Genomic DNA, 56,282 nt, shown 5'->3' with positions numbered 1-56,282 from the left:
AGCGGAACCGGCCGGTCATCTGGGGCGGCTTGCCCAGGGCGGCGAGGAGGTCGTGGGCGAGGGCGGTGTCGCTGGTGGTACCCGGCCCGGGGTGCAGGGTGACCCGGCCGGCAGGCAGGTCGTGGGCGGCCAGCGCGGCGTGTGTGTGCACCGCATCGTCGTACGGGTCCAGGACGAGCACGACCGGCGGCGGCTCCTTGAAGCTGAGGGTGCTCATGCGAGACGGCTGAAGGCCCAGCGCAGCAGCTCCTCGTCGACCTTCGGGCGCCCGGTGCGGGCCAGAGCGGTGCGGATATGGGCCGTGAGCTGGGCCCAGGCACGGAAGTTGCCGTGGGCGGCGTGCTGGTCGGCGAAGGTGATGTCCTTGGGGGCGGCGTCGGCCCAGACCGGGTGGAACAAGGGGATGACGTCCTGGACCTCTTGCGGGGTGAGGCGGGCGAACTGCTGCCAGATGAAAACACGGGAGGAAAGCATCGGCTCGCGGCGCAGCACGGAGTGGCAGCCGGCGCCGCCGACGAAGACGATCGCGAGCTGGGTGGTGGGTTCGTCCCACAGGTAGCGGAAGTACTCGAAGGCCTCCCCGTTCAGCCACTGTGCTTCGTCGACCAGGAAGGTGCGGGGCCGCTCGGCCAGGGCGGTTTTCAGCAGACGGTCGAACTCGCTCGGGTGGCGGGGCGCCTCGCCGGGCAGGCCGAGAGCGGTGAACAGCTCGTAGCGCACCGCGCGGGCGGTGGGGCGGGCGCGGAAGGTGACGCGGCGGACGTCCTCGTGCGGTTCGAGCTCGCGCAGGCAGGTGTTGACGGCGAGGGTCTTACCGAAGCCGGCGCCGCCGTGGATGCACATCATGGCGCGGGCGGCGACGGTGTCGGTGATGTTCTCCCGGGCGGTGAGCAGGGCGCGGGTGGTGACCACGGACGCATCAGGCAGGTCGACGTACTGGTAGGTGGCCGAGGTCACGAGGCGTCTCCGTCTTCATCGGTCTGTGCGGCCGGGCCGTCGGGGGCAGGTTCGGACGGGACGGGAGCAGGCCGGCCGGGCGTGGTCCAGGGGGCAAGAGAAGGCGGAGTACGCCAGTCGGCCGGGGGCGCGGCGGGCGGGATGAGGTCCGGCAGCGCCAGCTTCGAGGCGTCGGTGTGCTCGACGGCGGCCAGTTCGCGCCCGGCTTGAGCGGAGGTGAGGGCTCCCAGCCGCTGGGCCGGCCCGGCCGTGGTGACCGGGGCGAAGCGCTGTCTGCGCAGCATCTCGGCGGCTTTCACCTCGGCGCGCAGACGTCGGGCACGCTCCGCACGGGCCGTGCGCAGGGCCTGGAGTTGTTCGAGGGTGGCCGCGTCCGCGAGGTGCGCGGGCCCGAGATACCTGCCGCTCGCGTCACAGATGTCGATCTCATGATTGTGGTGCGGCATATAGCGCACTGTGACGGTACGGCCGGCCTGGCCGGTCATCCACGGGGCGATGTAGGTGCGCCCGCGCCACCGCACGCCGTGGCTGGTCAGCCTTCGCGGGCGGCCGTCGTCTTCGAGGGTGAACGTCCACAGGTCGGCGGCGGGGACGTCGGTGACGGGCGTCGGATCGGCCTGCCATGCCTCAAGCGGCGTGCGGCCGGACAGCGCCTGCGGCCGGTGCTCGGTGTTCCACCAGTGCGTCCAGGCAAGCACCTCCGCTGTGAAGTCTTGAAACGACATGGCACCGGACGTCTCCGGCTTGCGGCCCGCGGCTTTGCTTCGCCGGCCAGAGCGGGGCTTGGTGGAGGTGAGGGTGTAGCCGGGCAGGGCCGCGAACAGCATCCGGTCGACGGCCCGGTTGAGGTTTTCCACCGTGCCCTTGAGGTGAGGGCTGTAGGCCGGCAAGTCCTTTACCGTCACGCCCATCGTGCCGAACGCCGTGGTGACGGTCCTCGACAGGAAGTCCTTGCCCCGATCCACTCGCACCTGCTCCGGTGTCCCTCCCGCGGGGCCGTAGGGGTCTTCACGCAGCACAGCAGCGCGCAGCGCGACCAGCACGGAGGCGCGGGAAGGGACACCAGGGGTGACGGCGATGCCGGTGATGACTTTGGTGGCGGTGTCGATGAACCACGTCACCCACGGGCGCACCAGGTCGCCGTCGGCATCAACCAGCAGCGGTGCCTGGACATGATCCGTCTCCCACACGTGATTGCGCCAGGAGGCCGCCCGTTTGCCGAAGACGTCGTGCGCGCGTGCCGCGTCCGGTCCCGCGGCAAGACCGGCCCGCTCCCCCGCGGTGAGATCTCGACGCACCGCGCGCAGGAACGTCGACAGGGAAGGCACCGGATCCAGCAGCGGCACCTGCGACAGGGCTGCCCCGCCCGGAACAGTCACCGGGTCCGGCGGGACGGACTCGGCAGTGCCGGACGCCTGCACGCGTACGCTCCCGCCTTCGGCCGCGGCACGCTCCATGAGCTGGCGGTGGACCGCGGAAGCGTTGCCGTGCCAGTACGCCAGCAGCACTCGGATCTCCCTGGTGATCTCGAACCGGTCACCGCTGCGTTCCCCGGGGCGGATCGCGGCGTCGGGCGAGAGGGAGGCCTCAGCCAGCCACCGCCACACCGTCCGCTCCGACACGCCCAGGCACTCCCCTGCCAGGCGCACATGCTCCCGCGACAGCCGCCGCTCGGCGCGCAGCGCCAGCAGACGGCGCACCGCCGGCGCCCGCAACGCCGTCAAGGACTCCTCCCCCAGAACACCGGCCGGATCCTCCGGCGGCGCCAGCGGTTGTCCGTCCACCCCATGCCCCTTCGTTCTTATCCGCTTCGGTGGAGCCTGTCTTCGTTCACCCCGTCGGAACAGGTGAAGGCCCCATACACAAGCCCTTCGACCAGCCCCGACCGTCACGGATAGGGCCCCAGACGTGCGCAGGCCTGCTCGATCAGCTCCCGGTCCACACACCTTGCGGGGTCGCGCTCGCGGGCCGCGTAGACATGCGACGTGATCTTCGCCCAGGTACGGAAATTGCCGCGTGCCATCTGCTCGTCCACCCGCGCAACGTCGTCCGCATCCGCCTGCGCCCACACCGGATGGAACAGGCTCAGCGTCTGCGGCACCCCAGACGCATCCAGCCGGCCGATCTGATGCCAGGTCAGCACTCGTGAGCGCAGCGCCGAAGCGCGGGCAAGAGCCCGTTCGCTTCCGGCCCCGCACAGCACCAATGCCGCCGCACAGCCCGGCGCGTCCCACAACTGCCGCAGGTAGTCCAGTGGCGGTGTCAGACGCTGGGCGTCATCGAGGAACAGCACACCCGGTACGGCCAGTACCCGCATCAGAGCCTGGCTGACCGGCCCGGCCCGGTGCGGCAGCGCCCCCGACTGCAGCCCGAACGCTTCGCACAGTGAGGCCCGCAGCTGCGGCAGACCGGGCGCCACCCCGGCCACCGCTCGCCACACCGGCACCCGTCCGGGCAGAAGATGCAACGCCTGCTCGACAGCGACCGTCTTCCCCAGGCCCGTGTCCCCGTACACACAGCACATCCCGCGGGCCGCGACCGTATGCCCCACCGCCTCCACCACACCGGCCACCTGCCGGGTCGACACCAGCCGGGCCCCCGGCACGTACAACCGCACACCGCCGCCCCGCACCCCCGCATCCACGACGCCCTCCGGAACCGGCACGTCGGCGGGCGGTCCGTCGACAACAAGCGGACCACCAGCCCCGTCCACAAGCCCCAGATCCGCCAGTGCCCGGTCATACCGGCTCGGCTCCAGCCCGGCCCGGGCCCCTGCCGGACGGGCCACCTCAAGAACCCGGCCCGTCCCCAGATCCCTCTTGATGACGCGGTGCAGGGTCGGCAGCGAGGGCACACACTCCGCACCCCACCCCTCCAACACCCCCTCCTCCTGGGCCCGGAGCATCCTGCGCCGCAACTCCGCGACGTTCCCGCCCGCCTGAGCCAGGACCTCCCACAACGCGTCGCTCAGCGAAAACCCGTCCTGCCGCGGCCGCGCCTCAACATGGCCCCGGCGTCCATCCGCCAGCCACCGCCACACCGTCCGCTCCGACACCCCCGCCAGCTCCGCAGCGATCCGCACATGCAACCGCGACAGCGTCCCCTCGCCATCCACCGCAAGAAGCCGCCGTACCACCACACCCCGCGCCAACGACGCACCCTCAGCCGACACAGCACCAGCCGATCCCGCCCCGGCCCCCGCCGGACCTCCCTGAACCGTCATACGGCCCAGCCCACCCGACCCCGCCAGCCCCTCACATAGGAACAGCGAAAGCCATGACAGCCACCAACCGGCCTGCTAGCCACACCACAACAGCCGCTTAGTCACCCCATGACAGCAACCAAAACCCCGCCCCACACCCACTACCAGGACATCCACACCGCGATCCCGCTGACGCCCACCCACTGCCACCACGCCGCCCAATCACACTAGGACTACTGCTGTGGGAACGGCATCTGGCCGACGCGCAGGATCCGCACCGTCGCTGCGGCGCCGTATCCGGAGGCGAGGGCCGCGAAGGAATCGGCGTCCACCCGATGCATGGTGATCACGTTTTGCTCCCAGCAGTGGTCAGACGCGCGATGTCAGCGGCCAGCCGACTGTGCACGTGACTGATCAGTTTCGCCAGGTCGGCGCAGTACACGGACGGATTGGCGAAGCCGGTACCCGTTCGGTAGCGGTGTGGGAACTGACCGCCCCCACACTCCTTGACCAACGGGCAGGTCCGGCAGGTTTCACAGAGCGCTGCCTCCCCGGCCTGGTTAGCCCGCATCGCTGGATGCTCCAACACGGCGTCAAAGGAATGGTCTCTCACGTTCAGGCCGGTTGCGGGCGCGCCGTCGTAAGCCACCTTCAGCGCGTCCACCAGCTCGATCGTGCCGTCGGTCTCCACCACGACGAAATCCAGCGGCGCGGTGCCGAACACCTCGCTGTATGCGGTGCCGCCGAGCAGCTGGGCGATCAGCTCCTCGAACAGCCGGATCCGAACCGGCTGTTCCGGCTGCGCGTACCAGTGGTCGAACACGCTGATCAGCCAGTCCGCATAACGTGTCTCTCCCGGCACGTGCCCGGGCGGTGGCGCGTCCCAGGTGCCGTGCGGCAGCAGCAGATCTATGGATGGCGGCTCCCAGGCAGCCAAGGCCTCGTACACCTCGACGGGATCGTTGGCCAGGTCGACGGTGGCGAGCAGGCCCATGAACAGTGGCCGGTAGGCCTCGGCCGTCAGGGTCCGCAGGCCGCGCGCCACCTCGTCGTACGAACCCCGCCCATTCGCGAACCGGCGATGTCGGTCGTGGTGGGCCGGCCCACCGTCCAGGCTCACCCCGATGCCGACCTGGTGCTTGCTGAGCAGGTCGAGGTTGGCCTCCGTCAGCAGGACTCCATTGGTCTGCATGGAGAACTTGACCTCGGCCGACACGGCGTCCCGCACCGTCATCACGACGTCCTCCAGGGTGTCGCGGCCGGCCAGCAACGGCTCGCCGCCGTGCAGCACGACTCCGACCGCCTCCAGCGCATGCTCCCGGACATGCTCAGCAAGCCGGTCCGCAAACGCAGTGATCGTCACTGCGGATATCGCCATCGGCTGAGCCCGCCAGCTCTGGTCCGCCGCCTCGTACATGTAGCAGTAGTCACAGGCAATATTGCACCGGCTGTGAACCTTGACGATGAACTCCCGGAAAGGGACTCCATCCGCACGCACCAGCGCCGCGGGAGCAGTCACGCCACCCGCTGGACCCGACCGCTCCCGCGTCTCGTTCATGCGCGTGTCAGGGAATCGAGGACGGGCCGGAGAGCGAGGCGATCGGTGCTGCCAAGGCCGACCGGGGTCAGTTCCCCTGTCGGCACGCTGCGTTGGGCCGCGCCGAGCGGCGTGCCGCTCCCGCCGCCCGCCCGCTCAGACACCAGAGCGAGTGCCTGAGCAGTCGACGTCGCCCCTACGACAGGTGTCGCCTTCGACTTAGTCTCGTCCACAACCTTCACCTTTTCCTTCAGGGTGCGGGCCTCAACACGCCCGACACGAAGCCCGTCCCGAGCTTGCTAGCTCCTGGAGATCTACACACACGAGTTGAACATCGGCCGCACGGCGCCGCGCCCGGTGGTCTCCTCGCTGACCAGATCCAACGACCGTGTCAGGACACTGAGGCAGGTGTTCGGTTGGTCGAGTGACGTGCCACTGAGATTGGCCAACCGACTCGTCACCGGAGCGGGTGCCGCCTGTGCGGCCACCGGAGTCGCCAGCACAGCCGCCAATGCCGCACCGGCGACCAGAGCCTTCTTCGAATTGTTCTTCTTCATGATCCCTGCCTTCTCTAACGAACTGGATCTACGGTCCCGAGCACGGGATGTTCGCTGACTCGCCAACTTCTGGGAGGCTCAGCCGCCCCAAGTGACATCACCCGTAGGGTTGGAAGCGGAGCTCTGACCGGTGTTGACGACTCGCACGGAATGCGAGGGGGCGACGTTGACGGTCACCGCAGCGCCAATGGCCACGAGGGCAACAAAGGTGACTGCGGCGATTCTTGTGAAACTCACGACCGCCACGGAACTTCTCCTTCAGGGCTAATAGATTCCCGGGCCTCTTTGTGGATCTGTCAGCGCCGCCCGCTCCTGCCGATGTCTCTACTGTGGCCGATCGAAAATTCCATGGGAACGAATGAAGGGTGGACGGAATATGCAGTGGCATAAGCTGTCCACTCCGCAAAGATCACAAGGTTTCCCACCATGATCCGGAGACCGGGGCAACGTCGCTGGACACGACTGTGAATCCGCGCAGGGAAGGGTGCTCCGCAACGGCCCGACGGGACAAGCGCGAGGCGATGCCCGCAGCCGCAGCGGGACCGGAAGCGGTAACGAAGAGGCCCAACGTCGGACCCGCCGGTGCGTCAGGATGGACGGCGATGTGCTCGACAGCGTCGCCGCTGTCCGCGAACGAGGCAAAGATACTGGCCACATGTGGTGGCAATGCCATCCCACCCGGAGCCCGAAGGCAGACATGAATCAGGTACATAAGCCCATCGTCAGGGGCTAACATAATTGGCCACAACCGCCCAAGCAGGACGTTTTGTGCCGGTGGCATAAAATGGCCTGCTGTGCAACGTCTCCCCGTCTCCTAAAATTTGGTCGCATCGTGGCCGGCGCGACCAGAGGGGGCACTCGCGGTGCTGGACGTCCTAGGGCTCGACGCGGAGGCAGAAGCCGTATATCGGGCCATGATCAGCTGTCCTCGCGCCGGGGTGGTCGAACTGGCGGCCAGACTTGATCTTACGGAGCAGCGAGTCCGTGACGGCCTGAGCCGACTCAGCGAGCTGGCGCTGATCCAACCCACAGTCCAGGAGGGTGTCGGATTCCGCGCTATCAGCCCCGAGACTGCCATGGAAGTGCTGTTGTCCCGGCAGCAGGCGGAGCTGGCGGCCCAGCAGATGCGCGTGGAAGCCTCCCGCGCTGCGGCAGCGCAATTGATCGCCGAATACTCCGCGTTGCGCCCACGGATGACCGACCAGGAGTCCGAGCGGCTGACCGGTCCCGACGCCATAAGAGAACGATTGGCACTGTTAGCCGAATCTGCGGAAGAGGAGATTGCCACCTTCGCTCCGGGCGGCGCCCACTCGGCCGAAGACCTGGAGGCCAGCCGCACCCCCAACGCCGCTCTGCTCGAAAGGGGCGTGCGCATGCGGACGATCTACCTGGACAGCGTCCGCCACCACCAGCCCACCCTGGACCACGTCACTTGGCTCAACAGCCGTGGCGGGCAGGTCCGCACCGCGCCTGTCCTACCGATCCGGATGATCGTTGTCGACCGGCGCCAAGCGGTGCTTCCCATCGACACCGCCAATGCCCTGGCCGGAGCGGTCATCCTTCAGGGCGCGGGCACAGTCGCGGCGCTGTGCGCGCTGTTCGAGAGCGTGTGGAGTACCGCGGTTCCGCTGGGCACCGCACCACAACGCGACAGGAACGGGATTCCCCCACAGGAACGGGCCGTACTCACCATGCTTGCGCAGGGGTACACCGACGAAGCCATCGCCAAGCGCTTGGGCGTTTCCCCGCGCACCGCTCGGCGCGTCGCCGCAGACCTCTTGGAACACCTGAACGCCCGCAGCCGCTTCGAAGCCGGGGTTCACGCCGTCCAGAATGGTTGGCTTCCGGCATCCCGCTGAGCCCAACTGGACGACTGCCCGACATCAGCCCGCAGAAGGGCTGGCTTTGTCCACGAGAGCGTTCTCATGCACAGAGCCCATTCCTCAAGCCGCCACCCGTCGGATACATGCCCTTATGGATCCTGGACCTGTTCACGCCGCTGCCGCATCCATTCCGATTCCCCGCGAGCCGGACGCTGTGTCTGTAGCGCCTCAATCCGTCGACGCGTCACGCTTCTCAGGAGCCAGCCCCAGGGGGCGAGCTCACGTCGCATCGCGAGGAGGCAGACGTCTAGTTCATCCTGCTTGTCGTACGGAAAGTACGCGGCCTGTGGCATGTCCGCGTCTGCGGCAGCGGGAGAGGTATTCCATGCCTCGCGCCGATGGGGGGCCGCCGTACTGTCGGGTGCGGGCGAACAATGCGGCGTATGCCTGCCCGACGACGGGTGCATCCATGTTCAACAAGGTTTGGTAGTAGTTGATCCTGGCGAAGACATCGCTCATCTTCTCCGCCAGCTCCGCGCGAACCTCTCCGTCCTCGGCCTGCTTCCGGTGCCGGATGGCGTAGGGAAGTTCTTCGTAGTGATGGATGGCCAGAAGCGCCTCGGCATACACCCGGATCTTGGTTTCACGGCGCTTGATGTGCTGATTCGACCAGTACCCGATCAGCGCCACGACGGCGGTGACAACGCCGACCACGAGGGATATTCGACTCCCGGCATCCATGGGCTCACGTTCTCACGGCACTGTTACTCGGGTGGGTGTTGGCGGCCGATGCGAGGGGAGTCAACTCCCGCTGGTGAACCGGCGTCGGTCTTCGCCAAGCCGGAAACGAAGCTCGGAACCAGCACGCGGATACGTCGTTCGGGGATGTCGCCTGCCAGGGCCTGGACAGCGAGTTCGGTGCCGGGTGTGGCAGCTGCGCCGAAGAGTTGACGGAGTAGATGCAGTCCTTCGGCAGCGACGGCGCCGACCCGCGAGTCCCGGCAGAGAGTGTCGAAGGATGCTGCTACCTGGCTGGCCCGGACCGTGGCCATGATCCGGTAGACGTCTCCGGCGTCTTTGGCGGACAGCCGGTGGGGTTTCCCGTTTTTAGCGTCGATGATCCGTTCGTTCAGCTTGTATGCCTTGGCAACGAGTAGCGCGGCTGGGCCGGCGACATAGGCCTCCACGCTGCGATCGTCTTGCGGTGTGAGGCTGGAGATGGTCATCAGCGAGCGGTCCACAGCTGCGACCTCGAGGCCGGGGACCTTCTTGGCCGCCCAGCCGTCGTGGGGTGGCATCTCGGTGCGGCGCTTCTTCTTCGAGCCGGGTGCCAGGTTCTCGGGCACGAGGAGGTCGACCTCTACGCCGACTTCGACCTCGCCCACCTGCTCGGTGCGCTCCCACAAGCCCACCTGTCGATCGCCGTTCTTGTCGAGCTTCAGGGTGAAGCCGGCCGCGTACATCGCTTCTTCGAGTAGCGGCTGCTCGCCCAGGACGTCCGGGTCGATGCTGATGTCGCCGTCGGAGGTGTAGGAGGCGCTGCTGATTGCCGCTTCGGTGGTGCGGAGGTAGACGGCCTGGGCGCCGACGACGGTGAGCGCCTCACGGTGGCCGTCGAGGGCGATGAGTGCGTCAAGGAGTACCTTGCGGGCGGCTTGGTTCAGCTCGTCTTCATCAGTACCTGCTGGTGCTTGTGAGGTTCCCCCGAGATGCGGGGATGGGTGACAGAGGGTCAGATGGGTCTCATGAGAGGAGCCCAGACGATGCCTGCCCCGAGGAAGTACCCGCTTGAGTTGCGTGAGCGTGCGGTTCGGATGTACCGGACTGCTGAGCCGAAGCCTGTGATCCGCCGCATGGCGGAGGAACTCGGCGTGCACCACGAGGCCCTGCGCAACTGGATCCGTCAGGCAGAGGCCGATACCGGCGAGCGAGACGACATCCTCACCACCGTCGAGCGTGAGGAGCTGGCCGCCCTGCGGAAAGAGAATGCCCAGCTCAAGCGGGCGAACGAGGTCCTGCGGACGGCCTCGGCTTTTTTCGCGGCCCAGCTCGACCCGACCCGGCCCAGGTGACCGCGCTCGTCGATGCGCACCCGCACCTGGGGGTCGAGCCCGTACTCCGGGAACTCTCCATCCCCTCCTCCACCTATTACCGATGGCGCCAGGCCGAGAAGGAGCCATGCGAGCGACGCCGCCAGGACGCCGAACTCACAGGGAAGATCCGGCAGGTCCACGCCGACTCCGGCGGGATCTACGGCTCACCCCGCGTGCACGCCGTCCTGCGGCGTGAAGGCGTCCACGTCGGCCGCAAACGCGTCGAACGGCTCATGCGCCAGGCCGGCCTGGCCGGGATCAGTCCCCGCCGGGGCAAGGGCTTCACCCGACGCGACCCTGACGCCGATCTCGCTCCTGACCTGGTGCAACGCGACTTCACCGCGGCCGTGCCGAACCGGCTGTGGGTCACCGACCTGACCATGATCGCGACTCTGGAGGGCCCCCTGTGGCTCTCCGCGATCCGCGACGCGTTCTCCCGCCGGGTCGTGGCCTGGGAAACCTCCGCACGTGCGGACGCCGACCTCGTCCTGACCTCGCTGGAGTATGCCCTGGCCAGCCGCGAAGTCACGCCCGGTGAGCTCATTCACCACGCGGACCACGGCACCCAATACACCTCCGTGAAGCTCACAACACGCCTGGTCAGAGCCGGGATCCAGGCATCCATGGGCACGGTCGGCGACTCGTTCGACAACGCCCTCGCGGAGAACCTGTGGATGGTCATCAAGACCGAGTGCATCCGCGGCCGCGTCTTCGCCACCAGAGCCGAAGCGAACCTCACGCTCTTCGAGTACATCGACGGCTTCTACAACCCCCGCCGCATCCAGAAACGACTCGGCTACCTCAGCCCGATCGAGTACGAGGAGAAGCACTACGCCGACCAGGCAGCGACCGAACCAGTGAACCTGAAACCACGTCAACCCGCCCTGACCAGCTAGTCAGCCACCCCCGCACAGCGGGGGAACCTCATTGCGACATCGCTCCCCCTCCGGACGTGGCGCGAGTCTAGAAGAGGGTTGACTCATCCAGGTGGGAAAGATCGGTTTTGCGCCATACCTGTTCGTGCGCAGCCATGAACTCCAGGATCTTCTCGCCCTCGGCCGGCATGCGCCCCGTCCCCGAAAGGCAGTCGGTCGCGAGCTGGCTCAGACCGACCTGCCATACACCGCCGACCGCCATCGGCCGCTGCCAGACGCTGCGGTCCTTCGCCCTCAGGATGAGCACGTCCGCGCCTTCAGACACGGGCATGAGACCGAGATCGTCAGCCGCTGCCTCCACGTTGAGCGGGTCTTCCTGGACGTAGAGCATGAGCTGTCCGCCGACGGACAGCGGTGCGAGGGACCTGGCTGCGTAGGAACCGGTAACCAGAACCTCGCGCCGGTAGCCGGGGTCCACGTGATTCCTATCCGCCAGACGCTTCAGCACAGCATTGACACCGTTCGGGGCGAGCATCCCTGTCGGTTCGGCGCTGCGCAGAAGGTCAGTCTGGTCCGCCCTCGCGCGCAGCAGCCGTTGCCAGTCCACCGAGACGATGACCTTGCCGTCGCGTTCGATCAGCAGCTGGTCGTCCAGGGTGTCGAGCAGCCGGGAGACGTAGGGCAGGCTCAGCTCGGCCCCCTCGGCTAGTTCGGTGGCGCGGTAGGGCGGGAGGGTGTCGGCCAGAAGCCGGACAAGCCGACCAGCCTTAAGGCCAGTGAGCAGCGGCTTGCTGGATCGGAGCCTGTGACCGGCGGGGGCCCGGTCCGCGCCATGTGTGTGGATGACGATGGCGGGGCGGCTCACGCGCAGGGAGATGTTGCCGGTCAGGTCCAAGTAGTCGATCCCGCTCGCACGCAAGGCCTCCTGCGTCAGCGGGCTGATCCACGGGGAGATCACCAGAAGCCGGGTGTTTCGGTTCACCCTGCGCACGAGAAGTGCCGTCGAGGTGAGAGGTCCAACCGCTTCCTTGGGAGTAACCCTCCGTTTGGCTTCCACGAGCATCTGTACGTAGACGCCGTCAGCGGACTTGATCTGGAGCGTCGCATCCCAGCCTTGGTCTCCACCGGCCAGCTGCTCAGGCCGCAGGGTGACCTCCCAGTCGGTTCCCAGCAGGTCCTGCAGAGACTCCCTGGCCCGCTCGAGCAGTGCTTGCTCCTCCATGTACGCGCTCGCTTCCATACCCGCATCATGACATGGCAAGTTCACTATCATCGAAAAACTTGCTGAATATGCGAACTTTCCTCTCGTCGTTAAGTTGGCAGATTCAGCAACCTTCATGATCTGGGCGACTTTCCTCGTTCAGGAAAGTCGCCCAGATCAGCAAGGCATCCTGCCCCGCCACGCGTCGGCCGGGTCCTCGTTCGCAGTTCAGAAGGCGTCTGGGCGCTGATCGCACCCTCCTTTCCTGCGGTCTCAGCCGCGGCGGCGCCGGTTGCGGTACCAGGCGGATGAGTGCCTCGGCCCACGCTCTGGCCGGCGCTGCAGCTGAGGCTGGGGAGCGGCCTCGGGGCGTTCTTTCATGGTTTGTGCGCGGTACTGAGCGGCACGGGTCACGGCTTCGGCGCGGGCTTGCTGATAGGCGCTCATGGCAGTTCCTGCGCCCGCTTGCCGGAGCTCCCAGGCGGTGGTGAAGGAGCGGTGCGCGAGGGGCAGCAGCTGCTGCTCGCCGCTCGCGGCCGGGGTGGTGTCCCGGCAGTACATGCGAAGAGCCGTAGCGACGATGGCGGTGTCGGTGTGGGGCTGGACCGGTTGTCCGTGGAACGTGCGGGCGAGGTAGCGGCGGGCTTCGGCAAGCAGGTGGCGGTGGTGGAACTGCTTTGAGTGAAAAACGGAAACGGTGGCGACGACGTCCAGGGCAGCGACGGTGAGGTCCATGACCGGGCGGGCCAAAGTGAGAAGGGCCCGGGCCGCGGCTCGGGCGAGGTCGAGCAGGTGGTCGACGACCGCCTGGCCAACGCGGGCGGTCGCCCCGTCCCGCCAGCGGGCACGCAGGACCGGCAGAGGGTGGGCGGTCTTCTTTGCGGGGCGGGTGTCGGTCGAGGCACGGGCCATCATGCGGTGGCGGATCTTCGCGGTGACGGGCTGAGAGGTACGGCTGCGGTACTGGGCCACCAGCTCGCCCAGCCGCCGCATGGTGGCCTCGTTGCGCGTGGCGGCCCAGTCGATGAGGTCCTCGGGTATGCCCGCGAGTTCCATGACGGGGCGCTGTCCGGGGGTCGGGTAGCGCGGTGTGGTGGCGAGGTTCAGGTCGGTGCAGATCTCTTCGAGGGCGCGCTGGTTGTACAGCTCGGACAGCGCGACGGTGTACTCGAGGACGGTGCGGGTGTGGAGCGTGCCCCACTGGCCGTCGGTGCGGCGGACCTTGACCGACAGGACGAGGTGGTCGTGGAGCAGCGGCTGGCCGTCGCGGGATTCGTAGTGCCGGAACCGGGCGGCGATCACCCCGGGTTCGGCGCGCTCGGGGGTGCTGTCCCTTCCGCGGCGCACGATCAGCAGGCCCGTTTCAATCTGGTCGACGACCTCGTCGATCACACGTGTATGCGCGGCCTCAATGACCTCCCTGACCGCGTCGCTGGCCAAGGCCCAGAGGATCTGAACGCTGCCCGGCGCGCGGAACACCAGATCGGCCCCGGACCACTTCTGGATCCGGTAACCGAGGCGGGTGGCGCGCTCGGCTTTCGCGGGGGTGTCGCCGGCAGCGAGCCTGTCCTTGACGATCTGCTCGGAGGCGGGGTGCCGGCCCTTGCCGAACAGGTTCGCCATCTGCCGGTGGGTCACCCTGGATCCCGCGGTCAGGCCGACCGCAGCCAGGGCCTTGCCCATCCACACCCCGGGTGGGACCCCGGCCTCTTCCTGCGCCCGGTCCAGGTTCTTCCCCCGGGGCCGACGGCCGTCGCCGACCACGACCTGACGCAGGTAGTACCGGTACGCAGAGCCCGTGCTCACTTGCTTGAACGTCATCATGCAACCCAGCCCAGCACCTAAAAAATGCTGGTCAAGGCAATGCCGGTGAGTTAGCGCGTCGGTGCAGGTCAGGCACTTGATAGTGCGGGGTTTGGTTGGGAATATCCCCTGGTGACGTTGCGTGATCCGTCACTTCTGGTGACGTGTCGGCGGAGGCCGGGACACGGCAACGGAGTTCCCGGTAGGACAGAAGATCGACCAAGATCCGACTGTCCGCGAGGGAACTCCGTTGGGTACTCAGTGTGCCATCGTCCGCATGTCGTCTGCCATCACCGAGGGCAGCCAGGCCCCGTTGAACAGGCTGGTGACCCCCACGGACCGGCGCTTTGGCGAGCACGTCCGTCTCGGCGTGTTGACCGAGGAGATCAGCCCTGAACTGGTTGACGAGGTCGTGGAGTTGACCGGCTGCGGCGAGCGTCGCCGCCGGCTGTTGCCCGCCCGGGCGGTGGTCTACTTCATCCTGGCGTTGTGCCTGTTCAGCAGCTCCGACAGTGCCGGGCCGCCGGGATACCGGTCGGTCCTGCGCACGTTGACGGAGAAGCTGCGGCATCTGCCAGGCCTGTGTGTGCAGCGCTTGCCCACCAGCTCGGCCCTGACACGGGCCCGGCAGCGGCTGGGCGACAAGCCGCTGCAGGCGCTGTTCGAGCGGCGGTGCGGCACGCTGGCCACGACCGTCACTCCGGGCGCGTTCGCCTTCGGGCTGCGGCTGGTCGCCTGGGACGGCACCGCGCTGGATGTCCCCGACACCCCGGCAAACGCTGCTGAGTTCGGTTTCACCGGCAAGGGTGGTGTCAACCAGAGCGGACACCCACAGGTCCGCCTGATGGCCCTGACCGAATGCGGCACCCACGCCCTGGTCGACGCGGCCTTCGACGCCGTGGCCAGGTTCAGCGAGCACAAGCTCGCCCGCCGGCTGCTGGCCTCCCTGCGAGGGGACATGCTGCTGCTGGCCGACCGCAACTTCGCCGGATACCAGCTGTGGGGCCTGGCCCGCGCCACCGGCGCCCACCTGGCCTGGCGGATCAAGAAGAACCTGGTCTTCGTGCCGCTGCGGGTGCTGTCCGACGGGTCCTACCTGTCCATCATGCGCACGCCCGCGGAGAACATCCGCCACGGTCAGGCCCGCGCGGCCGGACGCACCCTGACCGAGCCGCCCCGGGGACACCTGGTACGGATCATCGAGTACACCGTGACCATCCACCCACAGGCCGGCCCACCCCGCACCGAGACGTTCCGGCTGGTCACCAGCCTGCTGGACCACCGCCTCGCCCCGGCCCACCAGCTGGCGAGGGCATATCACCAGCGGTGGGAGATCGAAAACGGATTCGCGGAACTGAAGAACCGCCTGCGCGGCGCCGGATTCATCCTGCGCTCCAAGGCGCCCGAGCTGATCTACCAGGAGATCTACGCCCTTCTCACCGTCTACCAGGCACTATGCGCACTGCAGACGCGCGCGGCAGAACACGGCGGGACCGATCCTGACCGGATCTCCTTCACCGTCACGGTGCAGCTCGCCCGGCTGGCCGTCGCCGCCCAGGCCGCAGCCGACGTCACCACACTGGCCGCCGCCCGCCGCGAAGCCACCACAGAGCTCTTGGCCGCCCTCCTGCCGCCCCGGCGCAACCGGCAGTGCCAGCGCATCAAGAAGCCGTCCAAGAACACCTTCGAGGTCAGAAAACGGGACCAGACCCGCACTCCCAGTAACGTCCGCTACACACTCAAAGTCACCAAGCACCCCACCTGACCTGCACCGACGCGCTAACTCACCGGCATTGAAGGTCAGAGGCAGTTTCAGTACTCCGGGGCGGGGCGCTGTGCGGGCCGTGTCGCCACCCCAGGCGCGTAGAGCCTGGGGCAAGGGACGGGGCAGCGCGAAGCGAGGGCGCCGGGCGCGAAGCGGCCGGTGACCGACTGCCCCATCCCGCAGCGCGTGAGAGCGCGGAGCGCTCGGTCCGGGCAGGCGCGAAGCGGCCGCCCGACACGCGGTAAGGCGGTACGGGGAAGCGCAGCGGACCCGCACCGCCGCACGGCACGGACCACGCAGCGACCCGCCCCGGAACAAAGGCAGGAACACTGCGTCGGGAGAAAACCGCAGCGGTACGACTGCGATCTCACCACGTCACTGAAGCCGAACAGCAGATCATCTGACCGGCCGGGCGGCTATGGTCTGACTGCATGGACAGCAAGACGCTCGCCGCCTCCGCCCAGCGCTGGATGAACACAGGGCTGGAAGCATTCGCTCGTGGCACGGATCTCGACTTCGCCGTTCACGGGCCTTCCCCCGTGAAGGTGGGCACGCGGTTATTGATCACGCGGCGAGTGTGATTTTAGCGGTGTGGTGTCGGCGTTCGTATGTGTCGGGGCTGAGGTGGTCGTTGGCGGAGTGTCGGCGGCGGGTGTTGTAGCGGGTCAGCCAGGCGAAGACGGTGCGGCGGCAGGTGCCGGCGTCGCCGTAGTCGTGGGCGCCTTGGAGGGTCTCGCGTTTCAGGGATGCGTGGAAGCTTTCGCAGGCCGCGTTGTCGGCGCTGGTGCCGACCGAGCCCATCGACCGGGTCACCCCGAGTTGGTCGCAGAGGTCGGCGTAGGCCCGGGATCCGTATTGGGCCCCGTGGTCGGAGTGGAATACCGATCCGTGAAGGTTGCCGCGGGTCGGGGCGGCCATCCGCAGTGCGTCGGTGACCAGGCCAGTGCGCATGTGGTCGGCGATGGACCAGCCCACGACCTTGCGACTGAAGCAGTCCAGCACGGTCGCGAGATAGAGGAACTTCCCGCCTGCGAGGGGGAGATACGTGATGTCGCCCATGTACTTCCGCCCCGGCTCAGGGGCGGTGAAATCCCTGCCGAACAGGTCAGCGACCTGCGAGGATGCCGGGTCGGGGACGGTGGTGCGCACGCGTCTGCGCAGACGGATCCCGGTGATGGAGTACGTCCGCATGACCCGGGCCACCCGTTTCTCGTTGACCCGCCGCCCTTTCTCGCGGAGCTCGGCGGTCACGCGTGGGGAGCCGTAGGCGCCGCCGGATTCGTCGTGGACCTCGCGGATCTCCTCGGCCAGGATCTGGTCCTGGCGCTGCCGGGCGGCCCGGGCCTCGGCGCCGGCGAGCCACTTGTAGTAGCTGGACCGGTTCATGTCCAGGATCTGGCAGAGCCGCTTCACCTCGTAGGTGTCCCGGTGATCGTCAACGAACTGGAAGCGGCTGATCACCAGTTCGTCTCTCCGGCGAAATACTTGGCCGCCTTGCGGAGTATGTCCCGCTCGGTGGCGAGCTTGCGTTCACTGGCCTCGAGTTCCGCCACCCGGGCTTCCAGCTGCCGGACCCGCTCGTCCGGATCAGCGGACGGCACCGCCGCCCGGTGTCCGCCGGCCGGCTTCGCACTCGCGCCGGTGACGCCACGGCATTCGCGGTCCCGCAGCACCCACTCGCGCAGGGTCGCCCGGTTGATGCCCAGGTCAGCGGCGATGCTCTTGTACGTCGCCCCGGGTGTGGACTCGTACAGGGCCACGGCATCGGCCTTGAACTCGTCCGAATAGTCCTTCATCGCCATCGGCGGTCTTCTCGCTTCCTCCGGATCAAGCAGATCCAGTATCAGCGTGTCCACCACTCAGGGGGAGGTCCCCACCACTTCGGGGTTGCTACCGAGCATGCACTGAAGGCTTTGTTGGCCTCGTATCACCCGGCCCTCGTGATCGACGCCAACGACTTCCACGGCCTGCTGCATGCCACAGGTCACGGAGCGTTGATCACGACTTCGCTGACCAACGCCAAGACCATCCAGGCCGCAGCAGCCTTCGAGCGTTGCAATCAGCTTCTGAAGCCTCCGCTGCCGATCAAGACAGACGTCTTCAAGACCCTCTTGAACGCACGCAACGGGGTTTCTCACCTGGGCGTCCATAAGAATGACGAGGCCAGGCAGCATCTCATCACGGCGATCCGGATCATCGATCCGATCCTGAGCGCGCTCGGAGTGGAGCAGGAGCAGTTTTGGGGTCACTACAAGCCGCTTCGCGATGAGCTGCTGCAGAAGCGCGCGGATGATCTGAAACTGGCCTTCATGACCAAAATCGTCAACGCAAAGAACGTCCTCGCAGCCCGGCTCGGCCCCGATCTGGGCGCGGAAGACCTCGCTCGCCTGAGCGCGGAGCTGGTCTGGATCGACAGCGACGAGGAGCCTGCCAAGTGCCCTGCCTGCGGGATGGAAGGCAGGCTCACGGGCAATCACTTCGTGGAACGGCAGTACGACGGACTGGAACCCGAAGAGGACGAGGACTGGGCCGTCATGCTCTACCCCCTCGGATTCATCTGCCCCATATGTCAGCTTCAGTTGGAACTCGAAGAGTTCGACCTGGCGGGGCTTCCCAGGGAAGTCCGCACGGCACACGACCCCTACGAGTGGGCAATGCCGGATGAAGACATGTTTCGCGACCGCTAACCGGCGCCCCGGCGCCTGGAGCAGTTGGCAGCTGACACTTCCAAATACCGTCCATAAGTCGGCGTGGTACCCGATCACGCGGCGAAGGGGCGCTCGCTGAACTCGGCGGCGGCCCGGTTGTCGAGTACCCAGCCTTTAAAGCGAATGGAGCAGCGACGCTGGCCGTTCACGAGCATCGACACGGTGCCCGCTGCGCGCAGCTCGTCGGACAGGCGCCAGGGGCCGGCCGCGTCGATGCGGCGCGGGGCGCTTGAGTCGTCCAGGACCAGGACGCCGTCGGTGTCGGGAGTTCTCTGGGGGTTCGAGCTGTTGTAGATCTCGTCATCCATGCCGGGGGCGTCGTCCGCCTCGCCGCCTTCGCCGGTGAAGTGGACGACGCCCCTGACGTGGGCGCCCTCGTGGCCAAGACGGGAGGCGCAGCCGGCCACACCAACATCGCCGCCGGACTCCGCGAGATGTCCCTCCGCCCCTTCGAGCGGCCACTGACTCTCCTCGGGCTCAGCTAACCAGCACTGATCCAAGATCATCAGACTTTGCAATCGCCCTGCCGCTGCGCCGCTGAGGTCCCCGACGAATACGCCAACGACGCAGGCGCCGCAGTCGCCACCCCAGAGGGTTTCCGAGGTCTCGCCGTCGTCGCCGTCGGCGCGTTGCGGGAAGCGTTCCAGGACGGATGCCGCGGCATTCGCCTTGGATTCTTCGTAGGTATCTCCCTCGGCGACTACGGCGAATGACGAGGCAAGATCCCGGACGGTGTACCAGTCGCCGATGATCGTGAATTTCACGGGTTTCCTCTCGGGGAATTTTTGGGGGCTCCGAGGCCCGGAATTTCGCCGGGCCCCGGTAGTGACCTCGTGTCAGTGACGGCGGGCGCGGGGAAGCTGCGCGCGCCGCTGGAGGCAGCGGTCCAGGAGCGCGAGTGCCTGGTCCTCCGTCAGCCCGTGGGGTGCGCCGCCCTCGGCGCCGGTGGAGCCGGTGAACACAACGTCGCCGTAGTACGGGTGAACGCGCTCCTGGTAGGCGAGGAGGAGGCCGACGGCAGGGGCGTTCATCTGCACGCGAAACGCGGTGGCGTCGTCGTCGACCCACATGGTCAGCTGCGTGGTGATGTCGACCAGTCGCACGACGTCGGCACGCAGCGCGGCGTGCGGGGTGGCGACGGTGTCCCAGTGCAGGAGGCGGAACCTGCCGGTGGGCTGGACCAGGAACGCGAAGGTCTGGGTGTCTGGAGCGGCAACGGGCATAGCTGTCCCCTATGAATTGGTGTGTGTGCTTTCGGTGTTGGCCGACTGCCACCGCCGACCAACAAGACAACTATATCCCATGTTAATCACAGCGACATCACGCGCCCCGGGTTCGCCCGACCCGGGGCGCAGCCGGTCGGCTGCGCCCCGGGCATGCCGGTCAGACTCGGACGGGCGGAGCGTCGGCGTACTCCATGCCCGGCTCCGGCGGGACCGGCTCACCCGTGGCGCCCGTCGCACGGTGAACATCGAAGTACCCTGTAACTGCCTGCCCATACTTTTGTCGGCATGACAGAAGCTGATGTCCCGGCGCCCTGAACAGTGAACACCAGCACCACAATGATCCAGCTGGGCATGTCCTCGTTCGCGCTCCCCGGCCGGCCGCCTGCTGCCCGCGGTCAGCGATCCACGCAGGGTTCGCAACGTAGGCGGCCCGGTCGGCCGCGGTCGCTCAGGGAAGGCAGCAGGACTACCAGCAGGCTGCTGCCAAGCGCTCCCTCCTGCACCTCGCAACAGGCCTGATAGACGTGGCCGTTGGTCAATGGATAGCCCCGTCCATAAGCTCGCACCTCTGTGGAACGGCATGTGGGCCAGTCGGCGTCCCATGGATGTGTTACCGACGAGGAGATCAGGGGTGCCGGTGAAGGTGAGCGATGATGACCTGTCCGAAGTGGGCGGGTACGCGGTGGAGCGCCGGCTGGGGGCAGGCGGGATGGGGGTCGTGTACCTGGCCCGCTCCGCCTCAGGCGAGCAGGTGGCGGTGAAGGTGATCCGCACCCAGTGGGCGCAGGATCCCGAATTTCGGGCGCGGTTCGAGCTGGAGGTGGCGGCCGCGCGGATGGTGCATAGTGCGTTCACCGCGCCGGTGGTGAACGCCGACCCCTATGCGTCCCGGCCCTGGATGGCGTCTCTGTTCGTGCCTGGTCAGTCCTTGTCTGCGCGGCTGCGTGATCGTGGTCCCTTGCCGGAGGCCGGACTGAGGGATCTGGCCAGCGGGCTGGCCCAGGCGTTGCGGGACATCCACCGCACTGGGCTGGTGCACCGGGACCTCAAGCCGAGCAATGTGCTGCTGACCGAGGACCGGCCCTGCGTGGTCGATTTCGGGGTGGCGCGGGCGGTGGACGGCAATGCACTGACCCGGACTGGTGAGACGGTGGGGACACCGCCGTTCATGGCTCCAGAGCAGTTCGTCAGCCCGCGCGAAGCCGGCGCGGCGGTGGATGTGTTCGCTTTGGGAAGCGTCCTTGCTTTCGCCGCCACGGGGCGCAGCCCCTTCGACGCCGGCAGCCCGCACGCTACCGCCTTCAAGGTCGTGCACGAGCAGCCTGATCTTGACGGTGTCCCCGACTGGTTGATGCCCGTGGTTACCGCCTGCCTGGCCAAGGAACCCGCACGACGTCCCACGCCAGAAGGCCTGCTGCACATACTGGCCGCCTCCAGCAACACGCCCCTGCGAGTCCGGACCCACAAGGCGAAACGGATCCGACGGATACTGCGCAGCAAGCCGGGCGCCGGGATTACTGCGGCGCTGCTGGTGGCCGGTGTCGCTACAGGTGCGTACCGAGCCGGAACGGCGGCCGACGACAACAACCCCGCAGCCGGCAGCAACCCCGCACCCGCCAGCACATGGCGAGCTGTTGCGGAGCCGTCCTACCTGTCGCGGCAACCGTGGCAGGCTCAGTACGTAAGCAAGGAAGCCACGCACGTGACGGGAACCCAAGGCGCGGGATGTCTTGCTGGGGGCGGAGCAGTGTACTGCGGCGCCCCGTCCGGAACGATCGTGTGCTTCGACGCTCAGGACGGGACCGTGCGCTGGCAGGGCGGCGACGGCTTCCCGTGGGCACTCGGCAACCCGATAGCCGTGTTCGAACATCAGGTCTACGTACGGGATTCCTCCGGCAGGCTGCGCGCCCTGGATGCCAGAACCGGCAGCCCTCTATGGACGGCGCCCTGGGGCGAAGTGGATCGCGTCTTAATCTCCGGCTCCACCGCCTATGTCCGCGCCTATGCAATCCGCGGCGTTGACGGGATAACGGTCAGGGCGATTGACCTGCAAACGCATAAGACGCGGTGGTCCAAGGTCATCTCGGGCTTTTCATCGCATATTGCCAACGCCTCCGGTCTCTACGACCTGGACCTCAAGGGCGTGACCGTCCTGGAGGCACACAACGGCACCATGCGGCACTGGAAGATCGACTACGGATTCAAAACCAGCAGCAAGCTGCGGTATCGGGCTGCCGCGTCAGACGCGTTGTACGTGACCGGCACCGCACCGCCGTACGAAGGAATAGTCCGTATCGACCTCAAGACTCACAAAATAGAACATATAACATATCCTGGGCTAAGCAACTTCCATACGGGTGCAATTTCCGACAACATCATGTATTTCGTTCCCACGAACACGAGGGCCAACGACGAATTGGCGGCACTGGACACCCGGTCCAACAAGCCGCTGTGGCGGGTCAAGACAACGGGCAGCGTCATCAGCGATCCCGTGATCACCTCGACCCACGTGTATGTAGTCACAGACGCCGGCAGCGTCATCGCCTACGACAAACACACCGGCAAAGAAACACAACGAACACCACAGGACCAACGGACAGTCAGTCAGACACCGTCCCGTCCGCAGCGCCTACTTCTGGACCAGAAACACCTCTTCGTCACCGACGGCCTCAGCATCCGACTCGTCGACATACCCGTCACCGGCCAACCCGCACAAACAGCCGCACGCCGCTGACGAACCATCGCACAGCACCGCCGTTCAACCCGAAGCGCCGGGGCAAGAAAGGCGGCAGCCCGAAGCGAGGTGCCGAAGCACGAAGCGCACCCGAACCCGACTGCCGCCGACCACTCCGCCCCCCAGCACAGGTCAAGCTGGCGTTGCGCGCCAACGGTGAGCTGCCTCACCCCCAGCGCCGCCGCATCGACGGCGACGCGCACTGAGTCGGCCACAACGAAGCGGCCCCACCCACCGGCGGGGCCGCTTCCTGGCTCCAGGCCCGGCGGGGGTGACGGCGGCCATGACGGTGGGGGCGACTGGCCCGGCGGGGGTGACGGCGGCCATGACGGCGGCGAGACCCACCACGGCGGCGACGGCGGCGAGACCCACCACGGCGGCGACGGCGGCGAGACCCAGGTCGGAGTAACAGATCAGCAGTCCTGCGAGAAGGCGGGGGGGATTTGGGCCAGCGGCTACTGCGGAAAGGGATTCAAGCTCCAAGGTCCCACAGGGGACAACCCTGATGTCCCGGTGTTCAATCCAGACCCGGTTGGAGTGCAGATATTGAAATGCATAGCTTCAGCTGGTTCCGAAAATATAACCGGGACATTGGAAGCGGTTTACACGGTCTCAAGTGGGATTGAGAGCGGGAAATCCTGGTTCCAAGCGATGGACAATGGCCACCCTGTGGACATGATCTGGGGGGCCGGTGGGGCAATTCCAGGCCCCATAGGTACGACATTCACGTGCGCCAAGATTGTCAAGGTCTACATTGACGAGAATGGGAAAGAGGTGAAGTAGGGGGCGTTCACGTCACACCCGAGGATGGGCCCGGCCACCAGGCCGGGCCCATCCGCATGTCGGCCCTGTACTTCCAAAGCTGCCGCGAAGTGACAAGTAGCTCTCTGTAGCCGATCTGACGGCCTGTTGTCCAGGCGCTTCTGATCGGCATGGTGCTGATGGGGGCCGGAGCCGATGGCGTTCGGGGAGAACGACACGGTGTGTGGCTGAGGCGTTGCCGCCGGGACCTGGGGGACCTCGCCAGAACCCGCCCTGCCCTGCCAGCACGCCGCAACCGCACCAGCCCGCCCTGCGTCCGGGCAAGTGACAGCTGGCCCGAGATCAACTCGCCATTGCACGACGGGAGGTAGATTCAGAATCCGCAGGTCAGAACGGGCTCTGTGCCACGGTTCGCGAGTTCCTGCAACCGGCTACGGGCCACCCGCGCTTTCCGACAAGCGCGTCCGGCACCCCGTGTAGCTGCGACAGACTCGGGGGGCGAATCCGGGTTGCCCGTCGAGCGCGCGGAGCCGTTGAAGCGCCTGGGCGCCCGACTCACGGCAACGGCGACATGGCTGTGGGCGGGACCAAGTGGTCCCGCCCACCGGCGTGATGAAGATCAGCGAAGGCGCAGCTCGGGGTCGAGGTGGGCCGGGATCCGGGCGAGGGTGTAGGCGTCGGCGACGTCGTGGTTCGGTGCCTCGAACTGCCAGCGCATGTACACGGCGAGCAGCATCTTGTCCTTGTCGGCCCGGCCGGAGCCGGTGACGAATTTCTTGACGGAGGTCGGGGCAACCGCGTGCAGCAGGCCCGGGTGCCACGTCTGCACGAGGGCCAGGCGCAGGACGCCGCCCAGCTCGCCCAGCTCCTCACCCTTGACTTCGAGCCGTAGGCGTACCCCTCGAAGCAGATGGCCCCGACGGTGCCGGCCAGGCGCCGGGCGCCGGTGTAGAGGTCGAAATCGGCGATGCAGGCGCCGGCAGCCTCCAACGCGGCCACGACGGCCATCAGGTACGGCAGGTGCGTGTCGAAGATGCCCGGCCCGTCGGCGCCGAAGCGCCTGCAGCCGGTGCCGGCCCAGACGGCGTCGGCCTGGTCCTCGAGCTGCCCCTGCTCGTCGCGGACGAGCTCGAGCGTCCCGGCGCCGGTCGCGAAGAGGCGGCCGACGTCCTGACCAGGCGACGGAGTCCAGCCGTCAAGGTACCGCCCCAGATCGCCGTCGTAGACGGTGTGGTCGCGGCCTTCGACCGTCGGGAAATGGCGCCCGGGCTGCCTGCTCGGGCGCAGCGTGGCGGTGGTGGTGCGGGGCGGGTCTGCCTGCTCCCGGGCGAGGTTGAGGGCGGTGTGGTAGCCGATGCCCCGTTCGGTCTGCAGCGCGCGAGCTCGCTTCTGCAGGGCGGTGCGCTTGGTCACGATCGTCTCCCGACCGGCCGGTCCCCACGCCACCCGCCGAGAGGGGTGGATCGTCGTTCAGCGTCTTTGTGCTCGTGTGCCGGATCCCGCGGGACCTTCTCCCAGCGACTGGCGGCGTGGGCGCAGGTCGGGCGGATGGGCGGTCGGCTCGCCCTGGTCAGCAGCTTTTAGCGGGCGGCGGATCTGTGGGCGGGCGAACTCGCGCCGTCGGCGAACTCTTGTGCCAGGAGCAGCGGTTGCTCGGCTGCGGCGATGCGGGACAGTCGGTGGCGCTGCTGGCCGATGCCGCGGCAACCGGCCAGGGGGCGCAGGCCGTCCGGCCGGACGGCTTCCGTGGCAAGTCTGGGCGTGTTGTGCTGATGGTCTCGGAGGCGTCCAGGCGGGGCAGGCTTGACTCGTCAGCGCAGGCGCCGGGCAGCCCGCTTGTGGCACTCAGCCTGGATCCACCGGCTTGATGTCTGTGGACAGTTTCTCGGGGAACGAAGAAGTGCCTTGTGACCTGCGATGATGGGGTTTCTCTAGGACCACATCAGGCACGATCGGCAAGGCACTTCCGAGATGCAATCTTCCCATGCCGCAGCGGCGGTCTCATCCGCGTTCGATGACCCGAACCTGATCGCGTGCGGCGGGCTGGAGCCGGTGGTGCGGTTGGCCGAGCGGTGCGGTCTGCCAGCTCTGGCCGACGAGCTCATCAGGTTGCCCGCATCGAAGGACGGCACCGGCGCCTTTCCCGCGGCGAAACTGATGTCGCTGGTGGGCGGCATGGCCGCGGGCGCCGACAGCATCGATGACATGCACCGGCTACGGCATGGCGCGATGGGCCGCCTGTTTGCCGGGGTGCGGGCGCCGTCCACGCTGGGGTCGTTTCTGCGTTCCTTCACGCACGGGCATGTGAAGCAACTGCACGCTGTGGCCCGCCGGTTCCTGCCCGCACTGGCCCGTCATACCCCGCTGCTGCCCGGCGCGGACCAGGTCGCCTACGTGGATATCGACGACACCATCCGCCGCACCTACGGCTACGCCAAGCAGGGCGCCGGCTACGGATACAGCAAGGTCAAGGGCCTGAACGCGCTGCTCGGCATCGTCTCCACGCCCCTGGCCGCCCCGGTGATCGCCGCCACCAGGCTGCGTAAGGGACCGTCGAACTCCGCACGCGGCGCGGCAGCGTTCGTCGCCGAGACCATCCGCACCGCCCGCGCCTGCGGCGCGAGCGGCCTGCTGGTGATGCGAGCGGACTCCGCGTTCTACGGCGCCGATGTCGTCAACTCCTGCCGGGCGCTGGGCGCGCGTTTCTCCATCACGGTGCGGATGAACGCTTCCGTCAAGGCCGCCATCGCCCGCATCGACGAGGACGCCTGGACGCCGATCAAGTACCCCAAGGCGGTCTGGGACGAGGAGGGCCAGTGCTGGATCTCCGACACCGAGATAGCCGAGACCGGCTACACCGCCTTCACTTCCAAGCCGAAGAAGGAGCAGGTCACCGCCCGTCTGATCGTGCGCCGCGTCAAACGCCTGAGCAGCACCGTCCCCGCCGGACAGGGCACGCTGTTTGACACCTGGCGCTACCACGCCGCGTTCACCGACTCCCCGCTCTCCTTGAAGGACGCCGAGCGTGATCATCGACGGCACGCTGTCGTCGAGCAGGTGATCGCGGATGTCAAGAACAGCGCCTTCGCCCACGCGCCGTCCGGACATTTCCAGGCCAATGCCGCGTGGCTCGCCCTGGCAGCCCTGGCGCACAACCTGACCCGCGCCGCCGGCGCCCTGGCCGGAACGTTCCATGCCAGAGCGGCCACCGCCACCATCCGTGACCACCTGATCAACGTGCCCGCCCGCCTGGCTCGCTCGGCCCGCCGCCTCACCCTGCACCTGCCCGAACACTGGCCCTGGAACACGGACTTCACCCAACTCTTCAGCATCGTGCACGCGCCACCAGCCCTCTGACGCTCCCCGACCGACCTGCCCGAAAGGGCCCGAGACCTGCGGAAAAGTGGAAAGGCTGGGCAGGCCAGCGGCCACCCCATGCCCGAATCCGCAGCCCAGCCCCGACACGCCCTACACGACCCCGAACCGATCACACCACAATCAAGCCGGTGGATCCGGGCTCAGAAGTACTCGACGGAGTTTCTTGATCGGTGCGGCGTAGTGGTCAGCTTGCCGACTCGCGGGTCCCCGATCAGCAAGTCTCCTTCAACCGCCTGCCGGTCTCCGCACTTCTTGATTCCGGTGATCGTCGCCACTGCTCGGACAATTCCATCCAGGCTGATGATCTGGATCTCCTCTTGGGCAAGCACGTTGGCAGCCTTGAGCTTCCAGACCCCTCGCCCGGCCTCCCATGCTTCCGACTCGGTCATCCCAGGTCGGAAGCCGATCCGGGATCGACCGAGCCAGTCATCGATCAGCGCGGGCGCGTCGTGTCCAAGCCGAATCTGCAACATCCTGCCTCCTGAGCTAAGTAACTAGCTAACAGGCTAGCCGAGGCTCGACAAGCTCAGCAACTAGTTACCGAGCTTGAAGCATGCGCCATGCTGCAGAGGCCCCGGGCTTCAACGCTGCGGAGCCGGCGTCACCAAGCGCGGTGGAGGGGGGCCAGGGGCTCGTCGAGCGTCACGAAGCCGTGGGCCGCGGAGAGGACCAGGACGGCACCGGTGCCGCCGGCGATGGCGTGGGCCGCCCGGCGGCACAGCCGGTGGAACGATCCGACGTAGAGGTCCGCGGCCGGGACGGGCGCGGTGGTGGAGAGCTTGGCTGCACTGCACGGCACGACGACGACCGGGCAGTTGGGATTAGTGGTCACGGCGTCCCTCCGGGATGGACCGTGCCCGCCGCACGGATGCGGCGGGCACGGTCGGTTTCAGGCAGCCAGGGCGAGGCGTTCGAGGTAGGCGGCTGCCGCCGCCTCGCCGAGCTGGTCACGGATCGCGTCGCCGCGGCGCCAGGACAGCGGGCCTTCGGCGGCCTCGATCCGGGCGGCTTCGGCAACGACGTCGGCGAGGCTGTACTGCTCCTTGAAACGGTGGCCGATCCGGGCTTCCAGTTCGGTGTACTGCTCCGGCAGCGGCAGGCCGAGCGCCCAGCACAGCCGGACAGCGCGCACCCGCACGGTGAATCCGGCGAGCACACAGAACACGCAGCTCAAGCTTTTCTGGACTAACGAAACGATCAATGCCCCTCGTAAGACCGCCGTGGTGTCGGCAGAATGTGAGGCGTGGATGCGGGGGTGGCTGCGGTAGCAGGTGCGGTTGTCGGCGTGGTCGGCACCACGGTGGCAGGGGTACTGACAGCCTGGGCGACCAGGGGGCAGGCTCGGATCCAGGCTCGTGCCCAACAGAATCAGTGGTTGAGGCAAGTGCGGCGTGATGTCTATGTCGCTCTGATGACGGCAGATTCCGCAACCGAAGATCTGGTGCTGGGGCTCCGTCACGCTGTGAGTCAGGCACCACCTGATCTTCAGGAGGCAGATCGGCGCCTCCATCAGGCCCCAGAACTGCTGGGAAAGCTGAAGTTCGCCGCCTTGACCGTAGGTCTGGAAGGCCCTCTCGGAGCTCTCAGCCGGGCGTCCGAGGTTCAGACGACGACGTTCGATACGTTGCGGGAACTGACGGCGCTTCGCGACCTGTTGGCGAGCAACGCGGCGGGCACGGCGGCTGTGGATGAGGCAAAGGCGAAGGTGCAGGACTCGATCGAGCGTATGCAGCGCGCGGGGTCGGCGTTCATTCGGTTCGCCAGCGAGGTACTCAGCCGAGACGAGCAGTAGTCGGTTATCGAAAGGCTCATCGTGCTTCCCCCGGGATGATCGGCATGCCCAGGGTGACCGGGGTTCGGTTGCGGTTCCGGGTGAGTCGGTCGAGGGAGGAGAGTTTGTTGCGGGCGGCTTCGAGGCTGATCTGGAGTCCCTGGACCTCGCCGAGCCAGCCGTTGACGCGGGCCTCCTTGATGCGGTCACCGAGGTTGCGGATGATCTCTTCCAGACGTCGGCGCTGCTGCGGATCGACTCGGAGCATCGGACACCGAACGCAGGCTTATCCGAACTACCCAGCTCACGGACCGACGGGGCCGATCGCGGGCGGAGTTGCTAAAAGTAGTGGGCAACAATCTCGGCGTCCGGGAGTATCCGGGCGTGTCGCGCCGCCAACTCCTGCCTGGTCGCTGGCGTCGATCAGTCTCCGGCTCGCACCATAAACACCGCGTCCCAACTCAGCCGGCCTCCAGGGCGTCTGCCCGCCTCGTCAGGTCCGCCGCGACGCCATCCCAGTCCGGTCCGTGCAGCCACAAGTTCTCGGCAGCCTCGCGCATCAGCGCTGGCTCATCAGGTCGCTGCAGGAGCACCAACCGGTAGGACAGGTTGCGAACCCAGACTGGCAAACGACCATCGACCACGTGAGGGCAGAGCTCACGGAGCATGGCGAGGATCGAATCCGCATCAGCAAAAGTCAGTTCCTCGACGAAGTAGTGCTCCCGGTGGTCGAGGTCGCACTCAGGCGTCGGTCCGAACTCGTCTCCATAGAGACACCGGGCGTGCTCCGTCAAGGTGCTGTGCATGTCCTGGAGCCTATGACGCCTTGATCCGCGGGGGCGAAGCGATTATCTGTAGGGTGCCCCAGTGGTATTTTGACCCGAAATCGCGGGAGGGGTGAGTAGGCGGGTGCGGACCGAGCAGCGACGAGAGGGCGCCGGTGCGAGCAGGCCGCGTCGGGCCGTCAGACAACAAAGCCTCTTCCTCCGACTAACGCGGAGAAAGAGGTGTCGGCGTGCGAAAAGGGCTTGCCCACCGGGGCTGACCAGGCAATACGCTCAAGATCACAAAAGGGGGGTTCACACCTCCGGTAGTACCTCCGGTGCAACTTTGGGTCCCCCTGTGCAGACAACTGTGCAGACAACTGTGGGTGCAACCCTCATCCGGGGTGCTCCGCAGCAGGCTTGCCCAAAGGTCATGCGCCGTCCGAGCCGCCGAAGCGGCCGAGGAACTCAGTCAGGCGCCGGCGCTGGCGCCGCTCCTCGGCGAGCTGCCGGGTGAGCTGCGCGTGGTCGATGTAGAGCTCCACGGCTTCGAGCACCAGGCGCTGGAGCTCGGCCGGTTCGAGGGCTTCGACCTCCCACTGGACGGGCTGACCGACGTCGAAGCCGTACCGGCGGGCGAAGGCCGGCCAGCGCGGGTCATCACGCTTTCCTTCGGCCGCGGGCAGTTCGTACGTCAAGACCTGCTCGCGGGTAAGCAGGACCCGCTCGACCGTCGACCAGCAGTTGGTGCGCGCCACCCAGTCACGTTGAATGTCGTCGCCCGAGCAGTCGAAGTCGCCGACGTTTCTCCGGGGCGCCGCGAGCGTGCGGTTCGAATCCGCACAGCTCAGAAGCGGTCGAGACGACCATAGCGGGTGCAACACGTGTGGTGCACGGAGCTCGCCGCGAGATTCACTCAGTGGGCGTTAAGTCCGTTTCTGGTAGCGGCCTCGTCCGGGCTGGGTGGGAAAGCCTTGGCGGGTGAGGCGTCCGAGACGGCTGCGGGTGATGTTGACGGATGCCTCGTCGGTGGGCATGCCCAGGAGTTCGTGTAGCTCACGGGCTCGGAACTCCAGGGCGGGTGCTGGTTGAAGGCGTTCACGATGGCCTGGTAGGCGGTATTCGTCTCGGGTGGATCGGGTTCGGTTCCTGCTGGTGCGACCTCCGCGATGACCTTTCGGGCACCCGCCAGATCTGTGAAACGCGCTTCGATGCCCGACATGCCCTCGGAGGAGCCAGCAGTCATTGCCCGCCGGCTCCGTCCGCAGGGCGGCACGTACCGGCATCTCAGCGGCGGCTGCCTCACCTGACACAGCCGCCGCGCCTACAGGATGCCGACGCCACATCCTCGGGGAGCAGCCCTCGCACGCTGCTCCCCGAGGATGTGGTGTGGTTGTCAGCGGCTTGGGTTGGTGCACCATCTTCGACTCCGTCAGCGTTTTCCTCGGATTGCGCGAATGAGCTCGGCCACTGCGGTGAGCACGCTCGCGCGGTCCGCTGAGGTGGTGCCGTTCAGCGCGAACCGGGTGACGAGAACGGCGGCAACGGCGACAATCAGCAGTCCGGCGACAATCGTCAAAGCGGCGGCGAGTGCAGGATCCATGGGTTTCCTCCCCTTGTTCGCCGCACCGGGTGGTGCGGGCTGGCGCCACTCAACGGCGGGGGCGGGACATGGGGCTTCTTCTGCCGGACCGGACGGACACGGATGTTGTCTGCCCAGGTGGGAGCAGGGATAGCCAGAGCGAGAACCGGACGCTCCGGACACCGGACGGACGTGGAAGAGGGGTATTGGGTAGTGGCGGATGCGGTTCAGGACCCGGGCAAGACAGTGCTGGCCCAGCAGTTGACCGGTTTGGAGCGCGCTGCGTTACGGGCCAGGCCTGGTAGTTCGCGCGCGGAGGCATGTCGGTCCGCGGGGAGTTCTCCCAAGACGGTCGCTGACTGGTTCGGCGGCGTCAGCGTACCCAAGGAGTTCCTGCCGCTGTGGAAGGTGGTCGAGGTGCTGCTGGACTGGAAGTCCGGCTCGCCTGCCAACCCTGCCGACAGTGCCCGGCGGCGGAGTGAGTTCCTTGCGTGGCAGGAGGTATGGAAGCGTGCACGGCGCCCTTCCGAAACTCCGACGCGCTCCGACTCTCGAATTGCCAGCGGGGTGGGCCTAGCGATCCGGGATGTCGATCCGGTGCGCGTTTTGGAGGTGCACCCTGCGATCGAGGCCCCTAGCAGTGCCTCCAGCCCCCTGAAGCAGCTGCCCCTGTATCTGAGACGCCACCATGACAGGGCGCTGGATGCGGAGATCGACCTGGCCCGTGACAGGAGTCGCCTGGTCATGCTGGTGGGCGGGTCCTCCACGGGGAAAACCCGTGCGCTGTGGGAGGCCATTCAGCCCCTGGAAGGCTGGCGTGTGTGGCGCCCCGCAGACCATCGAACCCTTCTCGACGGCCTCGCGGAGTCGTCCTCACTCGCACACACGGTGCTGTGGCTCAACGAAGCACAGCGCTATCTCCTCACCGCGCGGCCAGGGGAAGGAGAACAGGCCGCAGCAGCCCTGACCGAGCTGCTCGTCACGCCTGAGCGTGGCCCTGTCCTGATCGTTGGCACGCTCTGGCGGGAGCATCATCACCTGCTCACCCGCCCGCCCGCCGTGCAGTCGGCTGGCGGAGACGAGCACCAGTGCGGCCGGGCACTGATTGGCTCGGGGACAGCGATCCCCGTTCCCGAAGAGTTCAGCGACGAGGATGTCGAAGTATTGCTGGACTCGGCGATCCACGACCCACGCCTGGCCGAAGCTCTGGAACATGCTGGCCGGCGAGTCGCCCAGTACCTTGCTGGTGCCCGCGAGTTGATGCACCTGTACCGCCTCGCTCCGCCTGAAGCCCGTGCGCTACTTGATGCAGCGGCCGACGCCCGCCGCTTGGGGCATGCCGAGGTCCTTCCAGAGCCCTTCCTGCGCGCCGCCGCTGGCGCCTATCTCGACCCGGAGCACTGGCGCGCCCAGACCGATGAATGGCGGGCTACCTGGTTCGACCGCGCGACCGCATACACGAGCCAACCGAGCCGAGGCATCCCAGGGCCTCTGACCAGGGACAGTCCACTACCAGGCCTCGGACTGGACACGGACGAGCCCGCCTATCTGCTGGCCGACTACCTTCTGCAGCACCTTTCCGAGTCGCGCCGCCTCCAAATGCCCCCAGAGGGATTCTGGGCTGCAGCCGCCAGCCAGATCACCAATCCCGGTGATCTGAAGTTGCTGGGCGAGGCCGCCGAGAAGCGCTGGCGCCTCCGGACTGCTGCGAGCCTGTTCCAGCGAGCTGCTGACGCCGGAGATACAAATGCCCTACTCACCCTGGCCAGATACAGACTGAAGGCCAAGGACCCCTCAGGAGCTGAACGCATCTACCAACAGGCTGCGGATGCCGGGGAAACCGACGCCATGGCCCCCCTGGCCATGCTGCGAGAAAAAGCAGGGGACACCGCAGGCGCCGAAAATCTGGCACAGGAGGCTGCTGAAAACAGCAATACTCGCGCTCTGCACGATCTTGCGGTGCGGCGGGATCAGGCCGGGCAACATCAGGACGCTGAACGCCTTGCCCGGCTAGCTGCCGACGCCGGAGATCCCAGCAGCCTCAGGACACTGGGGATGAGGCGGGAAAATACAGGGGACTATGTCGAAGCAGAGCGGCTTTTCCAGCAGGCTGCTGATGCCGGAGACACAGATGTGTGGCGCGAACTAGCCAGGCTTCGGGAGCGGGCGGGAGATTATCCTGGCGCGGATCTGGTCTACCAGCAGGCCGCTTCTGGCGGGAACGTCATGGCAATGGCCGTAGTGGCTGTCAGGCACGAGGAAGCCGGTGAGCATGCCGAGGCTGAACGCCTTGCGCAGAGGGCAGTCGATGCTGGTGAAGCTCAAGGACTGTCGTTCCACGAGACGACACATGCTTCAAACGCCGTGGCCGCACTGCGGGAAAAGATGGGCGACCTCCCCGGCGCCGCACGGCTGTATCAGCAGGCCGCCGAGGCTGGGGACAAAGCAAATTGGCACAGACTCGCCCAGATCCGCGTCAAGATGGGGGATCTGCCGGGCGCTGAAGGCATGGCACGTTTGGCCGTTGAGAGCGGAGTTCCCGACTCGGCGTCCCTACTCGCGGCGATCCGGGAACTTTCTCAACATCCAGATCGCGAGGAAGTTATGTCCGAGCTTCAGCAAACAGATGAGGACCCTGTCGAGGTCGTGAGTCTGTCTCAGTTGCGGAGAGAGCTCCAAGACCGCGGAACCATCCGAAGGCTCGAACGGGGCACTCGCGATGCGAATGTCGCGCTTGGCCGCAATCCGAATGTCGTGCTTGGCCGCGATGCGAATGTCGTGCTTGGCCTCATCTGGCTTCGGCAGCATATGGCACGGGAGGACTCCGCAAGGGCAGCACACAAGGCCATCAACGCGGGTGATCCATTTGCTTCGTTTGCCCTGGCCAGGCTGCGAGAAGAGGCTGGGAACCACGACGGCGCAAGACTCCTATATCAGAGACTCGCCGACGACGGAAACATCGAAGCCTTCTATGGCCTCGGGCGACTTCACGAAAAATCCGGGGACAGGGCATCCGCCGAACAGTGGTACCGGCATGCTGTTGACGGGGGAAGCGCCCGTGCATGGCTCGAACTAGCCCGGCTCAGGGAAGAGGCCGAGGACCCCGAAGGAGCCGAGAAATTCTACCGGCAGGCAGAAGCAACCGGCGAAACCGATGTACTGCACCACCTAATCGTACGTCGAGAGAATGCCGGAGATCGCACCGCATCCGAAAATCTCGCCCGACGGGCAGCCAGCAACGGTGACACAGAAATCCTGTGCTTCGTGGCCCATCTTCGAGCACAAGCCGAAAGCTATACGGATGCCGAGCGCCTGGTCGTTGAGGCCGCCAATGCAGGTAACTACACTGGCCCGATCAACCTAGCTCTCCGCTGGAGTCGGAAGGCCGACCGAACCGGCAGCCGCTGGCAGAGATTCCTCCGCTATGGCCTGGAACTTGACGGCGCCATCGCGCAGCCATGGCCCTGAGCACCGGAACGCGCCATCAATCGACCGCACTAACGAGTGGGCAGACAAGGTGCGGGAAGCTGGTGCTCAGGGGTGGGGTCCGCTGTCACAGACCACTCGTCGCACATTGTGCGTATGGTACGCGGGTGCATGGCAGAGGCTGCATGACCTCCTTCACAGTGGAGCCCCGCGGACGCAAGAACAGCTCCGGGGAGAGCTTTTGCAGGCCCTCAGCGACATTCCGGACCCGAGCCTGTTGGTTCCAATGTAGTCAGATTGACTTTGAGCACGGCGGCATCGGGATTCACCGATCGAGGTCGCGTCCGCGGTTGAGCTGGGCCATGAGCTCACGGTTGGCAGCGCGGGCGGCAGCGAGGTCGTCGTCACGGTCCTGGAGCTTGAGTTCCAGGTCGACGACCTGCTGTTCGAGCGTGGTGATCCGGGCCTGTAGCTGCTCGGTGTCGTCTGGGCCGCCGATGCCGGACTCGCGCCATACCTGCTCCCCCAGGACCTCGCTGAGCCGGGCTTCCAGGCGGCGGACCTGAGCGGCGAGACGGGCGGTGCGGGCGTCGGCAGCCATCAGGTCGGCCTGAAGCGACGCCCGGCTGACAACTGGTCCCCGGTTGCCGGGGATCGTGGGCGGCTCGGCGGCCTGGGCGTGGACCTGGCCGAGCAGGTCGCGGTGACGGTAGAGGAAGGTGCGGTCGACGCCCGCGCGCCGAGCGATGGCCGCGACGCTGACCTCGGAGCCGTCCTTCACGGCCTCGGCCAGGGCGGCAAGCACGCGCTGGCGGCGCCGGCCAGTGTCGGCTCGCCGGCCGTTCAGCATCGCCGGGATGGCCGGGTCGGTTGTGGCCATGCGGGTCGCTCCGGTCGCAGGTCGGGCAGCGGCTGGCGGATGCGGGGCATGCCGAGGAAGCCCAGCCGGGTCTTGCGGAGGATCGCGGCGGCCTGCTGGATCTCGGTGCGCTCGTCGTCGGTGAGTGCGTCGACGTCCTCGGTGACGCGGCGGACCAGGCGCCGGACGCGGGTGATTTCCTCGTCGGAGGGGGTGGCCTCGGCGCGGGCCCAGTCGTCGGCCTCGGTCATCGACCGCAGCTTCTCCCGCTGCCGTAGCAGCCCGTCGAGGTAGGCGCGGAGTTCGGGGAGGTAGGAGACGTCGGTGGAGAAGTGGTCGCAGCCCACGCAGCGGAAGCGCAGCGGGCAGGCGCCTCCGCCGGCGGCGACGTTGGAGGGCTCGGAGCAGGTGCCGAAGGGAACGTGGACCGAGCCGACGGCCCGGCGGGTGCGCTCGGCGTCGAGGACGGTGGTGACCTTGCCCCAGATCCGGGTGCCGTGGCGGTCGAACTGCATCTGGGTGACGCGATCGACCGCCTCACGAAGGCGCACTTCTTTGACTCGATAGTAAGTTCGAGTGGTTTCGAGGCTTTCGTGATCCATCAGCTCGGCCAGGGCGTCGATGGGGACGCCGGCGTCGGCGTGGCGCTGGGCGTAGGAGTGCCGGTAGGCGTAGGGGAAGATCTTCTCCCTGTCGAAGACGGTGCCGTCGTCGAGCCGGAACTCGGGGAGGGCTTCAACCCAGTCGCGGTGCATGCCGCTGAGGTGGTTAGAGTCGATCGCCCGGTCGCCGCGCAGGTTCAGGCTCTGGGTGGGCAGCAGGACCAGCTTCGATACCGGCTCGTCGGGAAAACGGGCGCGTACGCGTTCCTGTTGTTCGAGGATCAGCTTCGCGGTCGGCTCGTGGATGGGCAGCTGGCGCCGCTGACGCTGTTCCTTCCAGTTGTCGTAGACCAGCACGGGCTTGCCCTGGCCGTCGCGGATAAGGCAGTTGAACTCCAGGCGGCAGATCTCCTCGGGTCGGCGGCCGGTGTCCATCAGGAGTTCGACCGTGAGCCGCTGTTCGCGGCAGGTCATGTCCTCGAAGAGGTCGAGGTGGGCGCAGAGCTGGCGCATCACCTCGGCGGGAAGGTCCTGCCCCTCCTCGGGAGGCTCCGGCGCCTTGGGGACGTCGAGGCGGGTGATGGTGAAGTCGTCCGGCAGTCCGGCCATCGGCCCGCCGGGACGCGTCGCCCCGAGGGCTCGGGCCTGCTTGAGGACGTTGCGGGCCATGCGCACGTAGGAACGGCGGGTGTTGGTGGTCATCCGGCCGTTGGCTTCGAGGAACGACATCCTGTTCAGGAAGTTCTCGATGTCGGCACGGGAGAGCGCGGCCAGGTCGAGGCCGCCGTCCGGGCGGGCGCGCAGGGTCTCCGCGAGCTTGGCGAGGCCGTTGATGTGGTTGCGGCCATGCGAGGAGGTGCTCTTGGAGCGGACTTGGGACAGGTAGTCGCGGGCCCATCGCTTGGCGCCCTCGCGCAGCCAGGGCTGCGGGATCACGGTGAAGTCCAGCGTGCCCCGGTGCCCGAACGCCGTCAGGTCCCACACGTCCTTGGCGTACTCGCCCTCGGGCGTCTTGCAGGCCCGGATCGCGTAGGCACGGGTGCGGTTCAGCAGGATCAGGGTCTCGCTGTTCGAGGCCGGTTCCGGAACGTCCTCCAGGCGCCGTGCTTGCGAGGGACGGATGGTCCTGTCGATCAGGGCCCGGAAGTTACCGATCTCCGTGCGGGCGCCCTTGTGGCAGCGGTGCTGAAGCCCGAACAGCAGCTGGGCCACGACGAGGTCCGGCAGGCCACGGAAACTGACCTGGGCGGCGAAGCCGCCCGAGGGCGCGGTCCGCAGCCACAACGGCTCGTCGAAGCCGGGCTTCTTGCGCCGGGCCCAGAGCTGCTTCTCGTGGGGATGACACAGACGTGTGCCGCCCGCGCTGACCGCCTGGCGGTTGCAGGCGAGCACGGCGCAGTCCCCCAGACTGGGCAGGCCCCTCACCGCGGGGTCGGCGAGGAACTCCTCAAGCGTGCCGCCGTGCTTTTGCAGCTGCCACCAGTGCGTCCGGCACACCGGCCGCCCGCCCGAGTCGGTCCACGGCCGCTCGCAGCCGGACACCCGGCAGTCGCCCACCGGCAGATGCAAGTGCGGTGCAGTACGCGGAATCCGGACGAACTCCTCATAGGACAACGAGGACTTACGGTGGCGCGTGTAGCAGGTGCTGCACAGCTTGAGTCCTTTCACCGGCGACATGCAGCCGGGCACCGGACAGCGTCGTCCGCCCAGAGTCGGGTGACCGATCGGCGGGTCCAGGACACGGCGATCGGCGTTCCAGCCCGCCCCATCCAGGAAGTCCTTGCCGATCAACGACCACAGAAAAGCCGCCAGCTCGGCATCGTCCGCGTCCGGCCCGGGGGCCGGAGCCGTCGGCAGGGCTGCGGTTCTGGCCGTCATCGGCCCTCCCCTGCCAGCTCGCGCGGCGAGGGGACCCGGTCCACCGCGGCGCGCAGCCGGTCGGGGTCCGGGGTCAGATACGGCTCGGCACTGGACAGCCGGGCGTGGTCCAGAAGCGCGGCGATCTCGTCCTGCCCACCGCCGGCGTCCGCGACGTTGCTGCCCGCCGCGCGGCGCAACATCCGCGGCGTGACGTTCCTCGACAGCCCGGCGCGCTTCGACAGCCGCCCGAGCAGCTCGGTGATGCCGTCCGTGGTCATCGGGGCACCGAGCGGCTCGGCGAACAAGTTCACCAGCACGAAGTCGCTGGCCGGCCCATGCGGCAGCGCCATCCGCTCCATCACGTACTGGTCGTAGGCGGTCACGACCAGGTGGTCGACGGGCTTCCACCGTCCCGGCGCCGCCGCCGTCTGCCGCTTCGCCCAGGCGCCGTTGGGGTTGTCCCGCCGCAGCGTGTGCAGGTGAGAGCGCTTCTTCGGGCAGCCCAGCGCGGTCGAGTCCGGCATGAAGTGCATGTCCTCGCGCCGCAGGCCAGCAGCCCCTCCCGGACGCAGCCCGGCCCGGCCGAGCAGGAGCACGATGAACCGGTCCCGCGCGTTGCGGCACGCGAGGAACAGCTCCACGATCTCGCGGTCGGTGGCCCGCTCGCCCTTCTTGCGCGGCACCTTCACCCGGTGCCGCGGCCGCATGCGGTAGCCGGTCAGGTCCTCCCCGCGGGCCTGCTCCGGGAGGTCCCAAGACTCCGCCACCTCGTAGAGCTGCGCCATCACCGCCGAGGGCACCGCCTTCGTCGTGATGCCGTGCAGCAGGAACTGCCGCACTCCGGTGAGGATGTTCTCGATCCGGGCCGGCTCGCGTACGGGCTTGGCCCCGGGCCCCGGGTACACCAGCCCCGTCCCCGTTGGCCGGTCGATGCCCGTGACCGACTCCGAGCCGAACTTCAGCCACACGACGAACAGCCCCAACTCCTCAGCCGCCACCCGCCATTCACGGCCGGTCCGCCCGCACCAACGCAGGAACAGCGCGACATGCCCGGCGTACGTACGCGTCGTCAGCTCCGCCTGGTCTCTGCCGAACCGCACATGCCGCAAGAACGCGTCCGCCTCCGAGACCACGGCCAAGTTGTCATCCAGCACCGTCCAGTACCGAACCCCGGACGGGAGTTGAACAGGAAAGGCCCGCAAGGATCTCCTCCGATCTCATCTGCAACGTGTCGACGTAGAGCTGGACCGCGGGGCGCGGGTCGCGGGCCGTGCGCGCTCGGACGATATCGACGTAGGTCTGGGAGCTGAATCCGCGTACGACCAGGACCGGGATGCCGAGGTCCGCGAGCCAGTCGGTGAACATGCGGCGCAGGGTGTCTTTCTCGGCCGCGACGTACAGCGCGGTCTTCTGGCCGGCGGTGCGGTCCAGGGCGAACCAGTCGGGGACGTCACCAAGGAAGTCGCGGGCGTCGGCCCAGGCTGGGGGCACGTGGACTTCGCGCAGGGTGTCGATCAGGTCGGGGAAGTGGCCGTCGCGGCGAGCCTGGGCCAGCCGGGAGGACAGACGCCGGTAGGTGGGCGGGGTGTTGGGGATGAGGCCTTCGGCGACGAGCCGGTAGTGGACCTGGCGCAGCGTGCAGCCCATCTCCCCGTAGCCGGTCACGATGTCCCGGGCGCGGTCGACCATGTCTGGCCAGTGGATGCGTCCCATACCGGTACATGTACCCATCGGACGTTGTCCCAGGTCAGCGGGTTGGGCAAGCCTCAGTCGGCGCGCGGTGGGCAAGCCTGAGACGTCGCGGGCAAGCCCTCGCTTCGATTCGTCGTTTGGCGACTCTTTCGGGCGGTGGCTGGCCACCCCGGACCTGCGGATGGACAACTGCGACTGCCCAATCGGACCCGCCCGGGGTGCCGAGAATGCTGCGTGTTCGATTCTTGTTCGAGTACGGTGAGGGTGGAGGTGTCGCCATGGGTGAGGAGCACGACCAGGCCGTGGGGTTCGATTCGTCGATCCTGCATCTGCGCTGCCCGATGGACGTGGATCCGGATCTGTACAGGCTGCTGCTCGGCCTGACCGGCGACGTGACGCCGGTGGTGCAGGCCCTGCCGCCGGGCGCTCTGGTGGCGGACGTCTTCGGCAGTGTCCGGTTCTTCGACCGGGATCCTGCAGACCTTGCCCGCATGATCCGGACCCGGTCGCTGGCCCTGTACGGGCTTCCGGTGACGATCGGTGTGGGCCCGAACTGGACGATCGCCGCCATGGCGTCTCGGGAGCCGGGGCCGGGCGGGGTGCGAGCGGTCGGCTCCAGTCCGTCTGAGGTGGCGGCGTTCCTTCACCCGCGGCCGGTCGGGGAGCTGCACGGCATCGGCCGCGCCCAGGAACGCACACTGACCGCCTTCGGGGTGCACACGGTCGGGCTGCTGGCGAGTCTGCCGGAGGCAACGGTGCAGCGGGTGCTGGGCGGGAAGTCCGGCCGGCTGCTGCGCGAGCGGGCCCGCGGTATCGACCGGCGGAAGGTCGTGCCGGCCGAGTTGCCGCACAGCGCGGCCGCGCAGCGCCGCTTCCCGACTGACACCCTTGCCCCGGAGCTGGTGAGGTCCGCGCTGCTGTCGCTGGCGGTCGAGCTCGGGGAGCGGCTTCGGAATCGCCGGCAGGCGGCAAGGGCTGTGACGCTCACCGTGACTTTCGCCGACCGCACCCAGATCCATCGGAGCCGCCAGCTGCCGGGCGGCCCTTCTGCGCACACTGATGATCTGCGTGACGCGGCGTACGAGATGTATCGGGCCCTGGGGCTGCAGCGGGCCCGGGTGCGGGCGGTCGCTCTGCGCTGCGAGCAGCTGCTGGACGCGGCCGCGGTTGCCGAGCAGCTCTCCTTCGATGGCGGCCGGGAGCACCGGCTGCGCGCCGAGCAGGCGATCGATGCGCTCAACGCCCGCTTCGGCTCCGGCACCGTTGGTCCTGCGGCGAGCTACCTGCAGGCCAGCTGAAGATCATGCGGCAGCGGGTGCTGTTACGGGCTGCAGCAAGGCCCGTCCCGCCTCGGCGCTGCCCTGTTCACCGGCGGGGGCGGTGGCGGGGTCCCCACGCGAAGTAGAGGTCGTCCAGCAGGATTTCCGGGAGTTCTTCGGACCACACTCCGTTCAGGAGGGACGGGGCGCTTTCGAGCCGTTCGCAGATGATCAGGCTCTCGGGCTGGCCGACCAGGGCGTATCGGCCGTGTTCGGCGGGAGCGCTGCCCGGCCCGTACGCGCGCAGCAGCTCTTGAAGGCGCTGGCGGTGCTGGTCGGCGAACGCCTCCAGGCGCTTCACGTAACCGTCCTTCTCGTCCTCGCGGACGGCGGTGAGGGCCACGGTCAGGATCTCGCGCGAAGCATCGAGATCGAAGACCGGGTCGGCGCAGGCCCACGTGCATCGCTGCGCCGCCGTCAGGATCTCCTCCACATCGAGCGCCGGGGCCGGCCCGGGCCCCGGCGCTGGGGTCTGCGGTGCGCGGGGTGCCGGTTGCCGGAGATGGGCGAGCAGTTGGGCGCTGGAGACTGCGCGTCCACGCTGAGCGGCGGTGTTGTCGGCGATGCGCAGCAGCTCGCTTGCGACCGCGCGGACGCCTTCGAACCAGCCATCGTCGAAAGCCTGCTCCGCGCCGTGCGGGGCGCTGCTCTCGGAAACCCAGGTGTGGGCCCCGGCCACTGCCCCGGCCTCCAGTGTCGAGACCAGCTCATCGGCCTGGGTGTGCGAGTACCCGGCGCTGGCCAGCGCCTCGAACACCTTTAAGCGCGCGGATGTCGCGTCGCTCTGGTGTCGGCTGATGCGGGCCAGCTCTTCCCCGTATGCGTCGTGCTGTTCGGTGCTCATGCTGCTCCTCCCCTGTCTTTCGGGGTCCGGTCGGTGCCCCAGTTCGGATCGCGGACGGGCATCGGCGCCTGCGTCTCGGTGGCCGGGGTGCGCATCATGTTCCAGGTGGTGCGCGGCGCGGTGATGGCGTGTGCCAGGACGACGACGGCCTGGCGGCCGGTGCCGCCCTGGACCCACGCCCCGGTGAAGCGGACCTGATCGGCAGCCCAGTTGCCCAGCCGATCCCAGGGACGGAGCCGACCGAGCAGGTAGCCGACTGTGAGCGCGACTGCTGTGGTGACGAGGACGCTCATGCGATCACCGCATTCCGAGCTCGGTCGGCATCAGCGCTCTGCTTCCTCAGCGGAGGCCAGGGCCTCGAGGACCTCGGCCGGCTCCGGTCGGATGCCGCTTGCGAGGTAGCGGATGCCTTCGCCTTCCGGTGCGCTGCCGGTGTCCTTGCCGATCGGGTGGCGCCGACTGGTTGCCGTGCGCCATCCGTAGCGCTCGTCCCACACCAGCGCCGGCCAGGTCCGGCCGGCAGTGAGCGGGAGCGCGGCCGCCAGGTGCTCGTCGCCGAGCCGGCGCAGCTCGATCTGGATCGGGTCGGCGACGCCGGCCGCGGCCAGGGCGTCGGCGACCTGCTGCAGGTACGGGCGTGCCTGGCGGGTCTGCAGCTCTGCCGCGGCGATCGCCGCGGCGCCGCGGCGGGTGGCGGTCGGGTAGCCGAGGCGCTCGGCGGCCTCGAGCGGGGGGAGGTCGGGGTCGACCTCGATCAGGTCGGCGATCCGCCGGCCGCGCAGCTGCGCGAGGCCGGCCTGGGCGGTGGGGAACTTCGCGATGCCCAGAGTGTCGGCGACTTCGGTGAGCGTGATCGCCGGGTTGTCGTCGAGCAGTTCGGCGATCCGGGGCAGAATCTCGTCGCGCGGGATCATGTCGCCGCTGCCGACTCGGCGGCCGCCGCCGGCACCGCGGCCGGGCCGGGACTCCTTGAACTCACGGACGACGCGGCGCGGCCAGTGCTCGGTGCCGCCGTCGCCGGCCGGGACCAGGACGACGTGCTCGGTCAGCTTCGGGTCGCTCTTGTACTTGTTCCAGCTTGCCGCGGACACACCCAGCTCGGCGGCTGCCTCGTGGCGGTCCAGCAGGTCCTCGTCACCATCGACCTCCGGCAGGGCCGGGACGGGCTTACCGGCGTGAAAGGCGGCAGTCTGCTCGCTGTCCCACAGCAGCGCCCGGGAGGTGGGCGAGCTGATCGGGGCGGGGTGCCCCTCCTGGGTGTGGGGCTGCTTGTTGCGGAAGGTGCCGAGCGGCATCCCGAGCTGGGCGGCCAGATCGGCCATGGTCTGTGCGTACTTGAGGCGTCCGGCGCGGATCATCGTCTTGTCTCTCCATCACGGGCGGGCGGGGCGCCGGTGTCAGCGCCCCGCCCGGAGCGGGCGGTTCAGGTGGTTGAGGGGTCCGGCAGGCAGTTCGGCAGGCACGGCTCGCCGGGATCGGCGCCGCATCCGTCGCAGCCGAGGGCGGCGGCGTCGATGAGCGGCTGGAGGTAGGCGAGGGCGCCGGCGGCGTGGGTGTGCGGGACCAGGTCGGTGGCGGTGATGACGTACAGGGCGTGCGGGGCGCGGCCGGTGGCGCGTACGCGGATGCCGGCGGTGTCGCCTGGGCCGGCGGCGAGGTTCGGCAGGTCGAGACCGTCGCGGTGCCACTTCACGGTGACGTCGGCGCCGGCCAGGTCGCGGGCCAGCTCTGCGAGTTCGGCGGTCGCGGCCGCGGCGGTGGCCGGCCAGGCCAGGTGCGCGTTGTCGAAGTCGGCCCGGTCGGCGGCGTCAACAACGGTGGGGGCCTCGAGGTCCTGGACCTGGTGGTCGGTATCTCGCCGGGTGAGGTAGACGGGCACGGGACTGCTCCTTGCGTGAGGTGTGTTCGATGCTGGCGCGCTGCCACAACCCGCCACCGAGAAAACAATACCGCCCTTACATCACCATCGCAAGCAGGCGCATCCCGTCGCCGCGCTGTACGGATACACTTGATGACGAGACAGGCCTCTCGGGTTCTCCCGCGGAGTGTGTGTTTTCGGTTGGCCGGCGCCCTTGCCACCCGCCTCGGCGGAAGTGGGCGCCGGCCGCTTTCATGCCCGCCCACTTCCACCTCGGGCAGCCAAGGGGCTACGGGCGCCAGGTGCGCAGCAGTTCGGCGATCCGGTCGGCGGTACAGCGGCCGCGTAGAGCTCACGCGCCAGGACGGTCAGGGCGGCCGCGTACGGACAGACAGCGCCCCGCCCCCCGAGCTTCGGGATGGCGGGGCACTGTTGTGCGGCAACGCGTCCTGTTCTACAGGTCCAGCACGGCGCGGAGGGCCTGACTGACCCGCTCCATCGCCGCCGTGTCGACGGTGCCCACCAGTTTGGCGCCGTCGAAGCGCGTAACCCTCAGTTGCTGGACGTTGACCGCGACCGCGGTACACGGCAGCGGCTCTTCGAGCACCACAGACATAGCCGTGTCCGGGAAGCGCCCGGAAGGGTGCAGCACGATCGCAAGCACCGCACCATAGGCCTGCTCCAGGCCGTCGAGTGAAACGACGAGCACGTTGCGCCCATCGCCGAGCGCCCAGACCTCCCCACGCTTCACAGAGTGTCGCCCTCGTCGCACAGGTCGTCGCCGAGCCCGAGCTGAGCAAGTTGCTGGGCGGCGTCGAGCACGGCCTGGCGGCGTGCGGCGCGCACGATGTAGGCGTTGAGGGACAGACCTGCGGCGTTCGCGCCGGCGCGAATCGACGGGTCGATGTCATCGGGAATGCGGAGCGTCATCACAGCCATGCCACCACTCTAGCAACCGGTTGGCGGTTGCATCAGGTGGTGGCATTTTGCGTGTACAAGCCAGACAGCCGATTCGGGTCGGCCGCTCGAGAGACGTCGCAAGACCAGGGGCGAGCACGGACCGCCAAGGAGGCCGACGCACCTCGCGCACCCGTCACTGCGCGGGATGACAGGCGCACGAACAGAGACGTTGCAGCCCTCTAGTCCGATCTGCCGACCTCACATTCGCCCAGGTCAGACGTCCGCCCGCAGCCGGACCACGCGCGGACGATCCAGCAAAGACTGCCCGGCGGGCCGGCTTCGAGGACGAGCGCGCGCCGGGCAGCTCCACTCAGGATCGCACTGATCGCAGAGACCGCCACGAGTCGTCCCTACCGCGGGATCTCGCTCCCGCAGCGGCGGGTGACGCGGGCACCGCGGGCGTCAGCTGCTCACCCTGAAACGGCGGAACAGCTCTGGGAGGAACTGCCGCAGCAGGGCTTGGGCGTCATCAGGACGCTCGAGCTCATCGTGGCCAAAGCGGAACACCTCGTATCCCCTGAGCTTGAGGTCGCGGTCGGCGGCAACCATCTCCGCGTACTTGGCGGTGTCCGGAGTTCGACCGCGGTCGCGGGTGTAGTGCTGGGATCCGTCGACCTCCAGGACGACACGCTGTCCGTGAGGCAGCAGCAGGAGAAAGTCCATGCGTGAGCGCAGCAACGCCTCAGGGCCGCGCTCCTTAACGGTCTTGGGGTCCCAGTGCAGCCACACTTCGGGCAGGAGGGCGGGATGCTCCGCGGAAAGCGGGAGAGCCGTGTGGTAGGCCTTGAAGAGGCTTATCTGGCCAGGTGAGCTGGTCGGCAGGCTCTTGAGGAGACGTTGGTAGAGATCCGTCCTGGCGTCATTCTCGCTGCTGAACTTGCGGGTGTCCTGCCACCAGCTGTGCAGGTCACGCCAGCGCAGACCCGCGGTGGGGACCTCCCGGTCATAGACAAGGGTGTCGCCCCGGCGCCCTCCGACTATCTCAATGTCGTTGTCCACCGAGGACCGGAAGCGGATGTCCGGTTTGGTCAGGGAGGCAAAGATGATGTTCTTCGGCCGCTGGTTGCCGTGCAGCCGCGTCGACACCACCGCGAACACGGGATAGCCGCCGTCACTGCCGGATTGCCTCAACTCGGTTCCGGCAGCCTGGAGATGACCGTTGATCGTGCTGACGGTCGTCTCCTGGAGGTGCTCATCAAGGAGGACGTCCCCTGATACCAGGCCCTCCAGAAAGCGGGCGAATCTGGCGTCCCCGGCGTCGAACGCGCCGAGGTTCTCGAAAAGGTCTTCTGCTGACCAGTCTCCGGGGTTGCGGAAGACGTGCCGCTTGATGTCGTCTTTCAGCGTCGCCAGCCGCATCCCGTTCAACAGCAGGTCTTCGAGTTCGTCGAAAGAGATGCCCTCACCTTCGGTCATCCAGTAGCGATCAAGCAGGCGGAGGAAACGTTCATGGTGCTGAGCCAGCTCTGAGAGGTTCAGGGCGCGCGCCAGCTCACGGCGGGCCTTCTTAGGTATCTCGGGCGGTGCGTCCTCTTCCCACAGCAGGTCCTCGAGCTTGAAGCGGATCGATGGACCCACATCGACGGGGCTCTGTTCCAAGATGCATCGCGTGACCTGCGGCAGCCCAGCGTCGGGCACCTGACGGAAACTCTCTTCAACCCGTACGCGCTTGCTCCCGGCGTCCTCAGGGACCGGTGGCATGCCTAGTTGCTCGAAGGCCGGGTTCAGCCTGGTGTGCGTCAGTCCCTCAAGAAGCGCGACGACCTCGCCGACCAGTGCGCGCAGCGCTGAACGATCCCTGCTATCGACCATTGGCAGATGGTTGCAGAATCCGAAGGAATCCGGCAGCGGCACCCGGGCGTAGCACTCCGCGCAGTCTGGTCAGAACGGCTGATGTACGGGATGATCACTGCGCCCCCACACAGAACGACGCAAAGGGGTATCGGGTGAGTCACTCGCCGCTCATCACGACGCGTGCAACCGTGGTCCGCGCTGGCCAACGCACGACGCTTGTGGCCCTGCCTGCCTGGTGCAACGGTGACGTCCTCGTCCCGGTGGAAACCTGGATCATCATGATGGCCACCGGCCAGACGCGCGGCAGTCTGCCGGGCACAGAGCTGGACGTACGTGCCAGGCTCACAGCACGAACCGAAGCTGGTCTGGCGCTGCAGGACTGGGAACCGATCAACCCGCTGGAGCCCTCAGTGTTAGCGGCGCCGTCAGCGGGCACGGCGACGCCCTCGACGGTGTGGAATTGACGTCACCGGGGGCCCGAGACACAAAAAAAGGGCCCTGCCCGTTCCCGCGATGCGGGCGGACAGGGCCCTGGTGGCCGGCGTACGAATCAATGACGGCGCAGGGCCTCCGTCAGCCGGTCGGTGACGTCCTTACGGTTCAAGCCGTGTTCGCCGCCCACGCATCGACAACGACAGCGCCCGCGCGCGTTCCAGCGCACCAGGCTGACCAACCCATTGACGCTGCCAGCCCCGTCGGACGTGAAGTCCTCGGACGTGAAATGGCTGTCCCCGCGTGCCTTCTGCCTGTGGCGGAACGTCGGGCTCCGCCGGATCCTGCCGGGCAGGCTGGGGGATGAGGCGTGACGCGGCCGGTACGCCGACCTGCGGAACGGTCAGCAGCTCCAGCCGATGCGGGTGAACACGAAGCCCTCGACGTCCTCCAAATCGCCCCGAGGCTCATCGGGTTCTCCGGGCTCGGGTGCCGGGCCGGCCGGTGGTGGCCGGCCCGGCGGTCGCCGTGATGCGGGGGCTGTCGGCGCCTAGAAGGGAGGCTCGTCGGCGTAGCCGGCGGCCGGTGCGCTGCTGAACGGGTCGCCGTGGCGGGCCGGTGTGGGGGCCGGCTCGTATGCGGGGTCGGGGGTGTAGGTGTCGCAGACGGTGTATTCGCCGCGCTCGGCGTCGTACTTCCTTCCGATGCCGTGGCAGCGGGTGCAGTCCTCGGCGTGCGGGTCGTCGTCCTCGCCGCGCAGGCACGCGACAGGTTCGGCGTGGACGGGCACACCGTCGTTCTGCCAGATGACCGGCTCGATGACTTCACCGGATCCGCGGCACCCGCCGGGGCAGTTCGGCGAGTGGGAACTGTCGTCCTCGGTGTGCTGCTGGTACTCACCACGCAGCCAGACTCGAGTGGCCTGGGCAGGCAGGGACATCTGCCAGTCGGCGCGTCGCAGAGCATTCGCGGCGGCCGCGGCCTGCGCGGCGTGGTGGGCGTCGCGGGGTCGGCGAGGGCCACCAGGTCGGCGATGACGGCACGCAGGAGCAGCGCGGTGCGCTTACGGTCGGCGGTGTAGTCAGGGTGGAAGGCCTCAGCGTCGCCGCGGATGGTGGCGTATCGAGTGAAGAACTCTTCGGCCACCAGCTCGGTCAGCACGCGCGGGATGGACGGGGTCGGGGTGTAGGCGAGGTGCGCGGTCTGGGCCGTGTCGGCGGCCGGCGCGGAGGCGGTGACGGTCACGGGCGGTTGTCCTGTCTTCTGGGTGGTGCTGCGGCGGGAAGCCCGGGGGGGCGGCCGACGAAGTTGGTGACCTGGCGGCCGCCCCGAGGGGCGGGTCAGTTAGGGAGCCGGACCGGCATGAGCAGGTACTCGAGGGCGCCTTCGCCCAGATCTTTGCCGCCCTTGCCGACGCCGGTGATCACGGCGGGCTTGGTCGGGGCGACGATGCTGAACTTGACGGCATCGACGTCGATGGCGCCGAGGCCGTCCAGCAGAAAGGTGGGGTTGAAGGCGACGGTGAGGGGTCCGCCGGTCTCGGTGTCGAAGGCGGCGTCGACCCGGTCGCGGGCCTGGGCGTCATCGCCGCTGCCGGCCGTCAGCGTGAGCGCATCCTGGGCGAAGTGGAGCTGGACGGGGGTACTGCGGTCGGCGACGAGGGCGACGCGCTTGACCGCCGCGGTCAGCTCGTCGCGGTCCACAACGGCGGTGGCGGTGAAGTCGGTGGGCCACAGGCTCTTGTAGTTGGGCAGCTGGCCTTCCAGTGCGCGCATGGTGGTGCTGCGGGAGGGGCCGGCCATGCCGAAGACGCTCTGGCTGGTGGGCAGGGCAAGGTCAATCTGCCCGGCGCCGGCGAGCATCTTGGCGGAGTCGAGGAGGGCCTTCGCCGGGACGACAGCCTGTCCGTCGGCGGTGTCGCTGGTGGACGTGAAGTCGATGGTTCGGACGGCGAAGCGGTAGCGGTCGGTGGCTGCCAGGGTGAGTTTGCCGTCGGCGGTGGTGAGGTGGATGCCGGTGAGGATGGGCACGGTGTCGTCGTGGCCGGCGGCAACGGCGACCTGGGCGACGGCCTGGCCGAGTTCGCTGCCGGTGACGGTGCCGGAGGCCTCGCCGAACTTGGGCAGGCTCGGGTACTCCTCCAGCGGCAGGGTGTGCAGGGTGTAGCGGATGCTGCCGAAGGTCAGAACCAGGCGCGGGCCGACGAGTTCGAGATCTACCGAGTTCGTGCCTTTGACGGTGCGGGTGATGTCGGACAGCAGGCGGCCGGGGACCAGAACGCTGCCCGCCTTGGTGATGCCGGCGGCGAGAGTGGCCCGGGCCGATACCTCGTAGTCGAAGGCGGCAACCGTCAACTGCCCGGCGGTGGCATCCAGCCTGAGCGCGGCAAGGACCGGCACAGGCGGCCGGGCTGGCAGAGCGCGGGCCGCGTCGGCGACGGCGGCGGCAAACGGGGCGAGTTCGAGGCGGAGCTTCATGGGCAGTCCTTCTTTCTCAGACGGACGCGGGGGTGGCGGCGGGCTGGGTGAGGTGGCTGCGCAGGTGCGTGTCGCGCACGTACTCCAGCGCGGCACGCACCTTGTTCGTCTCGGTCCAGGAGCGGGCGGAGCAGGTGACGACGTAGCCGTGACGGCCGGCGCACCCGGATTCCCTCGGCTTTTCGGTGCTGGCGACCTTGAGGGGGCAGGTGGCGAGCGGCAGGTGGAGCGCGGCCTAGTCGACGGTGAGCCCGGCGTGGATGAGCAGGGTGCTGCGCCAGGCTGTGGACCAGATGGCGGTTCCGATGTGGTTGCCGCCTTTACGGGCGATGCAGTCTGATCACGCGGCCGGATCGTAAAGGGGGCGGATCATGCCGCAATCTGCTTCTTCCTGGGCCTGGCTGTGAGGGCTTCCTCGAGGAGCTGTCGGTTGCGGAGTTGCTGCGCGGCGGTCAGGGGCGCTGACTTTGCGGGGCTGCTGGTGCGGAAGACCTCGCCGGTGGGTACGTCCTCTTGGAGCGTCCGGGCGTATCGCTCGGCCAACGTCTGTGTGCGAGTGGCCGCCGCGGCCGCTTTCACCGGACTGCCGCCTTTTCGCGTGTGGCGGCCGCGTCCGCGTACGCCTTCTGCAGCGCCCGCTCGTACCGTTCGCCGGTACCAAGACGGGTGGTGAGCCTGCGGCGCAGCACGGAGCGCTCGCGGGGTGTGGTCGCCGCCCAGATCCCCTCCGGGGCCAGCTCCGGATTGGCGAGCGCCCAGACCAGGCACTCGGCCGCGAATGGGCAGCGTCGGCAGGCGCGCTGAGCCTCGCGTGTCTCGGGCTGGTCCGCACGGTAGGAGTCGTGGCTGAACCGGGCGGTGCCGGTGTGGCAGGGTTCGCTGCCGGTCAGCTGCGGGCGGGGCACTATCTGGTCGACCAGGATCTTGGGCGGGGCCGCTGCGGTCATCGGACTTCCTCCAGTTCCTTGTCGATCAGCTGCGGCTGGGGCAGCTTCGGGGTGCGGCCGACTGCGTTCAGCAATAGCTGGAGCCCGGTGCCGGGGTGGGCGTGCTCCTGGGTGGCGGGCAGGCCGCACGACCAGCAGTCGGCTTCCGCGCCGGTCCAGGCGGTGGAGCAGGGTGCGCAGTGGAAGTCGCGGCCGCGGGTCGGGAGGGGGCGGCGGGTGGCGATGGCGCGCATTTTGGCGGCCGCTTCGCGGCGGGCCGCGGGGGTGGTGGAGTGGGCCATGATGAATCTCCGGTTCGCTCGTGACGGGACGTGCCGGATCGGGGCGGCCGCAAGCTTGAAGGTGACCAGCCACGGGTCGTGCATCGTCGTGTTCTTCCGGACCTAAGTGCGCACGACGGGCCTAGAACGGGTGCTCGGTGTCGGCGTGACGCTCGTCGCGGTAGCTGGTGCGCCGGAGCCGCAGTGTGTGGTCGCACGCAACGGGGGCGCCGGGTTGTGTGCAGCCACCAGCCGCGCGTTCCTTCCACGGAGCCGAGGTACGTCACCGCGGAGGCCATCAGGTCGTTCTCGGGGACCGGATGGTGTCCGGTCCAGCTCATGGCGTTGATGACGGTGCCGAGGGTGTCGGGGAAGCTGCCGGTGAGGATGCTGTCGGCGGTCACGACCGCGTCCCAGGCGAGCGCTTCGGCGCGTTCCTCGGCCTGCTGACGGGCGCGGGCGGTGAGATCGAAGCCCTTCACCCGCTCGTGGAGCGCGGCAATCGGTGTCTGCCCGATGCCCTGAACCCGGTCGTGCTGGATGTGGGCGCTGAGCTGAAGAACGGTCATGGGGTCACTACTCCTTCATTTCTGGGCGGGCCGGACATTGCCGATGCCGCCGACGGTCGGCAGCAGGAACTCGAACGGCTCCCACGCCTCCAGCTGGTACAGGTCCAGCAGCTCGACGCCGAACTCGGCGCCTTGGGAGTGGTCGTTGCGCCACAGGTCCTTGCTGGGCAGGACGCAGGCCTGCCCGGCGTCCGTGGCGTCGGCGGCCGTGTCGATGTCGGCGTAGGCGACGAAGACTTCGGTCCCGGTGCGCTCCAGGACGTACAGGCGCCTGACGGGGGCCTCTTCGGGGTCGACGTCGGGGCGGCGGACCCAGGTCTGCCGGGTGGCGGCAAGCACGGCCGGGTCTCCGACGTCTGCCACGTCAGTGATCCGCCGGTAGGCCTCGGCGCTGTCGAGCTGTTCGCGGTCGACGAGGTCCTGGACGGCGGCGGTGAGGTGGTCGCCCAGGGCCTGGGCACCGATGAGGTCGATGAGAGTCTTCAGGGTCATGCCAGCGCTGCCTTCCCGCACGATGGCGTTGTGAGCTGCTGTCGGTTTACTGAGCTGAAGTGAGTGGTGGTGAGTGGGAGTGAGTCCTGTCGGTGGGTTGGTGGGGGTGGGAACGGGAGTTCTTGGACCGAATGGGTGACCTTGGTGGCTGTTGCTCGTTGGGCTGGGTGGAGGGCGTCCGGCCTGAGTGGGGGTGATGAGGTGGGCGGTGTGCGGGAACTGGCCGCGTCTTTCGTGGTGCCCGGACCTCGTGGGGTGGCGGTCCGGGACCGTCTCAAGCACCTCACCCCCCAGGACGAGAAGGTGCTGCGTGCGGTCGGTGCGCATCAGGGTGCGCTGGCTTCCCGTGATCTCAAGGCCCGCTGTGCGGATGGTCTGGGGCACGGTGCGAAGACCTGGGCGGCGCGTAAGCGGGAGCTGACCGGGGTGTCGTCGTCGCGGATCGCCGGGGCCATCACCAAGGCCACGCACGATCAGTGGGCGCTCGCGCGCCGTTGCCAGGCGGCGCACATCCAGAACCTGGCAGCCGGGGTCAAGACGTTGCGGCACCGGCTGTCCCTCCCGCTCGGGGAGAAGGGCACCAAGCGCGCGGCTGGCGGCTACCGGTCCAAGAACGAGTGGTTCCGCAAGTCCCGCCGCCTCGCGACGCTGGAGGCCCGGCACACTGCGGCTGTTGCCGAGTGGCAGGCGGGACGGGTGCGGGTGGTCCGGGGCGGTAAACGTCTGCTGAACACTCGCCACCACCTCACCCAGGCCCAGCTCACCGAGGAGCAGTGGCGACAACGGTGGGAGGCGGAGCGCTGGTTTCTTGCTGCCGATGGTGAGTCGGGGAAGCGGTTCGGGAACGAGACGATCCGCGTCACCCCGGACGGCGAAGTGTCGGTGAAACTGCCCGCGCCGCTCGCGCACCTGGCCAACGCCCGGCACGGCCGGTACACCCTCACCTCCCGTATCGCGTTCGTGCACCGGGGTGCGGAGTGGGCTGACCGCATCACCGCGAACCGGGCCGTCGCCTACCGCATCCACCTCGACACGGGCCGCGGCCGCTGGTACCTGACCGCATCCTGGCAGCGCCCCATCATCCAGACCATCCCGTTGGAGACTGCCCGCGCCCGGGGCATGATCGGCGTCGACACCAACGCCGACCACTTCGCCGCCTACCACCTCGATGTCCACGGCAACCCCCTCGGTCACCCGAACCGCTTCGGCTACGACCTGTCCGGCACCGCCGCTCACCGCGACGCGCAGATCCGCCACGCCCTGACCCGGTTGATCAACTGGGCGGTGCGGGCCGGTGTCACCGCGATCGGCCTCGAAGACCTCGACTTCACCAACGAGAAGACCCGCGAGAAGCACGGCCGCAGGAGGAAATTCCGGCAGCTCATCTCAGGCATGCCCACCGGGAAACTCAAGGCCCGGCTGGTGTCCATGGCCGCCGAACACGGCCTGGCAATCGTCGCGGTCGACCCCGCCTACACCAGCCTGTGGGGTGCCCAGCACTGGCAGAAACCGCTGGCCACCCCACGCCGCACCATGTCCCGTCACGATGCCGCGGGCATCGCGATCGGACGACGCGCCCTCGGGCACCCGATTCGGCGTCGGACGGCACCGCCCCCACACGACCGGAGTGATCGTGCGGGGCATCGGACCGCCCAGGCCGCACCAGGTGACCGGGGACGTGAGGGAACCCGCCCACCCACAACGGACCGGCCCCCCGGAGGGCCGTCGCCGAGCGGGAAGCGAAAGCGGGAACCCAGCGCATCCAACACCGTTCGGGATGCGCCGGTACGCAGCAGTGGGTCCACGACTCACTCATGCGTACTGGCTAGGAACGGTTTCTCCTTCTCCGCTGGTGCGGGGTGAGGGGCCCGGGGCGGCCGACGGTTGCAGTACTCGGCGCAGCCGCAGGGTTCGTGTTGTTCCTGGTCGTGCTGCTGCATGACTTCGGCGACCGTCGCGTTCGGGTTCGCCTTGAGCGCCTTCAGTAGACGCTTGAGCCAGTCCTCGTCGGCCTCGGAGAACCCGCGGTGCCACCGGCACTGGTCCTCGGCCTCGTCGCAGGCGTGGCAGTTGTCGGCGTCTGTGGTGCGGTACGGGGCGATCTCCGGCTCGAAGTCGTAGCCGGTCAGGACGCGGGGCTGGGAGGCGATGACGATGTCGGCGCGGGGGGCGTTGAACTCACGCTGTGGCCACTCGTTCCCGAGCTCCTGGATGAGTACGGCGAGGGCGCCGGCCAGGGCGGGTTGGTAGTGCTTGAGCTGCTTCCACATGTGAGCCGCGTACCACTGTGGGTCGGGGACGGCCGGGTGGAGGGCGCGCACCGTCAGTGGGATCTCATGCTCCGGGTCGATCGGTATGGTCATCCTTCCGTGGGGATCTTTGGCGGCATCACGGCGATGCGGAGAGTGCTGGTGTGAGCTCCTGGCTTGGATCAGGGAGCGAGAAGGTGCTTTCCTGGGGAGCGACGTAGCTGTTCGGGTCGGCCGGCGTGCCCTCGTGGCACTCCAGGCAGCTCCCAATGGATTTGAGTGGTACTGGCGCAGAGCACTTGTTCTGTGGCTGTCGTATTCCTGTGGCGGCAGCAACGAGCTGCGAAGGTCCGTCAGCACTACTGGCTGCCGAGAATGTCCTGCAGCATCAGGGATGAAGCCTGCTGGGTGACGCGGGCAGATTGGGGCCGTGGGGCTATAAGGACGTAGGTTGACGGCATGGTGCAGGGGGCGGACTCCGCGGCGCAGACCATGCCGCAGGAGCAGCAGGCAAGGGGGCGGTATGCCGCCCGGCGGAAGAAGAACAAGGGCGGGCTGGCTCGTTCGTCCTTGCTGATGGCTGTTGGCACGGTGGTGTCCCGGGCGACGGGACTGATCCGCCAGGTGCTGCAGGCCGCAGCGCTAGGAACGGGCTTGCTGGCCAGTACGTACAACACTGCGAACACCGTGCCGACGAGCCTGTACACGCTGCTGATCGGCGGCGCGCTCAACGCCGTACTGGTGCCGCAGTTGGTCCGAGCCAGGACAACGCAGCCTGATGGCGGACGTGCCTACGAGCAGCGTTTGGTCACGCTCGTGGTCTGCGTACTGGGCGTGGGAACGGCGCTGGCAGTGTGGGCGGCGCCGCAGATCGTTGGCCTGTATATGCGGGACACCCCGGACAGCCATGAGGCGTTCGAGCTGACCGTGACGTTCGCGCGGTTCTTGTTGCCGCAGATCTTCTTCTACGGGCTGTTCAGCATCTACGGGCAGGTGTTGAACGCCCGCGAGAAGTTCGGCGCAATGATGTGGACCCCGGTGCTGAACAATGTGGTGCTGGTCGGCATGTTCGCCGCCTATCTGGGGCTGATGGCGGTGCCCGACCGGGTGGAGGACATCACCGCCGACCAGGTGTGGTTGCTGGGGATCGGGACGACGGCGGGCATCGCCGTGCAGGCTCTGGCGCTGATCCCGTTCGCGCGGGCGGTCGGTTTCCGTTTCCGCCCGCGGTTCGACTGGCGCGGTACCGGCTTGGGCAAGAGCGTCCATGCGGCGAAGTGGACGCTGTTGTTCGTCCTTGCCAACCAAGTCGCCCTGGCAGTGGTCACGAACTACGCCAACGCCGCCGACCAGGAGCTGCCGCAGGCTGGCGCTGGCTACTCGGCTTACACCTACGCGCAGACCATCTGGATGCTGCCGCAGTCGATCGTCACGGTGTCCCTGGTGACGGCGTTGCTGCCGCGTATGAGCCGGGCCGTTGCTGAGGGGCGCATTCCGGATCTGCGCGCGGACCTGTCCCGGGTGCTGCGGATCAGCGGCGTGGTCATCGTGCCGGCCGCCTTCCTCTTCCTCGCCTTGGGGCCGCAGATCGCGTCACTGCTGTTCGCCCACGGAGCGGCGGACGCCGACTCGGTCCGTCCGTTGGGGTACATGTTGCAGGCATTCGGGCTCGGACTCATCCCGTTCTCCGCCCAGTACCTGCTGTTGCGTGGCTTCTACGCGTTCGAGGACACCCGCACTCCGTTTTTCATGGCGGCCTTGATCGCTGGGGTCAACATCGCTCTGGTCACCGCCTGTCATTTGCTGCTGCCTGCCCGGTGGGCCGTAGTCGGCATGGCCGGGGCCTACACCCTCTCCTACGTGGCCGGTCTCGCCCTCACCACGTATCTGCTGCGTAGGCGGCTCGGGAGCCGTATCGACGACGGCGGCCTGCGTCGCACCTACGTGAAACTGTTCTGCGCCGCAGGCCCAGCTGCAGGGCTGGGCTGGGTCATGGCGCGTGCGTGCGCGGACCTGGGAAGTGGAACGTGGGCTACGGCCGTCGCACTGGCTGCCGGGGCGCTCGCGACAGCCCTGGGGTACCTCCTTCTTGCCCGGCTGATGAAGGTCAGCGAGTTGCGTCGCCTGCCCGGGATGCGTTGAGTCCAGGCACGCGATGTATAGGCGGAGTGCACTTGAGCACGGCGGTGTCCTCCAACGGGTGCGTGGCGGGCAGTGGTGCGCCCCGCGGGCGAATGCCGGCGGGGCGGTGGTCGTGCAGGCCGGGTGGCCTGTCCCGTGCCCGATCCGGGGCGGTTCGGGCACGGGGCAGGGGGCCCGGACGGGCGGGGCTAGAGGCCGCGGGCGTCAGCGAGGCCGGCGGCCTGGTCGACCATGCGGATCGGGGTGCGTCCGCTGGCGAAGGCGTCGTTGAAGCCGGGTACGGAATCAGCGCCGTCGAACTTGCGGCGGATCGCGTCCATGACCACGGAGACGGCACTGCTTTCCAGGCCCGCGTCACCGCGGGCTTCGGCCCGGATGGCTCCGAACATGCAGCGGGCGCCTTCCGCGTCAACCAAGGAGCCGCGGCACCAGCCGCCGGTGACAAGGCGGTGGTGGGCGCGGTGCAGGAGGGCTGCGACGGGGGTCGGGTACAGGTCCGGCAGCGGAACGGTCCCCGTGTCGAGGGGGCCGGTGATGACGTCGGCCAGGTCGACGGGCTCGGTGGGGATGTGGGCGGTGTTGACCTCGTAGGCGACCTTGGCTTCGTCCAGCCGTACGGTCATCGCCGCGTCGATGAGGGTGAGGCGGTCCTCGAGGGACAGTTCCGCTGGCGGGGCGGCGGCCGGGGTGGTCGGGGTGGGGTGGTCTATGTCGGGTGAGCGTGTGGTGTGCGGCATCGGGGCTCCAGGCGGGGAACGTTGA

At 68.0% G+C, this 56,282-nt stretch carries 53 protein-coding genes and 1 pseudogene (1 of these 54 only partly in view); 15 read left to right on the top strand and 39 right to left on the bottom strand.

Annotated elements, in window-relative coordinates; genetic code table 11:
- The 6 genes from OHA03_RS47560 to OHA03_RS47535 form a co-directional block, all read right to left on the bottom strand.
- Window positions 1-217: the 5' end (the start) of a hypothetical protein gene (locus OHA03_RS47560; RefSeq protein ID WP_267007864.1), read on the bottom strand. The gene continues 914 nt to the left of window position 1, outside the view; only the first 217 of its 1,131 coding nucleotides appear in the window; it begins with the start codon at window positions 215-217; the stop codon falls past the left edge of the window.
- Window positions 214-957, bottom strand: a complete 744-nt coding sequence (locus OHA03_RS47555; RefSeq protein ID WP_267010075.1) for an ATP-binding protein — start codon at window positions 955-957, stop codon at window positions 214-216. The genes OHA03_RS47560 and OHA03_RS47555 overlap by 4 nt, the downstream gene beginning before the upstream one ends.
- Window positions 954-2,741: a Mu transposase C-terminal domain-containing protein gene (locus OHA03_RS47550; RefSeq protein ID WP_267010074.1), complete on the bottom strand. Its 1,788-nt coding sequence runs from the start codon at window positions 2,739-2,741 to the stop codon at window positions 954-956. The genes OHA03_RS47555 and OHA03_RS47550 overlap by 4 nt, the downstream gene beginning before the upstream one ends.
- A 104-nt stretch (window positions 2,742-2,845) precedes the next feature.
- The gene (locus OHA03_RS47545; RefSeq protein ID WP_267010087.1) at window positions 2,846-4,039 is read right to left on the bottom strand and encodes an ATP-binding protein; all 1,194 of its coding nucleotides are present in this window, start codon (window positions 4,037-4,039) and stop codon (window positions 2,846-2,848) included.
- A 466-nt stretch (window positions 4,040-4,505) separates the two neighbouring features.
- Entirely contained in the window at window positions 4,506-5,678 is a 1,173-nt protein-coding gene (locus OHA03_RS47540; RefSeq protein WP_267010173.1) for an FxsB family cyclophane-forming radical SAM/SPASM peptide maturase, read from the bottom strand.
- Between the two features lie 332 nt (window positions 5,679-6,010).
- The gene (locus tag OHA03_RS47535) at window positions 6,011-6,253 is read right to left on the bottom strand and encodes a hypothetical protein (protein ID WP_267010172.1); all 243 of its coding nucleotides are present in this window, start codon (window positions 6,251-6,253) and stop codon (window positions 6,011-6,013) included.
- Window positions 6,254-7,116: 863 nt separating this feature from the next.
- Here OHA03_RS47535 and OHA03_RS47530 point away from each other — a divergent pair.
- Window positions 7,117-8,112, top strand: a complete 996-nt coding sequence (locus OHA03_RS47530) for a LuxR C-terminal-related transcriptional regulator (RefSeq protein WP_267010171.1) — start codon at window positions 7,117-7,119, stop codon at window positions 8,110-8,112.
- Between the two features lie 276 nt (window positions 8,113-8,388).
- Here the strand turns inward: OHA03_RS47530 and OHA03_RS47525 are convergent, their stop codons facing one another.
- Window positions 8,389-8,790, bottom strand: a complete 402-nt coding sequence (locus OHA03_RS47525) for a hypothetical protein (RefSeq protein ID WP_267010170.1) — start codon at window positions 8,788-8,790, stop codon at window positions 8,389-8,391.
- A 50-nt stretch (window positions 8,791-8,840) separates the two neighbouring features.
- Entirely contained in the window at window positions 8,841-9,956 is a 1,116-nt protein-coding gene (locus OHA03_RS47520; protein WP_267010169.1) for a hypothetical protein, read from the bottom strand.
- Here OHA03_RS47520 and OHA03_RS47515 point away from each other — a divergent pair.
- Both OHA03_RS47515 and OHA03_RS47510 read left to right on the top strand, forming a co-directional pair.
- Window positions 9,840-10,148 carry a transposase gene (locus OHA03_RS47515; protein ID WP_267007759.1) on the top strand — a complete coding sequence of 103 codons (309 nt, stop codon included), beginning with the start codon at window positions 9,840-9,842 and terminating at the stop codon, window positions 10,146-10,148. The genes OHA03_RS47520 and OHA03_RS47515 overlap by 117 nt on opposite strands.
- Window positions 10,145-11,065 (top strand): IS3 family transposase, encoded by a 921-nt coding sequence (locus OHA03_RS47510; protein ID WP_267007760.1) that lies wholly within the window; start codon window positions 10,145-10,147, stop codon window positions 11,063-11,065. Before OHA03_RS47515 ends, OHA03_RS47510 begins: the two co-directional genes overlap by 4 nt.
- Window positions 11,066-11,132: 67 nt before the next feature.
- Here OHA03_RS47510 and OHA03_RS47505 read toward each other — a convergent pair whose 3' ends face one another.
- Both OHA03_RS47505 and mobF read right to left on the bottom strand, forming a co-directional pair.
- On the bottom strand, window positions 11,133-12,383 hold the full coding sequence (locus OHA03_RS47505; RefSeq protein WP_267010167.1) for a helix-turn-helix domain-containing protein: 1,251 nt from the start codon (window positions 12,381-12,383) through the stop codon (window positions 11,133-11,135).
- Window positions 12,384-12,518: 135 nt separating this feature from the next.
- Complete coding sequence (gene mobF / locus OHA03_RS47500; protein WP_323181434.1) at window positions 12,519-14,066, bottom strand: MobF family relaxase; 1,548 nt, start codon at window positions 14,064-14,066, stop codon at window positions 12,519-12,521.
- A gap of 259 nt (window positions 14,067-14,325) precedes the next feature.
- On the opposite strand from mobF, the gene OHA03_RS47495 reads away from it, so the two are divergent.
- Window positions 14,326-15,813 (top strand): IS4 family transposase, encoded by a 1,488-nt coding sequence (locus OHA03_RS47495; RefSeq protein WP_267000869.1) that lies wholly within the window; start codon window positions 14,326-14,328, stop codon window positions 15,811-15,813.
- Window positions 15,814-16,244: 431 nt separating this feature from the next.
- The gene (locus tag OHA03_RS47490; RefSeq protein WP_267010165.1) at window positions 16,245-16,394 is read left to right on the top strand and encodes a hypothetical protein; all 150 of its coding nucleotides are present in this window, start codon (window positions 16,245-16,247) and stop codon (window positions 16,392-16,394) included.
- Here OHA03_RS47490 and OHA03_RS47485 read toward each other — a convergent pair.
- Window positions 16,378-17,615, bottom strand: a protein-coding gene (locus tag OHA03_RS47485) for an IS3 family transposase (protein WP_267010164.1) whose coding sequence is annotated in 2 segments (ribosomal slippage) — window positions 16,378-17,289 and window positions 17,292-17,615 — 1,236 coding nt in all. Because the reading frame shifts where the segments join, the coding sequence is not laid out codon by codon here. The two genes, OHA03_RS47490 and OHA03_RS47485, sit on opposite strands and share 17 nt — an antisense overlap.
- A gap of 138 nt (window positions 17,616-17,753) precedes the next feature.
- Here OHA03_RS47485 and OHA03_RS47480 point away from each other — a divergent pair.
- Window positions 17,754-18,500, top strand: a complete 747-nt coding sequence (locus tag OHA03_RS47480) for a hypothetical protein (RefSeq protein ID WP_267010163.1) — start codon at window positions 17,754-17,756, stop codon at window positions 18,498-18,500.
- A 74-nt stretch (window positions 18,501-18,574) separates the two neighbouring features.
- Here OHA03_RS47480 and OHA03_RS47475 read toward each other — a convergent pair whose 3' ends face one another.
- Both OHA03_RS47475 and OHA03_RS47470 read right to left on the bottom strand, forming a co-directional pair.
- Window positions 18,575-19,285, bottom strand: a complete 711-nt coding sequence (locus OHA03_RS47475; RefSeq protein ID WP_267010162.1) for a hypothetical protein — start codon at window positions 19,283-19,285, stop codon at window positions 18,575-18,577.
- A 72-nt stretch (window positions 19,286-19,357) separates the two neighbouring features.
- On the bottom strand, window positions 19,358-19,744 hold the full coding sequence (locus tag OHA03_RS47470; protein ID WP_267010161.1) for a DUF3846 domain-containing protein: 387 nt from the start codon (window positions 19,742-19,744) through the stop codon (window positions 19,358-19,360).
- Window positions 19,745-20,378: 634 nt separating this feature from the next.
- Here OHA03_RS47470 and OHA03_RS47465 point away from each other — a divergent pair.
- Window positions 20,379-22,481, top strand: coding sequence for a PQQ-binding-like beta-propeller repeat protein (locus OHA03_RS47465; RefSeq protein WP_267010160.1), 2,103 nt, complete (start codon window positions 20,379-20,381; stop codon window positions 22,479-22,481).
- Window positions 22,482-22,637: 156 nt separating this feature from the next.
- A complete protein-coding gene (locus tag OHA03_RS47460) occupies window positions 22,638-23,264 on the top strand; it encodes a hypothetical protein (protein ID WP_267010159.1) in 627 nt (208 codons plus the stop codon).
- Window positions 23,265-23,862: 598 nt separating this feature from the next.
- On the opposite strand, the gene OHA03_RS47455 is transcribed toward OHA03_RS47460, so the two are convergent.
- A complete protein-coding gene (locus OHA03_RS47455; RefSeq protein ID WP_267010158.1) occupies window positions 23,863-24,072 on the bottom strand; it encodes a hypothetical protein in 210 nt (69 codons plus the stop codon).
- Between the two features lie 1,142 nt (window positions 24,073-25,214).
- On the opposite strand from OHA03_RS47455, the gene OHA03_RS47450 reads away from it, so the two are divergent.
- Window positions 25,215-26,600 (top strand): IS1380 family transposase, encoded by a 1,386-nt coding sequence (locus OHA03_RS47450; RefSeq protein ID WP_267010157.1) that lies wholly within the window; start codon window positions 25,215-25,217, stop codon window positions 26,598-26,600.
- Window positions 26,601-26,761: 161 nt separating this feature from the next.
- On the opposite strand, the gene OHA03_RS47445 is transcribed toward OHA03_RS47450, so the two are convergent.
- The 3 genes from OHA03_RS47445 to OHA03_RS47435 all read right to left on the bottom strand — a co-directional run bounded on the left by OHA03_RS47445 (window position 26,762) and on the right by OHA03_RS47435 (window position 27,786).
- Window positions 26,762-27,094: a hypothetical protein gene (locus OHA03_RS47445; protein WP_267010156.1), complete on the bottom strand. Its 333-nt coding sequence runs from the start codon at window positions 27,092-27,094 to the stop codon at window positions 26,762-26,764.
- Between the two features lie 128 nt (window positions 27,095-27,222).
- Window positions 27,223-27,453, bottom strand: a complete 231-nt coding sequence (locus tag OHA03_RS47440; protein ID WP_267010155.1) for a DUF6884 domain-containing protein — start codon at window positions 27,451-27,453, stop codon at window positions 27,223-27,225.
- Between the two features lie 57 nt (window positions 27,454-27,510).
- The gene (locus OHA03_RS47435; RefSeq protein WP_267010154.1) at window positions 27,511-27,786 is read right to left on the bottom strand and encodes a hypothetical protein; all 276 of its coding nucleotides are present in this window, start codon (window positions 27,784-27,786) and stop codon (window positions 27,511-27,513) included.
- Between the two features lie 78 nt (window positions 27,787-27,864).
- Here OHA03_RS47435 and OHA03_RS47430 point away from each other — a divergent pair, with 78 nt between their 5' ends.
- Window positions 27,865-28,413 carry a hypothetical protein gene (locus OHA03_RS47430; RefSeq protein ID WP_267010153.1) on the top strand — a complete coding sequence of 183 codons (549 nt, stop codon included), beginning with the start codon at window positions 27,865-27,867 and terminating at the stop codon, window positions 28,411-28,413.
- A gap of 16 nt (window positions 28,414-28,429) precedes the next feature.
- Here OHA03_RS47430 and OHA03_RS47425 read toward each other — a convergent pair whose 3' ends face one another.
- From OHA03_RS47425 to OHA03_RS47410, 4 genes are all read right to left on the bottom strand, one after another.
- Window positions 28,430-28,660 carry a hypothetical protein gene (locus tag OHA03_RS47425; RefSeq protein ID WP_267010152.1) on the bottom strand — a complete coding sequence of 77 codons (231 nt, stop codon included), beginning with the start codon at window positions 28,658-28,660 and terminating at the stop codon, window positions 28,430-28,432.
- A gap of 193 nt (window positions 28,661-28,853) precedes the next feature.
- Window positions 28,854-29,198, bottom strand: a complete 345-nt coding sequence (locus OHA03_RS47420) for a hypothetical protein (protein WP_267010151.1) — start codon at window positions 29,196-29,198, stop codon at window positions 28,854-28,856.
- 389 nt (window positions 29,199-29,587) lie between these two features.
- The gene (locus OHA03_RS47415) at window positions 29,588-29,914 is read right to left on the bottom strand and encodes a hypothetical protein (protein WP_267010150.1); all 327 of its coding nucleotides are present in this window, start codon (window positions 29,912-29,914) and stop codon (window positions 29,588-29,590) included.
- Between the two features lie 674 nt (window positions 29,915-30,588).
- Window positions 30,589-30,759: a hypothetical protein gene (locus tag OHA03_RS47410; RefSeq protein ID WP_267010149.1), complete on the bottom strand. Its 171-nt coding sequence runs from the start codon at window positions 30,757-30,759 to the stop codon at window positions 30,589-30,591.
- Window positions 30,760-30,930: 171 nt separating this feature from the next.
- Between OHA03_RS47410 and OHA03_RS47405 the strand changes: the two genes are divergently transcribed.
- Window positions 30,931-34,206 (top strand): hypothetical protein, encoded by a 3,276-nt coding sequence (locus tag OHA03_RS47405; protein WP_267010148.1) that lies wholly within the window; start codon window positions 30,931-30,933, stop codon window positions 34,204-34,206.
- A gap of 283 nt (window positions 34,207-34,489) precedes the next feature.
- Here the strand turns inward: OHA03_RS47405 and OHA03_RS47400 are convergent, their stop codons facing one another.
- The 4 genes from OHA03_RS47400 to OHA03_RS47385 are packed head-to-tail and all read right to left on the bottom strand — an operon-like array spanning window position 34,490 to window position 39,198.
- A complete protein-coding gene (locus OHA03_RS47400; protein WP_267010147.1) occupies window positions 34,490-35,044 on the bottom strand; it encodes a DUF6262 family protein in 555 nt (184 codons plus the stop codon).
- Window positions 35,008-37,503 carry a site-specific integrase gene (locus OHA03_RS47395; protein WP_267010146.1) on the bottom strand — a complete coding sequence of 832 codons (2,496 nt, stop codon included), beginning with the start codon at window positions 37,501-37,503 and terminating at the stop codon, window positions 35,008-35,010. Before OHA03_RS47395 ends, OHA03_RS47400 begins: the two co-directional genes overlap by 37 nt.
- Window positions 37,500-38,639: a tyrosine-type recombinase/integrase gene (locus OHA03_RS47390; RefSeq protein WP_267010145.1), complete on the bottom strand. Its 1,140-nt coding sequence runs from the start codon at window positions 38,637-38,639 to the stop codon at window positions 37,500-37,502. Before OHA03_RS47390 ends, OHA03_RS47395 begins: the two co-directional genes overlap by 4 nt.
- Window positions 38,629-39,198 carry a hypothetical protein gene (locus tag OHA03_RS47385; RefSeq protein ID WP_267010144.1) on the bottom strand — a complete coding sequence of 190 codons (570 nt, stop codon included), beginning with the start codon at window positions 39,196-39,198 and terminating at the stop codon, window positions 38,629-38,631. Before OHA03_RS47385 ends, OHA03_RS47390 begins: the two co-directional genes overlap by 11 nt.
- A 257-nt stretch (window positions 39,199-39,455) precedes the next feature.
- Between OHA03_RS47385 and OHA03_RS47380 the strand changes: the two genes are divergently transcribed.
- Window positions 39,456-40,475 (top strand): hypothetical protein, encoded by a 1,020-nt coding sequence (locus OHA03_RS47380; protein ID WP_267010143.1) that lies wholly within the window; start codon window positions 39,456-39,458, stop codon window positions 40,473-40,475.
- Window positions 40,476-40,542: 67 nt separating this feature from the next.
- Here OHA03_RS47380 and OHA03_RS47375 read toward each other — a convergent pair whose 3' ends face one another.
- The 7 genes from OHA03_RS47375 to OHA03_RS47345 all read right to left on the bottom strand — a co-directional run bounded on the left by OHA03_RS47375 (window position 40,543) and on the right by OHA03_RS47345 (window position 46,012).
- The gene (locus OHA03_RS47375) at window positions 40,543-41,340 is read right to left on the bottom strand and encodes a hypothetical protein (protein ID WP_267010142.1); all 798 of its coding nucleotides are present in this window, start codon (window positions 41,338-41,340) and stop codon (window positions 40,543-40,545) included.
- The gene (locus OHA03_RS47370) at window positions 41,337-41,633 is read right to left on the bottom strand and encodes a hypothetical protein (RefSeq protein WP_267010141.1); all 297 of its coding nucleotides are present in this window, start codon (window positions 41,631-41,633) and stop codon (window positions 41,337-41,339) included. The genes OHA03_RS47375 and OHA03_RS47370 overlap by 4 nt, the downstream gene beginning before the upstream one ends.
- Window positions 41,634-41,663: 30 nt before the next feature.
- Window positions 41,664-42,698: a DUF6292 family protein gene (locus OHA03_RS47365; protein WP_267010140.1), complete on the bottom strand. Its 1,035-nt coding sequence runs from the start codon at window positions 42,696-42,698 to the stop codon at window positions 41,664-41,666.
- Window positions 42,699-42,763: 65 nt separating this feature from the next.
- Complete coding sequence (locus OHA03_RS47360) at window positions 42,764-43,219, bottom strand: hypothetical protein (RefSeq protein WP_267010139.1); 456 nt, start codon at window positions 43,217-43,219, stop codon at window positions 42,764-42,766.
- Window positions 43,220-43,652: 433 nt separating this feature from the next.
- Window positions 43,653-43,949, bottom strand: a complete 297-nt coding sequence (locus tag OHA03_RS47355; protein ID WP_267010138.1) for a hypothetical protein — start codon at window positions 43,947-43,949, stop codon at window positions 43,653-43,655.
- Window positions 43,946-44,137 (bottom strand): toxin-antitoxin system HicB family antitoxin, encoded by a 192-nt coding sequence (locus OHA03_RS47350; RefSeq protein ID WP_267010137.1) that lies wholly within the window; start codon window positions 44,135-44,137, stop codon window positions 43,946-43,948. The genes OHA03_RS47355 and OHA03_RS47350 overlap by 4 nt, the downstream gene beginning before the upstream one ends.
- 423 nt (window positions 44,138-44,560) lie before the next feature.
- Window positions 44,561-46,012, bottom strand: coding sequence for a hypothetical protein (locus tag OHA03_RS47345; RefSeq protein ID WP_267010136.1), 1,452 nt, complete (start codon window positions 46,010-46,012; stop codon window positions 44,561-44,563).
- Window positions 46,013-46,104: 92 nt separating this feature from the next.
- On the opposite strand from OHA03_RS47345, the gene OHA03_RS47340 reads away from it, so the two are divergent.
- A complete protein-coding gene (locus tag OHA03_RS47340) occupies window positions 46,105-46,416 on the top strand; it encodes a hypothetical protein (protein WP_267010135.1) in 312 nt (103 codons plus the stop codon).
- 518 nt (window positions 46,417-46,934) lie between these two features.
- On the opposite strand, the gene OHA03_RS47335 is transcribed toward OHA03_RS47340, so the two are convergent.
- From OHA03_RS47335 to OHA03_RS47315, 5 genes are all read right to left on the bottom strand, one after another.
- Window positions 46,935-47,324 carry a hypothetical protein gene (locus tag OHA03_RS47335; protein WP_267010134.1) on the bottom strand — a complete coding sequence of 130 codons (390 nt, stop codon included), beginning with the start codon at window positions 47,322-47,324 and terminating at the stop codon, window positions 46,935-46,937.
- A gap of 400 nt (window positions 47,325-47,724) precedes the next feature.
- Window positions 47,725-48,861, bottom strand: coding sequence for a DNA polymerase III subunit beta (dnaN, locus tag OHA03_RS47330; RefSeq protein WP_267010133.1), 1,137 nt, complete (start codon window positions 48,859-48,861; stop codon window positions 47,725-47,727).
- 575 nt (window positions 48,862-49,436) lie between these two features.
- A complete protein-coding gene (locus OHA03_RS47325; protein ID WP_267010132.1) occupies window positions 49,437-49,808 on the bottom strand; it encodes a WhiB family transcriptional regulator in 372 nt (123 codons plus the stop codon).
- The gene (locus OHA03_RS47320; protein ID WP_267010131.1) at window positions 49,805-50,089 is read right to left on the bottom strand and encodes a hypothetical protein; all 285 of its coding nucleotides are present in this window, start codon (window positions 50,087-50,089) and stop codon (window positions 49,805-49,807) included. The genes OHA03_RS47325 and OHA03_RS47320 overlap by 4 nt, the downstream gene beginning before the upstream one ends.
- A 563-nt stretch (window positions 50,090-50,652) precedes the next feature.
- A complete protein-coding gene (locus tag OHA03_RS47315) occupies window positions 50,653-51,129 on the bottom strand; it encodes a hypothetical protein (protein ID WP_267010130.1) in 477 nt (158 codons plus the stop codon).
- A gap of 201 nt (window positions 51,130-51,330) precedes the next feature.
- Here OHA03_RS47315 and OHA03_RS47310 point away from each other — a divergent pair.
- Window positions 51,331-52,958, top strand: a pseudogene (locus OHA03_RS47310) (IS200/IS605 family accessory protein TnpB-related protein).
- On the opposite strand, the gene OHA03_RS47305 reads toward OHA03_RS47310, so the two are convergent.
- Entirely contained in the window at window positions 52,938-53,492 is a 555-nt protein-coding gene (locus OHA03_RS47305) for a hypothetical protein (protein WP_267010129.1), read from the bottom strand. The pseudogene OHA03_RS47310 and the gene OHA03_RS47305 sit on opposite strands and share 21 nt — an antisense overlap.
- A gap of 345 nt (window positions 53,493-53,837) precedes the next feature.
- Between OHA03_RS47305 and murJ the strand changes: the two genes are divergently transcribed.
- A complete protein-coding gene (murJ, locus tag OHA03_RS47300) occupies window positions 53,838-55,520 on the top strand; it encodes a murein biosynthesis integral membrane protein MurJ (protein WP_267010128.1) in 1,683 nt (560 codons plus the stop codon).
- Between the two features lie 188 nt (window positions 55,521-55,708).
- Here murJ and OHA03_RS47295 read toward each other — a convergent pair whose 3' ends face one another.
- Window positions 55,709-56,257, bottom strand: a complete 549-nt coding sequence (locus tag OHA03_RS47295) for a hypothetical protein (RefSeq protein ID WP_267010127.1) — start codon at window positions 56,255-56,257, stop codon at window positions 55,709-55,711.
- Window positions 56,258-56,282 lie beyond the last annotated feature (25 nt).

It is taken from the genome of Streptomyces sp. NBC_00154 (genome assembly GCF_026342835.1).
Classification (GTDB): Bacteria; Actinomycetota; Actinomycetes; order Streptomycetales; family Streptomycetaceae; genus Streptomyces.
The sequence above is the reverse complement of the archived record's forward strand: the minus strand, read 5'-3'. Positions and strand labels throughout refer to the sequence as shown.

What these genes read in the sequence shown, in the direction of transcription:
- OHA03_RS47535 (WP_267010172.1), bottom strand. Translation starts at nt 6,253, where the DNA reads ATGAAGAAGAACAATTCGAAGAAGGCTCTGGTCGCCGGTGCGGCATTG.
- OHA03_RS47515 (WP_267007759.1), top strand. Translation starts at nt 9,840, where the DNA reads ATGCCTGCCCCGAGGAAGTACCCGCTTGAGTTGCGTGAGCGTGCGGTT.
- OHA03_RS47505 (WP_267010167.1), bottom strand. Translation starts at nt 12,383, where the DNA reads ATGAAGGTTGCTGAATCTGCCAACTTAACGACGAGAGGAAAGTTCGCA.
- mobF (WP_323181434.1), bottom strand. Translation starts at nt 14,066, where the DNA reads ATGACGTTCAAGCAAGTGAGCACGGGCTCTGCGTACCGGTACTACCTG.
- OHA03_RS47495 (WP_267000869.1), top strand. Translation starts at nt 14,326, where the DNA reads ATGTCGTCTGCCATCACCGAGGGCAGCCAGGCCCCGTTGAACAGGCTG.
- OHA03_RS47490 (WP_267010165.1), top strand. Translation starts at nt 16,245, where the DNA reads ATGGACAGCAAGACGCTCGCCGCCTCCGCCCAGCGCTGGATGAACACA.
- OHA03_RS47470 (WP_267010161.1), bottom strand. Translation starts at nt 19,744, where the DNA reads ATGCCCGTTGCCGCTCCAGACACCCAGACCTTCGCGTTCCTGGTCCAG.
- OHA03_RS47450 (WP_267010157.1), top strand. Translation starts at nt 25,215, where the DNA reads ATGCAATCTTCCCATGCCGCAGCGGCGGTCTCATCCGCGTTCGATGAC.
- OHA03_RS47445 (WP_267010156.1), bottom strand. Translation starts at nt 27,094, where the DNA reads ATGTTGCAGATTCGGCTTGGACACGACGCGCCCGCGCTGATCGATGAC.
- OHA03_RS47425 (WP_267010152.1), bottom strand. Translation starts at nt 28,660, where the DNA reads ATGCTCCGAGTCGATCCGCAGCAGCGCCGACGTCTGGAAGAGATCATC.
- OHA03_RS47420 (WP_267010151.1), bottom strand. Translation starts at nt 29,198, where the DNA reads ATGCACAGCACCTTGACGGAGCACGCCCGGTGTCTCTATGGAGACGAG.
- OHA03_RS47410 (WP_267010149.1), bottom strand. Translation starts at nt 30,759, where the DNA reads ATGGATCCTGCACTCGCCGCCGCTTTGACGATTGTCGCCGGACTGCTG.
- OHA03_RS47400 (WP_267010147.1), bottom strand. Translation starts at nt 35,044, where the DNA reads ATGGCCACAACCGACCCGGCCATCCCGGCGATGCTGAACGGCCGGCGA.
- OHA03_RS47395 (WP_267010146.1), bottom strand. Translation starts at nt 37,503, where the DNA reads ATGACGGCCAGAACCGCAGCCCTGCCGACGGCTCCGGCCCCCGGGCCG.
- OHA03_RS47385 (WP_267010144.1), bottom strand. Translation starts at nt 39,198, where the DNA reads ATGGGACGCATCCACTGGCCAGACATGGTCGACCGCGCCCGGGACATC.
- OHA03_RS47380 (WP_267010143.1), top strand. Translation starts at nt 39,456, where the DNA reads ATGGGTGAGGAGCACGACCAGGCCGTGGGGTTCGATTCGTCGATCCTG.
- OHA03_RS47375 (WP_267010142.1), bottom strand. Translation starts at nt 41,340, where the DNA reads ATGAGCACCGAACAGCACGACGCATACGGGGAAGAGCTGGCCCGCATC.
- OHA03_RS47370 (WP_267010141.1), bottom strand. Translation starts at nt 41,633, where the DNA reads ATGAGCGTCCTCGTCACCACAGCAGTCGCGCTCACAGTCGGCTACCTG.
- OHA03_RS47365 (WP_267010140.1), bottom strand. Translation starts at nt 42,698, where the DNA reads ATGATCCGCGCCGGACGCCTCAAGTACGCACAGACCATGGCCGATCTG.
- OHA03_RS47350 (WP_267010137.1), bottom strand. Translation starts at nt 44,137, where the DNA reads ATGGCTGTGATGACGCTCCGCATTCCCGATGACATCGACCCGTCGATT.
- OHA03_RS47335 (WP_267010134.1), bottom strand. Translation starts at nt 47,324, where the DNA reads ATGTCCCTGCCTGCCCAGGCCACTCGAGTCTGGCTGCGTGGTGAGTAC.
- dnaN (WP_267010133.1), bottom strand. Translation starts at nt 48,861, where the DNA reads ATGAAGCTCCGCCTCGAACTCGCCCCGTTTGCCGCCGCCGTCGCCGAC.
- OHA03_RS47325 (WP_267010132.1), bottom strand. Translation starts at nt 49,808, where the DNA reads ATGACCGCAGCGGCCCCGCCCAAGATCCTGGTCGACCAGATAGTGCCC.
- OHA03_RS47320 (WP_267010131.1), bottom strand. Translation starts at nt 50,089, where the DNA reads ATGGCCCACTCCACCACCCCCGCGGCCCGCCGCGAAGCGGCCGCCAAA.
- OHA03_RS47315 (WP_267010130.1), bottom strand. Translation starts at nt 51,129, where the DNA reads ATGACCCTGAAGACTCTCATCGACCTCATCGGTGCCCAGGCCCTGGGC.
- OHA03_RS47305 (WP_267010129.1), bottom strand. Translation starts at nt 53,492, where the DNA reads ATGACCATACCGATCGACCCGGAGCATGAGATCCCACTGACGGTGCGC.
- murJ (WP_267010128.1), top strand. Translation starts at nt 53,838, where the DNA reads ATGGTGCAGGGGGCGGACTCCGCGGCGCAGACCATGCCGCAGGAGCAG.
- OHA03_RS47295 (WP_267010127.1), bottom strand. Translation starts at nt 56,257, where the DNA reads ATGCCGCACACCACACGCTCACCCGACATAGACCACCCCACCCCGACC.